General features: G+C 53.4%; 52 protein-coding genes and 2 pseudogenes (1 of these 54 running past the window's edge). 34 read left to right on the top strand and 20 right to left on the bottom strand.

Going from position 1 to position 57,671, the window contains the following annotated elements; all coding sequences use genetic code 11:
- Positions 1–1,266, top strand: the 3' portion of a protein-coding gene (gene dxs, locus HP566_RS08425) for a 1-deoxy-D-xylulose-5-phosphate synthase (protein ID WP_249976812.1). The gene continues 654 nt to the left of window position 1, outside the view; 1,266 of the gene's 1,920 nt are visible here — the last part of the coding sequence; the start codon falls outside the window, past its left edge; its stop codon occupies positions 1,264–1,266.
- Positions 1,267–1,295: 29 nt separating this feature from the next.
- A complete protein-coding gene (gene djlA / locus HP566_RS08420) occupies positions 1,296–2,060 on the top strand; it encodes a co-chaperone DjlA (protein WP_249976811.1) in 765 nt (254 codons plus the stop codon).
- 13 nt (positions 2,061–2,073) lie between these two features.
- Here the strand turns inward: djlA and HP566_RS08415 are convergent, their stop codons facing one another.
- From HP566_RS08415 to urtA, 10 genes are all read right to left on the bottom strand, one after another.
- Positions 2,074–2,382, bottom strand: a complete 309-nt coding sequence (locus HP566_RS08415) for a hypothetical protein (RefSeq protein WP_249976810.1) — start codon at positions 2,380–2,382, stop codon at positions 2,074–2,076.
- Positions 2,375–4,690 (bottom strand): FdhF/YdeP family oxidoreductase, encoded by a 2,316-nt coding sequence (locus HP566_RS08410; RefSeq protein WP_249976809.1) that lies wholly within the window; start codon positions 4,688–4,690, stop codon positions 2,375–2,377. Before HP566_RS08410 ends, HP566_RS08415 begins: the two co-directional genes overlap by 8 nt.
- Positions 4,691–4,816: 126 nt before the next feature.
- The gene (locus HP566_RS08405; protein WP_249976808.1) at positions 4,817–5,149 is read right to left on the bottom strand and encodes a zinc ribbon domain-containing protein; all 333 of its coding nucleotides are present in this window, start codon (positions 5,147–5,149) and stop codon (positions 4,817–4,819) included.
- Positions 5,150–5,284: 135 nt separating this feature from the next.
- Positions 5,285–6,514, bottom strand: coding sequence for a formamidase (gene fmdA / locus HP566_RS08400; RefSeq protein WP_249976807.1), 1,230 nt, complete (start codon positions 6,512–6,514; stop codon positions 5,285–5,287).
- A 293-nt stretch (positions 6,515–6,807) separates the two neighbouring features.
- The gene (locus HP566_RS08395; RefSeq protein ID WP_249976806.1) at positions 6,808–7,851 is read right to left on the bottom strand and encodes an aliphatic amidase; all 1,044 of its coding nucleotides are present in this window, start codon (positions 7,849–7,851) and stop codon (positions 6,808–6,810) included.
- A 63-nt stretch (positions 7,852–7,914) separates the two neighbouring features.
- Positions 7,915–8,601 (bottom strand): urea ABC transporter ATP-binding subunit UrtE, encoded by a 687-nt coding sequence (gene urtE, locus HP566_RS08390; RefSeq protein ID WP_249976805.1) that lies wholly within the window; start codon positions 8,599–8,601, stop codon positions 7,915–7,917.
- A gap of 17 nt (positions 8,602–8,618) precedes the next feature.
- A complete protein-coding gene (gene urtD / locus HP566_RS08385; RefSeq protein WP_249976804.1) occupies positions 8,619–9,365 on the bottom strand; it encodes an urea ABC transporter ATP-binding protein UrtD in 747 nt (248 codons plus the stop codon).
- Positions 9,362–10,498 carry an urea ABC transporter permease subunit UrtC gene (gene urtC, locus HP566_RS08380; protein WP_249976803.1) on the bottom strand — a complete coding sequence of 379 codons (1,137 nt, stop codon included), beginning with the start codon at positions 10,496–10,498 and terminating at the stop codon, positions 9,362–9,364. The genes urtD and urtC overlap by 4 nt, the downstream gene beginning before the upstream one ends.
- Positions 10,499–10,510: 12 nt before the next feature.
- Positions 10,511–11,431, bottom strand: a complete 921-nt coding sequence (gene urtB, locus HP566_RS08375) for an urea ABC transporter permease subunit UrtB (RefSeq protein ID WP_249976802.1) — start codon at positions 11,429–11,431, stop codon at positions 10,511–10,513.
- A gap of 77 nt (positions 11,432–11,508) precedes the next feature.
- On the bottom strand, positions 11,509–12,774 hold the full coding sequence (gene urtA / locus HP566_RS08370; RefSeq protein ID WP_249976801.1) for an urea ABC transporter substrate-binding protein: 1,266 nt from the start codon (positions 12,772–12,774) through the stop codon (positions 11,509–11,511).
- A gap of 207 nt (positions 12,775–12,981) precedes the next feature.
- Between urtA and HP566_RS08365 the strand changes: the two genes are divergently transcribed.
- Together HP566_RS08365 and HP566_RS08360 are read left to right on the top strand one after the other, a co-directional pair.
- Positions 12,982–16,335, top strand: a complete 3,354-nt coding sequence (locus tag HP566_RS08365) for a hybrid sensor histidine kinase/response regulator (RefSeq protein ID WP_249976800.1) — start codon at positions 12,982–12,984, stop codon at positions 16,333–16,335.
- Positions 16,332–17,240, top strand: coding sequence for a DNA-binding response regulator (locus HP566_RS08360; protein ID WP_249976799.1), 909 nt, complete (start codon positions 16,332–16,334; stop codon positions 17,238–17,240). The genes HP566_RS08365 and HP566_RS08360 overlap by 4 nt, the downstream gene beginning before the upstream one ends.
- A gap of 11 nt (positions 17,241–17,251) precedes the next feature.
- Here HP566_RS08360 and ribA read toward each other — a convergent pair whose 3' ends face one another.
- Positions 17,252–17,887, bottom strand: a complete 636-nt coding sequence (gene ribA / locus HP566_RS08355) for a GTP cyclohydrolase II (protein WP_249976798.1) — start codon at positions 17,885–17,887, stop codon at positions 17,252–17,254.
- 348 nt (positions 17,888–18,235) lie between these two features.
- Here ribA and HP566_RS08350 point away from each other — a divergent pair, with 348 nt between their 5' ends.
- The 14 genes from HP566_RS08350 (at position 18,236) to HP566_RS08285 (ending at position 32,509) form a co-directional block, all read left to right on the top strand.
- Positions 18,236–21,142: a monovalent cation/H+ antiporter subunit A gene (locus HP566_RS08350; RefSeq protein WP_249976797.1), complete on the top strand. Its 2,907-nt coding sequence runs from the start codon at positions 18,236–18,238 to the stop codon at positions 21,140–21,142.
- A complete protein-coding gene (locus tag HP566_RS08345) occupies positions 21,142–21,486 on the top strand; it encodes a Na+/H+ antiporter subunit C (protein ID WP_249976796.1) in 345 nt (114 codons plus the stop codon). Before HP566_RS08350 ends, HP566_RS08345 begins: the two co-directional genes overlap by 1 nt.
- Positions 21,483–23,102, top strand: coding sequence for a monovalent cation/H+ antiporter subunit D (locus HP566_RS08340; protein WP_249976795.1), 1,620 nt, complete (start codon positions 21,483–21,485; stop codon positions 23,100–23,102). The genes HP566_RS08345 and HP566_RS08340 overlap by 4 nt, the downstream gene beginning before the upstream one ends.
- The gene (locus HP566_RS08335) at positions 23,099–23,596 is read left to right on the top strand and encodes a Na+/H+ antiporter subunit E (RefSeq protein WP_249976794.1); all 498 of its coding nucleotides are present in this window, start codon (positions 23,099–23,101) and stop codon (positions 23,594–23,596) included. Before HP566_RS08340 ends, HP566_RS08335 begins: the two co-directional genes overlap by 4 nt.
- Before the next feature lie 12 nt (positions 23,597–23,608).
- A complete protein-coding gene (locus HP566_RS08330) occupies positions 23,609–23,887 on the top strand; it encodes a K+/H+ antiporter subunit F (RefSeq protein WP_249976793.1) in 279 nt (92 codons plus the stop codon).
- Complete coding sequence (gene mnhG, locus HP566_RS08325) at positions 23,884–24,279, top strand: monovalent cation/H(+) antiporter subunit G (protein ID WP_249976792.1); 396 nt, start codon at positions 23,884–23,886, stop codon at positions 24,277–24,279. Before HP566_RS08330 ends, mnhG begins: the two co-directional genes overlap by 4 nt.
- A gap of 228 nt (positions 24,280–24,507) precedes the next feature.
- The gene (gene hemE / locus HP566_RS08320) at positions 24,508–25,623 is read left to right on the top strand and encodes a uroporphyrinogen decarboxylase (protein WP_249976791.1); all 1,116 of its coding nucleotides are present in this window, start codon (positions 24,508–24,510) and stop codon (positions 25,621–25,623) included.
- Positions 25,620–26,480 (top strand): polyamine aminopropyltransferase, encoded by an 861-nt coding sequence (speE, locus tag HP566_RS08315; RefSeq protein WP_249976790.1) that lies wholly within the window; start codon positions 25,620–25,622, stop codon positions 26,478–26,480. Before hemE ends, speE begins: the two co-directional genes overlap by 4 nt.
- 76 nt (positions 26,481–26,556) lie before the next feature.
- Positions 26,557–27,567 (top strand): amino acid ABC transporter substrate-binding protein, encoded by a 1,011-nt coding sequence (locus tag HP566_RS08310; protein ID WP_249976789.1) that lies wholly within the window; start codon positions 26,557–26,559, stop codon positions 27,565–27,567.
- Positions 27,568–27,808: 241 nt separating this feature from the next.
- Positions 27,809–28,834, top strand: a complete 1,026-nt coding sequence (locus tag HP566_RS08305) for an amino acid ABC transporter substrate-binding protein (protein ID WP_249976788.1) — start codon at positions 27,809–27,811, stop codon at positions 28,832–28,834.
- 85 nt (positions 28,835–28,919) lie between these two features.
- Positions 28,920–30,110 carry an amino acid ABC transporter permease gene (locus HP566_RS08300; protein WP_249976787.1) on the top strand — a complete coding sequence of 397 codons (1,191 nt, stop codon included), beginning with the start codon at positions 28,920–28,922 and terminating at the stop codon, positions 30,108–30,110.
- 21 nt (positions 30,111–30,131) lie between these two features.
- Positions 30,132–31,232 carry an amino acid ABC transporter permease gene (locus tag HP566_RS08295; protein WP_249976786.1) on the top strand — a complete coding sequence of 367 codons (1,101 nt, stop codon included), beginning with the start codon at positions 30,132–30,134 and terminating at the stop codon, positions 31,230–31,232.
- A 70-nt stretch (positions 31,233–31,302) separates the two neighbouring features.
- Entirely contained in the window at positions 31,303–32,031 is a 729-nt protein-coding gene (locus HP566_RS08290) for an amino acid ABC transporter ATP-binding protein (protein ID WP_249976820.1), read from the top strand.
- Positions 32,032–32,110: 79 nt separating this feature from the next.
- Positions 32,111–32,509: a RidA family protein gene (locus HP566_RS08285; RefSeq protein WP_249976785.1), complete on the top strand. Its 399-nt coding sequence runs from the start codon at positions 32,111–32,113 to the stop codon at positions 32,507–32,509.
- Here HP566_RS08285 and HP566_RS08280 read toward each other — a convergent pair.
- Positions 32,506–33,099, bottom strand: a complete 594-nt coding sequence (locus HP566_RS08280) for a histidine phosphatase family protein (RefSeq protein ID WP_249976784.1) — start codon at positions 33,097–33,099, stop codon at positions 32,506–32,508. The two genes, HP566_RS08285 and HP566_RS08280, sit on opposite strands and share 4 nt — an antisense overlap.
- A gap of 157 nt (positions 33,100–33,256) precedes the next feature.
- On the opposite strand from HP566_RS08280, the gene phnD reads away from it, so the two are divergent.
- The 6 genes from phnD to HP566_RS08250 all read left to right on the top strand — a co-directional run bounded on the left by phnD (position 33,257) and on the right by HP566_RS08250 (position 39,180).
- On the top strand, positions 33,257–34,246 hold the full coding sequence (gene phnD, locus HP566_RS08275; protein ID WP_249976783.1) for a phosphate/phosphite/phosphonate ABC transporter substrate-binding protein: 990 nt from the start codon (positions 33,257–33,259) through the stop codon (positions 34,244–34,246).
- 57 nt (positions 34,247–34,303) lie between these two features.
- The gene (gene phnC / locus HP566_RS08270) at positions 34,304–35,110 is read left to right on the top strand and encodes a phosphonate ABC transporter ATP-binding protein (RefSeq protein ID WP_249976782.1); all 807 of its coding nucleotides are present in this window, start codon (positions 34,304–34,306) and stop codon (positions 35,108–35,110) included.
- A complete protein-coding gene (phnE, locus tag HP566_RS08265) occupies positions 35,097–35,909 on the top strand; it encodes a phosphonate ABC transporter, permease protein PhnE (RefSeq protein ID WP_249976781.1) in 813 nt (270 codons plus the stop codon). The genes phnC and phnE (HP566_RS08265) overlap by 14 nt, the downstream gene beginning before the upstream one ends.
- The gene (phnE, locus tag HP566_RS08260; RefSeq protein WP_249976780.1) at positions 35,903–36,712 is read left to right on the top strand and encodes a phosphonate ABC transporter, permease protein PhnE; all 810 of its coding nucleotides are present in this window, start codon (positions 35,903–35,905) and stop codon (positions 36,710–36,712) included. The genes phnE (HP566_RS08265) and phnE (HP566_RS08260) overlap by 7 nt, the downstream gene beginning before the upstream one ends.
- Before the next feature lie 93 nt (positions 36,713–36,805).
- Positions 36,806–37,237, top strand: a complete 432-nt coding sequence (locus HP566_RS08255; RefSeq protein WP_249976819.1) for a host attachment protein — start codon at positions 36,806–36,808, stop codon at positions 37,235–37,237.
- 83 nt (positions 37,238–37,320) lie between these two features.
- Positions 37,321–39,180, top strand: a complete 1,860-nt coding sequence (locus HP566_RS08250) for a methyl-accepting chemotaxis protein (protein ID WP_249976779.1) — start codon at positions 37,321–37,323, stop codon at positions 39,178–39,180.
- On the opposite strand, the gene HP566_RS08245 is transcribed toward HP566_RS08250, so the two are convergent.
- Complete coding sequence (locus HP566_RS08245) at positions 39,177–40,103, bottom strand: LysR family transcriptional regulator (RefSeq protein WP_249976778.1); 927 nt, start codon at positions 40,101–40,103, stop codon at positions 39,177–39,179. The two genes, HP566_RS08250 and HP566_RS08245, sit on opposite strands and share 4 nt — an antisense overlap.
- Before the next feature lie 164 nt (positions 40,104–40,267).
- On the opposite strand from HP566_RS08245, the gene HP566_RS08240 reads away from it, so the two are divergent.
- Positions 40,268–41,044 carry a ferredoxin--NADP reductase gene (locus HP566_RS08240; RefSeq protein ID WP_249976777.1) on the top strand — a complete coding sequence of 259 codons (777 nt, stop codon included), beginning with the start codon at positions 40,268–40,270 and terminating at the stop codon, positions 41,042–41,044.
- A 545-nt stretch (positions 41,045–41,589) separates the two neighbouring features.
- The gene (locus HP566_RS08235) at positions 41,590–42,636 is read left to right on the top strand and encodes a porin (protein WP_249976776.1); all 1,047 of its coding nucleotides are present in this window, start codon (positions 41,590–41,592) and stop codon (positions 42,634–42,636) included.
- Between the two features lie 388 nt (positions 42,637–43,024).
- Here HP566_RS08235 and glnK read toward each other — a convergent pair whose 3' ends face one another.
- The 3 genes from glnK to HP566_RS08220 form a co-directional block, all read right to left on the bottom strand.
- Positions 43,025–43,363, bottom strand: coding sequence for a P-II family nitrogen regulator (glnK, locus tag HP566_RS08230; protein WP_007112362.1), 339 nt, complete (start codon positions 43,361–43,363; stop codon positions 43,025–43,027).
- A 560-nt stretch (positions 43,364–43,923) separates the two neighbouring features.
- Positions 43,924–45,171 (bottom strand): ammonium transporter, encoded by a 1,248-nt coding sequence (locus tag HP566_RS08225; RefSeq protein WP_249976775.1) that lies wholly within the window; start codon positions 45,169–45,171, stop codon positions 43,924–43,926.
- A 70-nt stretch (positions 45,172–45,241) separates the two neighbouring features.
- Positions 45,242–45,580: a P-II family nitrogen regulator gene (locus tag HP566_RS08220; RefSeq protein ID WP_007112359.1), complete on the bottom strand. Its 339-nt coding sequence runs from the start codon at positions 45,578–45,580 to the stop codon at positions 45,242–45,244.
- 334 nt (positions 45,581–45,914) lie between these two features.
- On the opposite strand from HP566_RS08220, the gene HP566_RS08215 reads away from it, so the two are divergent.
- The 4 genes and pseudogenes from HP566_RS08215 (at position 45,915) to HP566_RS08200 (ending at position 50,649) form a co-directional block, all read left to right on the top strand.
- The gene (locus tag HP566_RS08215; protein WP_249976774.1) at positions 45,915–46,256 is read left to right on the top strand and encodes an accessory factor UbiK family protein; all 342 of its coding nucleotides are present in this window, start codon (positions 45,915–45,917) and stop codon (positions 46,254–46,256) included.
- Between the two features lie 471 nt (positions 46,257–46,727).
- A pseudogene (locus HP566_RS08210) lies at positions 46,728–47,576 on the top strand (YifB family Mg chelatase-like AAA ATPase); the annotation flags it as partial.
- A 1,729-nt stretch (positions 47,577–49,305) separates the two neighbouring features.
- A complete protein-coding gene (locus HP566_RS08205; RefSeq protein ID WP_249976773.1) occupies positions 49,306–49,584 on the top strand; it encodes a hypothetical protein in 279 nt (92 codons plus the stop codon).
- A gap of 3 nt (positions 49,585–49,587) precedes the next feature.
- Positions 49,588–50,649: a hypothetical protein gene (locus HP566_RS08200; protein WP_249976772.1), complete on the top strand. Its 1,062-nt coding sequence runs from the start codon at positions 49,588–49,590 to the stop codon at positions 50,647–50,649.
- A gap of 170 nt (positions 50,650–50,819) precedes the next feature.
- On the opposite strand, the pseudogene HP566_RS08195 reads toward HP566_RS08200, so the two are convergent.
- Positions 50,820–51,362, bottom strand: a pseudogene (locus HP566_RS08195) (IS3 family transposase); the annotation flags it as partial.
- 279 nt (positions 51,363–51,641) lie between these two features.
- On the opposite strand from HP566_RS08195, the gene HP566_RS08190 reads away from it, so the two are divergent.
- Positions 51,642–53,411, top strand: coding sequence for a hypothetical protein (locus tag HP566_RS08190; RefSeq protein WP_249976771.1), 1,770 nt, complete (start codon positions 51,642–51,644; stop codon positions 53,409–53,411).
- A gap of 1,232 nt (positions 53,412–54,643) precedes the next feature.
- Here the strand turns inward: HP566_RS08190 and HP566_RS08185 are convergent.
- On the bottom strand, positions 54,644–54,964 hold the full coding sequence (locus HP566_RS08185; RefSeq protein WP_249976770.1) for a hypothetical protein: 321 nt from the start codon (positions 54,962–54,964) through the stop codon (positions 54,644–54,646).
- A gap of 431 nt (positions 54,965–55,395) precedes the next feature.
- Between HP566_RS08185 and HP566_RS08180 the strand changes: the two genes are divergently transcribed.
- Both HP566_RS08180 and HP566_RS08175 read left to right on the top strand, forming a co-directional pair.
- A complete protein-coding gene (locus HP566_RS08180; protein WP_249976769.1) occupies positions 55,396–55,617 on the top strand; it encodes a BPSL0761 family protein in 222 nt (73 codons plus the stop codon).
- Positions 55,618–55,692: 75 nt separating this feature from the next.
- Positions 55,693–55,905, top strand: coding sequence for an antitoxin Xre/MbcA/ParS toxin-binding domain-containing protein (locus HP566_RS08175; RefSeq protein ID WP_249976768.1), 213 nt, complete (start codon positions 55,693–55,695; stop codon positions 55,903–55,905).
- 273 nt (positions 55,906–56,178) lie between these two features.
- On the opposite strand, the gene HP566_RS08170 is transcribed toward HP566_RS08175, so the two are convergent.
- Positions 56,179–56,406, bottom strand: a complete 228-nt coding sequence (locus tag HP566_RS08170; protein WP_249976767.1) for a hypothetical protein — start codon at positions 56,404–56,406, stop codon at positions 56,179–56,181.
- 507 nt (positions 56,407–56,913) lie between these two features.
- Between HP566_RS08170 and HP566_RS08165 the strand changes: the two genes are divergently transcribed.
- On the top strand, positions 56,914–57,339 hold the full coding sequence (locus HP566_RS08165; protein ID WP_249976766.1) for a hypothetical protein: 426 nt from the start codon (positions 56,914–56,916) through the stop codon (positions 57,337–57,339).
- A gap of 179 nt (positions 57,340–57,518) precedes the next feature.
- Here HP566_RS08165 and HP566_RS08160 read toward each other — a convergent pair.
- Positions 57,519–57,671 (bottom strand): IS3 family transposase (locus tag HP566_RS08160; RefSeq protein WP_249976818.1); only part of this gene is annotated, 153 nt, incomplete at its 5' end.

The raw sequence follows: 57,671 nt of genomic DNA, 5'->3' as shown, positions 1-57,671 counted from the left end.
AAAAAGGTGCTCTCCCATCTGCCCGGCGCCCTTGAGCTTGCCCGACGTACCGAAGAGCACATGAAAGGTATGGTGAGCCCCGCCACGCTGTTTGAAGAGATGGGGTTTAACTACGTTGGCCCTATTGATGGGCACAACCTGGAAGCGCTTACCGAAACCCTGCGCAATCTGCGCGAGCAGGATGGCCCCCAGTTCCTACACATCAAAACCGTCAAGGGCAAAGGCTTTTTACCCGCAGAAGCGGACCAGATTGGTTACCACGCCATCACCAAGCTGGAAAAAGCCAGCGTGGCAGCCAGTGCCTCAATGGTAAAAACGCCCATCGCAACGCCATCCGTGCCCAAGAAAAAGTACTGCAATATCTTTGGCGACTGGCTATGCGACATGGCGGCTGAGGACGCGCGCTTGATGGCGATTACCCCAGCCATGCGTGAAGGCTCGGATTTAATTCGCTTTTCGCAGCACTACCCGCAACGCTATTTCGATGTAGCCATCGCCGAACAGCATGCCGTGACCCTGGCTGCCGGCATGGCCTGCGAAGGCATGAAACCCGTGGTGGCCATTTACTCCACCTTCCTGCAACGCGGTTACGACCAGCTTATCCATGATGTCGCCGTGCAGGATCTGGATGTCACCTTTGCCATTGATCGGGCGGGTCTGGTGGGTGAAGATGGCCCTACCCACCACGGCAGCATGGATCTCTCATTCCTGCGCTGTGTCCCCGGCATGGTGATTTTAGCCCCTGCCGATGAAGCGGAGTGCCGGGCAATGCTCAGTGCTGCTTACCACCACCCCGGCCCGGCAGCCGTGCGTTATCCACGGGGCACCGGCCCCGGTGTGGCGATTCCCGAACACCTGGAGCCACTGCCCATCGGTCAGGCGGAAATCCGCCGCGAAACGACCAGTGATCAGGTACGTATTGCACTATTGGCCTTTGGCAGTGTGAACCGCGCCGCCGCCGAGGTAGCCGCAAAGCTTAATGCCACCCATATCAATATGCGTTCTGTTAAACCGCTGGACCGCGATGCCGTCCTGCATGCCGCCGATGAGCATGAACTGCTGGTCACCCTGGAAGAGAATGTGATTGCAGGGGGTGCGGGCAGCGCCGTGAATGAGTTGCTGCATGCGGAAGGTGTTCAGGTCGAGGTTCTCAACCTAGGGCTACCCGACACCTTCGTAGAACACGGTACGCCCGCTGAACTGCTGCGCGACTGCGGCCTGGACGCTGCAGGCATTGAGCGCGCCATTCGTGCGCGGCTGCCGTAATTTTTAACTTTTAAATACTTGGGACTGCCATGCTTTTTTTGATTATTTTGTTCGCCCTGATTGGCCTAGCGGTTGGTGGCCCCGTGGGCCTGCTGGTGGGCGGTGGGATGGGCTGGTGGCTGGGGCGGCGGATTAGTCGTCGCCTGAGCGCCGCCCGTCTGCAGATTCAAGAGGGTTTTCTGGAATCGATCTTTTCGGTGATGGGCTGCCTGTGCCAGGCCGATGGCAAAGTGACCGAGGGCGAACTGAGTGTTGCTGAAAAGCTGTTTGACCAGATGCATCTACAAGGCGAGCAACGCGCCAAGGCACGTGCCGCCTTTGAACGGGGCCGCGCCAGCGACTTTGACCTGGATGCCGAGCTTGCCAAGGTTAACCGACTGACTCAGCGTCAGCCCATTCTACGTCAGGTGTTTTTACAGGTTCAGCTCACTGCTATCTCTGCCGACGGGGTATTACACCCTGCCGAGCATGAGATGATTCTGCGCGTGGCACGGGGTGTTGGCTGTAGCGAAGCCGAAGTGCAGCAAATCGAAGCCATGCTGCATGGGGCCGCCGCCAACTCCCAGGGCGCCAGCGAAGAGGCACTGAAAGATGCCTACCGGGTACTGGGGGTAGCGGAAGATGCCAGCGATGCCGAGATCAAAAGGGCCTATCGCCGCCTGATGAGCCAAAACCATCCAGACAAGCTGGCCGGAAAAGGCTTACCTGACAGCATGCGTGACGTTGCTCAGGCGCGTACCAGTGAGATCGGCAATGCCTATGAGCGGATTCGTAAGGCCCGGGGGCAGTCGTAACCAGACGCCAAGGCTACTGCGGCGGCAATGGCTCCCCATCCTTTCGTGCGAAGAGGCGTAACGCTGGGCTGGCACCATCGACAGGCATGGTGGTGACCCAGCCTCCAGTGTCGAGTTCAGCGGCAGCCCGCCGAACCAGCGCATGCTCAACGCCCAGCCGCCTCGCCAGCAGTGCGGTACTAATGCCTCCCTCGCTGGGTTCTGCCTCTCTTACCATTACTAAGACCAGCGCCGTAAGCATATCAAGCTCAGGGTGGGCGGTCATCACTGCCTCCAGCCCGTGCTGTAGCTCACTGCCCAGCTCCCCCGTCCATTCAGGCAATGCGCTTACTCGCTTCCAGACGGATAGCAATCGACTTGGAGGCGGGGGTATGACTCAACTCCCCCTTGTGATTTAGCGGAACTAACGGGTTGGTCTCGGGGTAGTAGGCAGCCGCACAGCCCTTAGGGGTATCGTAGGCTACGATCTTGAAGCCATCGACACGGCGCACCACTGCATCATCCGATTCGCCAATCAAATCGACCCACTGCCCCGCCTCAAACCCTAACCGGGCGATATCATCGCGATTCATAAAAATGACCTGACGACCATTTTCAATCCCCCGATAACGGTCGTTGTAACCGTAAACGGTGGTGTTGTACTGATCATGGGAGCGCATGGTCTGCAAGGTTAACCAGCCATCGCGCTCAGCAAGTTGTTGGTGCATCACCTTGGCTGGCAGCGGGTCCGTTGAAAATTCCGCCTTGCCGCTGGCGGTGGGAAAGCGTTTCTCGAAGGCCGGGTTACCCAGCCAGAACCCCCGCGGCACCCGTACACGCTCATTGAAGTCGGTAAAGCCGGGGATCACTGCGGCAATATGTTCACGAATCACGTCGTAATCTTCACGCATCGCAGACCAGTCGACACACTCATTACCGAACAGGCGCTCGGCGATACCGGTCAGAATGGCGATTTCTGAGCGCAATGTTTTATCCACCGGGCGGTTAATCCCGGCAGAGCCATGCACCATGCTCATGGAATCCTCTACCGTCATCAGCTGAGATTTGCCTGCTGTATTACGGTCGATCTCGCTGCGCCCAAGGCAGGGCAGAATAAGGGCGCGTTGGCCGGTGATCAGATGGCTACGATTCAGCTTGGTGCTGATAAAGGCGGTCAGACGGCACTGGGACATGGCAGCTTCGGTCACGACACTATCGGAAATAGCCCGGGTGAAATTACCCGCCAGCCCGATAAACACCTTGCCCGGCTGGCTTCGCATTGCCTCAACGGCCGCCACGGAATCGACACCGTGCTCCCGTGGCATCGGCCTGCCGTAGTGTGCCTCCAGGGCATCCAGCAGCGCATCTGATGGCTTCTCGAAAATGCCCATGGTGCGGTCCCCCTGGACATTGGAGTGGCCACGCACCGGCGATGTGCCTGCACCGGGTTTACCCAGATTACCGCACAGCATCAGTAGATTGACGATCTCTCGCACAGTGGCAACCGAGTGCACATGCTGAGTGATACCCATTGCCCAACAGATGATGGTGGCTTTCGAGCGGGCATATAGCGCGGCGGCCTGCTCCATTTCAGCACGCGTCAGGCCAGACTGGGCTTCCAGAGTTGACCACTGCGTTTCTTCCACCAGGGAGCGGTAGGCATCAAGATGGACAGTGTGCGCAGCCATAAAGTCATGGTCCAGCACTGCCTCCCCTGCCGCATCAAGGGCAAACAACGTCTTGGCCATGCCACGCACCACCGCCATATCACCACCCAGTTGAGGGCAGAAATAGTAGCTGCTAATGGGGTGGCTGCCGTTATGCAACATCTCCAGGGCTTTTTGTGGGTCGGCAAACTTTTCCAGCCCGCGCTCACGCAGCGGATTAAACGCCACTATCGTCGCCCCACGCTCTGCTGCTTCACGCAACACCCCTAACATGCGCGGATGGTTGGTGCCTGGATTCTGGCCGAACACGAAAATTGCCTCGGCCTGCTCGAAATCCTCCAGCCGTGCACTGCCTTTGCCGGTACCCAGCGCGGCATTGAGCGCCACACCACTGGCCTCATGGCACATATTGGAGCAGTCCGGCAGGTTATTGGTGCCATACAGACGTGCCATCAACTGGAAGACATAAGCGGATTCATTACTTGCCTTACCAGAGGTGTAGAAGATGGCGTCATGCGGGGTAGGCAGCGCCTTTAACTCAGCGGCCACCACGTTCAGAGCATCTTCCCAGGAGATCGGCTCGTAGTGGTCGGTCTCTGCGTTGTAATACATTGGCTCAACCAACCGCCCCTGATCTTCCAGGCGATAATCATCCCAGCCTTTAAGCTCACTGACGCTGTGCCGAGCGAAGAAATCCCGCGTTACTCGCTTTGAAGTCGCTTCCCAGGTGACCGCCTTGACACCATTCTCACAGAACTCGAACGATGAGCCATGCTCAGGGTCTCCCCAGGCGCATCCTGGGCAGTCAAAACCATCCGGCTGGTTCAACTTAAGTAATGAACGGGCATTGGTGGCTGGAGCACGGCTGTGCAATAAGTGCTTGCCAACCGCTTTAAGTGCGCCCCATCCCCCGGCAGGATGGTGGTATTCAAAGACCCGGGGGTCGTGCTTGCCAGCAGTTGGCCTTGGTTCAGACTGAGACATGATGCATCCCCTGCGTAACAGAGATAATACTGGCCGTCTCAGGGGAGAGAGCCAGTGTTGATATGTAACGTGCAGCAACGCGATTGGCGATAAAACGTCAACATACCCTAGTGTATCATTCGTCTCTCAATGGCTGATCATCCATGGCCGTGCGGAAGGAAACATCTTGTTGCCATCGGCAGTATAAAATACTTGCGGCTTATCGCGGTTATGATGGCAGCAGCCACGCTCCCGCTCACTGTGGTGGTTGCCGTGGCGTGGCTCATGGGCCGCTTTCTCATTACGTGCGAAAGCGCTGCGCCGAGCAGGGTCCATCGTCAGTAACTGCGGCGGTACCAGTAGCACTCTTGGTGACAGCGTTCCACAATGTGGGCAGGCATGGGCATTGCCCGACGCCTGTAAGGGCACCAGCTGGTGAAACAGGCCATGTGTGGAGCATTTGTAATCGTACAGAGGCATAGTGTTTCTCCTTGAGAGCGGTGTCGGGACAAGTCCCCGATCAGACATGACCGACCTATCCCAACACCCTGTGGACTCAACGGCTCTGAGCCTATTGGCTCTTTAACCTTGGTGATAACTGGTGCGTAATGCGGGTTATTTATCCTTGGAAAGCGGCAAGTCGGTACCGGGTGCCACTTGGGTGGTCGGCCCCTCCATATTCGGCTTAACATCGAAGTCGAAGATATCCGTCGGCAACCAGAGAGTGGCACAGGCGTTGGGAATATCGACGACTCCACTGATATGTCCCTGTACGGGCGCGCACCCTAACAATGAATATGCCTGGGCGCCGGTGTAGCCAAACTTCTTAAGGTACTCAATGGCATTGAGCACCGCCTGGCGATAGGCAACATGCACGTCGAGGTAATGCTGCTTGCCCTGCTCATCCACCGATACCCCTTCAAAAATGAGGTAATCATCATATTTTGGGGTCATGGGGCTAGGCTTGAAGATGGGGTTCTTGATAGCGTATTTTTCCATGCCCCCCTTAATGAGGTTGACCCGCATGTGGATCCAGCCTGCCATCTCGATGGCGCCACAGAAGGTTATTTCGCCATCCCCTTGGCTAAAGTGCAGATCCCCGACCGACAACCCTCCATCCTTGACATAGACTGGAAAATAGATAGTTGACCCCCGGGAAAGATCCTTGATATCACAGTTACCCCCATGCTCACGGGGCGGGACTGTCCGGGCACCTTCCGCCGCAGCTTCCTGTTTTGCGGTACCCGTCAATTTGCCCATATGGGCGGTATCCGCAAATGGCAACGCCGCCAGTTGAGGTACACGGTCCGGATCGGTGTCATAGAGCTCTTTTTCACGCCGGTTCCACTCCGCCAGCATCTCCTTGGATGGCAGGCAGCCGATCAACCCTGGGTGAATCAGCCCCGCGAACTCGACACCGGGGATATGACGCGACTTGGTAAACATACCGTTGAAGTCCCAGATCGATTTCTGCGCATCCGGGTAGTGTTCGGTAAGAAAACCGCCGCCATTTTGCTTGGAGAAGAAACCATTGAAGCCCCATTGGCTCTCTTCAAAGGTGCCGATATCAAGAATTTCAACCACCAGTAGATCGCCAGGTTCTGCGCCTTCCACTCCCACCGGGCCAGAGAGAAAGTGTACTTGGGTGAGGTCCACATCACGCACATCATCAGCGCTGTCATCGTTATTGATCTGCCCGCCTGTCCAGTCATGGCACTCAACGATGAAGTCGTCACCGGGTTTCACCATGGCGGCCATCGGAATATCGGGGTGCCAGCGGTTGTGTACCTGCTCATTCTCGTAAGGGGATTTGCTCAGATCAATCTTGATAATTGTGTCAGCCATAACACCTACCTCTTTTTACATAACATCAGCGAGTGAAATTACCTTGGGAGGTTGCTCTTCCCGCTCTCAACTATGTAAAACCGGCACGCCAGCGACCATAAGCTAATACCCCCTGATGGCTACGTTATATGACGTATACAACTCAAAGGGGCCTGACAGCAGCGTGAACGTAGCAACGCCATGACCTCATGAGGGTCAAACAAAAACCGGGAGGGCCGGCTGCCAATGCGGCCACGAGAGCCAGCGGCCTGATGGGCCGCTGGCTGGTCGTTGATGAAAAGCATGCCCGGTCTCTAACTTGCGCTACGCTCTTTGCCTTCCACCGGCAATTCACCGACGGGGCAACCGGCCACCCCAATGGTGCCACGGGTCATGGCTTCTACCTGATCGCGTGCCTTCTCGGCATCCATCACCCAGGTGCGGTAGAAGTCGAATGGGCAGTCGGCCACCCCTTTGTCGCCATCCCCGGAGTTGTACATGCCGGTATAACCACGGTGCAGCAGCTTAAACAGGTGGTTCTGGGATTGATCATTAGCGCGGGCATCGCGGATTTGACTGACCGAGAGCTGTGCATATTGCACGCCCATATCCTCTTCACCACATTCACCCAGCGTGCGGCCATCAAAACCGACAATGGCAGAATGGCCGAAATAGGAGTAGACGCCGTCAAACCCGGTAGCATTGGCAACCGCGACGTAGCAGTTGTTAGCCCACGCCATCGCTTTTGCCATCATGATCTGCTGCTCCTTGGCCGGGTACATGTAGCCCTGACAGCGCACGATCAGTTCGGCTCCCTTCATCGCACAATCACGCCAAATCTCCGGGTAGTTGCCATCATCACAAATAATCAGACTGATCTTGAGCCCTTTGGGTCCTTCAGTGACATAGGTGGTGTCACCTGGATACCAGCCCTCGATAGGGCACCAGGGAATGCACTTACGATACTTCTGTACTATCTCGCCATGATTATTAATCAGTACCAGCGTGTTGTAGGGCGCTTTGTGGGGATGCTCTTCATGGCACTCACCTGTCAGTGAAAAGACCCCCCAGGTATTGGCCTCACGACAAGCCTCGGAAAAGATAGCCGTTTCAGCACCGGGAATAGTGGCCGCCGTCGCCATCATTTCGTCGTTGTCATACATGATTCCCATGGTGCTGTACTCGGGAAACACTACGAGATCCATGCCTGGCAGGCCTACTTTCATGCCCCTGACCATGTCAGCAATCCTGTGGGCATTCTCAACTACTTCCGCTCGCGTATGCAGCCGCGGCATCGTGTAATTGACGACTGCAACACCAACCGTATCTGCACTGCTGGAAATATCACCGTGACGCATAAAAGCTTCCTCTTAAACGTTAATTGATGGCCCCGACTGCATGGCAAAGCGGTACGGGCACCTCTAAACCGCCAGAAAACTGGCTATCTTGGCTTGATCCGCCGTTTCACGCCGCTCCTCATGAACAATGGAGCCTTTCTCAATCACCGCCAGGCGGTCGGCCATTTCCATGGTAAAACTCAGCACCTGCTCCGATACCAGGATGGCGATTTTCTTCATCGCGCGGATCTCATTCAGGGTGGCGGCAATCTCCTTGATGATAGAGGGCTGAATACCTTCGGTCGGCTCATCGAGCAGAAGTACCTTGGGCTCAGAAACCAACGCACGAGCAATGGCAAGCTGCTGCTGCTGCCCCCCCGACAGGTTGCCTCCCTTGCGGTGACGCATGTCATGCAGCACCGGAAACAGGTCGAATATTTCACTTGGCACTTTCTTCGCCCTGGCGGTCTCCAGCCCCGCTTCAATATTTTCCTGCACACTCAAATTGGAGAAGATCATCCTGCCCTGGGGTACATAGGCCAGCCCAGCGGCCACCCGTTGGTGTGAGGACATGCCAGAAATATCCTGCCCATTGAGCATTAATTTTCCTTCACTAGGCAGAATACCGATCAGAGCCTTGAACAAGGTGGTCTTTCCCATGCCATTGCGTCCCATCACGGCCAGCGACTCCTCCTTGCCCATGGTAAAACTCATGTTGTGGATAACCTGGCTCTGGCCATAGCTCACTTGCAGATTGCTGACGTCGAGCATTTTGATCTCCTTAAGCCTCAATGGCCCAGATATACGTCGATGACGTGCTTGTTCTGCTTGACCGTTTCAATATCCCCTTCTGCCAGGATCTTGCCCTGATGCAAAACGGTAACCTTGCCACCCAGCGCCGCCACGAACTCCATGTCATGCTCTATAACGATCACCGAGCGCCCCTGGGAAATACGCTTGAGCAAGGTGGCGGTTTCCTGGCGCTCACTGGCACTCATCCCGGCCACCGGCTCGTCCAGCATCAGCAGTTCCGGCTCCTGGATCAGTAACATGCCAATCTCCAGCCACTGCTTCTGACCGTGACTGAGCAGGCCAGCTTCCATATCCAGGCGGTCTTCCAGCTGGATTTCCCTGGCAACGTTATGAATGCGCTGCACCACCTGCTCGTCTCGCTTGAAGGCCAATGCGCCAAACACACTGCGCCCTTCCGGGTAGGAGGCTTCCAGGTTGTCGAAGACACTCAGCCCTTCATAAATGGAGGGGTTCTGGAACTTGCGCCCCACCCCTTCCCAGACAATGCGATGCTCACGCAACTGAGTCAGCTCCTTGCCGCGAAACTTAATGGACCCTTCGGTGGCTTTGGTCTTGCCGCAAATCAGGTCGAGCAAGGTCGTCTTGCCAGCACCGTTAGGACCAATGACGACGCGCAGCTCACTTTCATCCATGTAGAAATTCAGCCCTTCAATGGCTTTGAAGCCATCAAAAGACACCGTGAGCCCCTCAATAGCGAGTAGAAAGTCGGTGTTTGAACTCATGGGCGGCTCTCCGTGGTAGAGGAACTGCTGGCGGATGACCTCCTGGCTAGCGGCAGGCGTGACCTGAGCAGCGGCCAGTAGCGGTCCACCACACTTGCCAGTCCATACGGCAGTATCAGCACGACTAAAATAAATACCGTGCCGATCATGACCTGCCAGAGTTGGGGGTAAGCTTCGGCGAACAGGGTCTTGGCATAGCTGACCAACAAGGCGCCATAGACCCCGCCCAGCAGCGACAGGCGCCCGCCAACGGCGGCGAAGATAACAAACTCGATGGAGGGCACAATGCCCACAAAGGAGGGCGACATGAAACCAACCTGCAGGGTGAACATCGCCCCGCCGATACCCGACATGAAAGCCGCCAGGCAAAAGATGAAGATCTTGAAGTTGGCAACATCGTAGCCGGAGAAACGTACCCGGTCTTCCCGATCACGCAGCGCTGTCAGGATACGTCCATATTTGCTGCTCAGCACCCAGCGGCCAATGAGCACACAGCCGATCAATAGCACCGCATTGAGGTAGTAAAGCAGGTACTGAGAGCTATCATCGCGGATATCCCAGCCCTTCAGCGTGCGCAAGTCGGTAATACCGTTGATTCCACCGGTATAGCCTTGCTGCCCTACAATTAAAATCGTCAGAACCACCGCCAGAGCCTGGGTGATGATAGCGAAGTACACACCGCTTACCCGACGCTTGAACATGGCATAGCCGATGACAAAGGCAAAGGCGGCCGGCAGTGTCAATACCGCCAGAATAGTGAACGTCAGACTTTCAAAGGGTACCCAGAACCAGGGCAGTTCGGTAATCCGGTTCCAGTCCATGAAATCCGGGATACCGGGGGTCGTCTGGATGCTGGTGCTCTCGGGGTCAGAGGCTTCAAGTTTCAGGAACATCGCCATGGCATAGCCACCCACTCCAAAAAAGATACCCTGGCCCAGGCTAAGAATGCCGCCGTACCCCCAGCACAACACAAGACCGAGCGCGACAAAGGCATAGGTTAAATAGCGCCCCGCAAGGTTCAGGCGATAGAGGTCCAGGGCCATGGGCATCACGACGATCAGGATGAGCGCCAGCAGGGCGATGCCCCCCAAACTTGCATGGCGTCCTGTAAACAGGCGATTGATCAATGTCATGGTGACACCTCCTTAACGACGCACCTTGCTAGCGACCAAACCTTCAGGACGCATCAACAAAATGGCTATAACGGTTAGCAGGGTGAGCACTTTCGCCATTGATCCCCCCATGAAGAACTCCATTACCGACTGCGCCTGAGCAATGGAGAACGCGGAGGCGATAGTACCCAGCAGACTGCCCGCACCCCCAAACACAACAACCAGGAAGGTATCGACGATATACAGCGAGCCGCTGGTCGGGCCGGTAGAGGAAATCGTGGTGAACGCTGCACCGGCGATACCGGCAATGCCACAACCCAAGGCAAACGTCATACGGTCAACACGCTTGGTATTGATACCAATCGCCCCACTCATTTCACGATTGGCGGTCGTACAGCGGACCCGTAACCCCCAGCGTGAACGAAACAGGAGCCACCACACGCCTAGAGTGACAAATAGCGTTAATACAAGAATGGCAATGCCATTGAGAGGAATGTCGATCATCATGGTGGGCTGGTAGGAACCGCGCAGCCAACCGGGCACCGTGACACTGACTTCGCGTGCCCCGAATATCGACCGGAAGCCTTGCTGCATGATGAGCGCCAGCCCCCAGGTCGCCAATAGCGTATCCAGGGGCCGGTGATATAGGTGGCGTATCAGCACCCACTCCACCAGATAGCCCATCGCGAACGCACTTGCGAAGGCAATCGGAAGGGCAAGAAACAGATAGTAGTCGGTCATCCCCGGAAATTGGCCCAGCGTGATGGAGCAGAGATAAGTGGCATAGGCACCCATCACCATGAACTCGCCGTGCGCCATATTGATCACACGCATCTGACCGTAAATAATTGCCAGCCCCAAGGCCATCAGTAGCAGAACGCTGAAGAAGCTGACCCCAGCAAAGCCCTGCATCGCCAGAATGGCCATCAGCTCCTGTGTTGTGAATCCATCCATGATGGAGTCCCCCCGTTGATATCAAACAAATAACAGCGGCTCTGCGGCAACTAAGTTGCCGCAGACAGAGTTATTGATTACTGGTATCCCTCGGGGAAAGGGTTAGGCTCGATCAGGTCCGACTCCCAGACAACATCCGCCTGCCCGGTTTCATTCCAGCGGCCTATGCGCGTCTTGCTCCAAAGGTGGCGATTCGGGTGCACTTTGACGTAGCCTTCAGGCGCTGTTGTCAGCTCAATATCCGCCATGGCGGCTGAAACAGCGTCAACATCAAATGTGCCAGCTTTTTCAACAGCGGCCTTCCACAACCATGGACCCAGGTAGGCGGCTTGCGTTACATCACCGATGACACTGTCTGCTCCCCAGCGCTCCTGGAAAGCCTCTACGAAGGCAGCATTGTTTTCATTATCCAGACTCTGGAAATACTTCATTGCCGAATAGAAACCAGCGACGTTCTCACCACCTATCCCGAGCACTTCATCTTCGGTCACCGAAATAGTGAGCAGCGTTTGATTGTCGCCATTGATACCGGCTGCGTTTAGCTGACGAAACCACGCCACGTTACTGCCACCCACAACAGCGGCAAAAATCACATCAGGCCTACGCAGCCGGATACGGTTGATGTTAGAGCCAAAGGAGGTGTGCCCAAGAGGGGCATAGTCTTCACCGACGACTTCTCCACCAAGCACCTCTTCAATATGGATACGGGCGATCTTCATTGAAGTGCGCGGCCAGATATAGTCAGAGCCGATTAAATAGAACGTTCTTGCTCCCTGCTCGTTCCAGGCCCAGTCAATACTTGCCAGTATCTGCTGTGTGGCTTCCTGGCCGGTATAAATAACATTGGGGGACTGCTCCAGGCCTTCATAAAAGGTAGGGTAATAAAGAAGTCCATTTTCCCGTTCCAGAACCGGTAACATGGCTTTACGTGATGCTGATGTCCAGGCGCCAAAAATGGCTGCCACATTATCCTGAGTCAGCAGCTTGCGGGTGCGGTCAGCAAATGTGGGCCAGTCGCTGGCGCCATCTTCAATGATGTATTCAATTTGCCGACCCAGTATGCCGCCCTGGGCGTTAATCTGTTCAATCGCCAACTGCTCTGCCTCCACAGAGCCTGTTTCACTGATCGCCATGGTGCCAGTCAACGAGTGCAGGATACCGACCTGAACCGTGTCATCCGTCACCGCCAAACCGGTGGTATTCACCTCACTGGTAGGTGGGTTACCCCAAGCGGTAGTGGATGAGATGGCCAGTGCCAAGGGCAACGCCGCCAGCCCGGCCAGCAGTCGGCGTCGCAGTGGCAAATGCCCTGTACGTGAGGTTCTAGTACGTTGCGTAAGCATGATGGTGATTCCCCGTGTTAGCGATTGTTCGGAACCTGCATCGATTCCACGCCAACAGTATTGGCGCGCATAATGCCATCGCACCATGCGAGGAATGCACCAGCTACCTACGTCATTTTCCCCATGGCAATGGTTAACAATACAACTTAGGGTCTTGGTAAAAGGGAAACAGAAGTCCTACCTGTCAATGCCCGCACAAGGCCAGACATGACAACGACCAAACAACGTATTTTTCCTGTCCGGCGCGATTACAATCAGTGGGTTGCCAACCAAACATTGGAAGATTTTGCATTACGCTACACAGGGAAGTCGGCTCGCCGCTGGAGTTACCGTCGTGTTGCCTTAACGGCGCTGGGAACCATATCCTTTCTGGCACTTGAGGTCATTGGTGCCAGCATTACCCTCAATTACGGCATTACCAATGCCATCGCGGCGATTCTGACCGTCAGTTTAGTGACCTTCTTGCTGGCCATACCGATCAGCTATTACGCAGCCCGCTACAGCGTGGATATTGACCTGTTGACACGCGGCGCTGGCTTTGGCTACCTTGGCTCAACGCTGACCTCGCTCATCTACGCCACCTTCACCTTCATATTTTTCGCGCTGGAAGCCGCCATCATGGCCATGGCGCTGGATATTCTATTTGGTATTCCACTCACGATAGGTTATCTGATCAGTTCCGTTGTCGTGATTCCCATCGTGACCCACGGATTTACTTATATCAGTCGTTTTCAAACCTGGACGCAGCCCTTCTGGGTTTTGCTACAACTGGCCCCCTTTCTCTTTATTCTGTTGCAGGACCCTCACTCCTTACCCCGCTGGCTGGAATTTGACAGCCCAACCCAGGGTGACGGTGGCTTTGATATCCTGCTGTTTGGCGCCGCAGCCACCGTCATGTTTGCCCTTATCGCTCAGATCGGCGAGCAGGTGGACTACCTGCGCTTCCTTCCGGAACCCCAGCCCAAACAGCGTTTTAAGTGGTGGTTGGCCATGTTGTCCGGGGGGCCGGGCTGGATAGTGGTAGGCGCCATCAAAACCCTGCTCGGCTCCTTCCTGGCCGTGCTGGCGCTTGAACATGGGCTATCAATGGAACTGGCCCAGGAACCCATGCATATGTACATGGTCGCCTTCAGCTATATGACTGGCCACCCGGCCACCGTGATGGCACTGGCAGGTATCTTTGTCATTCTCTCGCAACTCAAGATCAATGTGACCAATGCCTACGCGGGTTCGATTGCATGGTCCAACTTCTTTTCGAGACTGACACATAGCCATCCAGGGCGCGTCGTCTGGTTGGTATTCAATGTCATGATTGCCCTCGTGCTCATGGAAATTGGTATCTATCGCGCCTTTGAGGTCATCCTTTCCCACTACTCAATGGTCGCCATGGCCTGGATTGGCGCCTTGGTCGCAGACCTGGTGATTAACAAACCCTTGGGCCTCAGTCCTCGACATATCGAATTTAAACGTGCCTATTTGTATGACATTAACCCGGTAGGCTTTGGTGCGGTCATCCTCGCGACAGTGGTTGCTTTTGCCGCGAGTGCCGGTTTATGGGGCGCTACTGCGGCGGCTCTCGCCTCCTTCCTGGCGCTGGTGATCGCCCTTATTGCCTCTCCCAGCATTGCGCTACTGACAAAGGGGCGGTACTACATTGCGCGCACCCCGGAACCAAGCCATTCGATTCAGGGGCAGGCGTGTGTCATTTGCGAGCATCAATTCGATATAGAGGATATGGCTTTCTGCCCTGCTTATAATGGTGCTATCTGCTCGCTCTGCTGCTCACTGGATGCACGCTGTAATGATGCCTGCAAGTCCCACTCCTCCTTTCCACAGCAATTGGTTATATGGCTGGAAAACAGCCCTTTGAAACGCATCCTTCCCCCCCTTAATACACGCCTTGGCCACTTTATTTCCTTGCTGCTGCTGGTGAGCCTGATCATCGCAGGCTTTTTGGCACTGGTTTACTACCAGCTCCCCGATGTAAGTGATGCGACACGCACACTGATGGCCGCCACGCTGGCACAGATTTTCGCCATTCTGGTGATTATCAGTGGGGTGATTTCCTGGCTATTCGTGCTGGCACACGAAAGCAGAGTCGTGGCTCAGGAGGAGTCCCATCGTCAGACCCGCATGCTGCTCGCAGAGATTGAGGCACACGAAAAGACGGACCGTGAACTACAACAGGCCAAAGAGCTGGCCGAAGCTGCCAATCAGGCCAAGAGCCGTTATTTGACCGGCCTCAGTCATGAATTGCGCTCCCCCCTCAATGCCGCCTTCGGCTATGCACAAATGCTGGAGCAGGACCCGCTGATCCCCAAAGAGCGGCGCGCGGCCGTATCAACCATTCGACGCAGCACCGAACACCTGTCCGATCTCATTGAAGGCCTGTTGGAAATATCCAAAATCGAAGCGGGAAGGTTGGAGTTATATCGCAACCGGATACGTCTAAGAGTGCTGATTGAAGAACTGGTGTCCATGTTTCAGTTACAGGCAGAAGAGAAAGACATCCGTTTTATCTTTTATGACCAAGGCCATATACCCGAATGGGTGCATACCGATGAAAAACGCCTACGCCAAATATTGATCAACCTGCTCTCCAATGCCATTAAATTCACTAATCACGGGGAAGTCACACTCAAGGTACGCTACCGGAACCAAGTAGCAGAATTCACCATCAGCGATACCGGTGTGGGTATTGATGAGGCTGATCTAACACGTATTTTCCGGCCTTTCGAGCGGGTTCGAAAACCTGGCGTGCCTGCTGTTCATGGCACGGGGCTGGGGCTGACAATCACCAAGCTCCTCACGGATATCATGGGAGGCGACCTACAGGTGACAAGCCAACCCAGAGCCGGCAGCGAGTTCCGCCTCAGCCTGATGTTATCCAGTGCGCTGCCAGAAACACACACCCATGAGCAGCGTCCTCACCACTCTGTCATCGGCTATCATGGCCCGCGACTCAGCCTACTGGTCACTGATGACAATCCATCACACCGTGGACTCATCAGCGATATGCTGTCGCCGCTCGGATTTCAGATCATGGAAGCGCCTGATGGAGAAACGACCCTACATCTGGCTCAGCAAAACCCTCCAGCCCTAGTTTTACTTGACGTCGCCATGCCAACGATGGATGGCTGGGAAACAGCACATCAATTGCGCTTACAGCACTATACCGGCCCGATCGTCATGCTGTCGGCAAATGCTCGGGAAAGTAATCAGTTAAATCGAGCCGATGCGTTACATAATGACTATCTGGTCAAACCTTTCAAATATTCGGAACTGCTCGATATTCTGGCCACACAGCTTCAACTGACCTGGCGTACCACCAATGCTCCCCAACAGGGCCTACCCCTCGTACCGCCCACTATCATGTCCGACGAACTCCGTGATGAACTGCTGGCCCTGGCAGAAATAGGCCACTTGTCAGGGCTGAAGAGCCGTTTATTCCTGGCTGTCGAACAGGGCGCAATAACGCCCTCCTTCGCCTCGCAATTGAACAGCTTGTTAAAGCGGTTGGATTTCAAGCGAGTGGCTCAACTTTTAGAGGCAGAACAATGACCTTTCCACAACGTAAGGACCTTATCCTGGTCGTGGACGACTCACCTGACTCGCTCAGCATGGTGCACCATGCGCTGGATCAGGCGGGCATGAATGCTCTATTAGCACTTGAGGGAAAGCAGGCAATTGATATTGCAATAAAAATGATGCCAGACCTCATTCTTCTCGATGCCTTGATGCCGGGCCTGGATGGCTTTGAAACCTGCCGCCAGTTGAAACAGCAGCCAGCACTCTCGACCATTCCTGTGATCTTCATGACGGGCTTGAGTGATGCCGAGGATGTTGTCCACGGCCTGGAGGCAGGAGGAGTGGACTATGTCACCAAACCGATACGCACCGACGAACTCGTGGCCCGCATACGTGTACATTTGGCAAACGCCAGAATGACCCAAAGCGCCTACTCAGCCCTGGACAGACTAGGCCAGTCGGTATTTGCCACCAGCCTTGACGGCAACTGGCGCTGGTCGACCCCACAAGTCAACCAGTACCTGGGCGAAACCGACCCATCTCATGGGGCAGCACGTGCCGCAACGGCCCAGCAGATCCAGCGCTGGCTTTCCCGCTCGCCAGAACCAGGCAGTCAACTCTCTCTGCATCTCGACATTGGCGAGTTCCGGTTACGCTATCTGGGCACCACTGATCACCAGGAATATCTGTTTCGGCTCTTGCACAAGGATGGTGAAGGAGAAAGCCAGCTACTCCAGGCGCAACTGCGCCTGACGGCCAGAGAGTCCCAGGTGCTGTTGTGGATCGCTCAAGGCAAAACCAATCGGGAAATTGGTCAAATCCTGGATCTGAGTCCACGCACGGTCAACAAGCATCTGGAGCAGGTATTCCGAAAGCTGGGCGTTGAGAACCGCACCTCCGCCGCCGCCATGGCTTTCCACTGCCTGACCCAGATCTAACCCGGAACGTCCTACCCTTTGCGCTCAATATCCACGTCGCTTGCCTGAGTAAAATCATCCAGTGCCATCATGTGGCCCAGTTTGCCCGCCTTGGTTGAGAGGTAATGCTCGTTGTGAGGGTTAAGGCCTGTCGTGATAGGCAAGCGCTCCACCACGTTGACACCATCACGGGTCAGGGCATCAACTTTACGGGGGTTATTGGTCATCAGCTTTAATGCAGTGATGCCCAAGTGGTCGAGCATCGGCACGCACAGGTCGTAACGGCGCATATCAGCGCCAAAGCCTAGTTGTTCATTGGCTTCCACCGTATCAGCGCCTTGATCCTGTAAGTGGTAGGCACGGATTTTATTTAGCAGGCCAATGCCGCGCCCTTCCTGGCGCAGGTAGAGCAGTACGCCCCGCCCCTCTTCGGCAATACGTTTGAGCGCTTCCTGTAACTGATAACCGCAGTCACAGCGCATGGAGAACAGAGCATCACCGGTTAAACACTCCGAGTGCACACGCCCCAACACCGGCACATCGCCACTCACATCACCCAACGTAAGTGCGATATGATCCTTGCCTGTGGCTTCATCCTCGAAACCATGCATGGTAAATGTGGCCCAGGGGGTGGGCAGCCGGGAAGCAGCAATGAAGCGAATGGTCACAGGTTACCTCGCTGATCAACCAAACCAGTTAACCACACCAGTGTTGGCAAAGTGGGGGCACAGTTTACCAGGAAGCGACTCGCTCCTCACGACTGTTACCGGCTAAAATTGAAGCAAAAAATTACCGGCCAGGATCGATTTTGTTCCGGCATGCACACTCACTACCCGTAGATTAGGATTGTCTCAATACTTTCAATCACGTAAGTTTTACGACTTAAGGTGGAGACAAGGCCACACTAATGCAGCAGGAGCGTACCCAGGGAGAAGACTCGTTTAGCCAGGCAAATCGTTTGCGAGCAGCGGGATAACCGCTGAAATATCAGAATTCTTTATTATTGACGGACTCCTATGCTGCTACTCATATTGATCGCGACGCCCTTCATTGCCAGCATTATTGCCGCACTAATGCCCGCTAACGCCCGTAATCGGGAAGCCTGGCTGGCAGGCGGTGTCACCCTATCAGGGCTGTTGATTACCAGCTATCTATACACCCAAGTGGGTGCTGGCGAGATTGTCCGTAACGAATTTGCCTGGCTGCCGGATTACGGCTTGAGCATTATGCTGCGCATGGATGGTCTGGCCTGGTTATTTGCCATGCTGGTCCAGGGCATTGGCTTGCTGGTGGTGATTTATGCCCGCTATTACATGTCTCCGGCAGACCCGGTGCCACGCTTTTTCTCCTTCCTGCTCGCCTTTATGGCCTCAATGCTGGGCGTAGTGCTATCGGGCAACCTTATCCAGTTGGTCGTTTTCTGGGAGCTAACCAGCCTCACCTCATTCCTGTTGATTGGCTACTGGCATCACCGTGCCGATGCACGGCGGGGCGCACGCATGGCGTTCACCGTAACGGCCAGCGGTGGCCTCTGCCTGCTGGTAGGTGTATTGCTGCTCGGCCATATCGTTGGCAGCTACTCGCTGGATGTTGTACTGGCCTCTGGTGATCTTATTCGCGAGCACTCCCTCTACCGCCCGATGCTGTTGCTGGTCGCGTTAGGCGCATTAACCAAGAGTGCCCAGTTCCCCTTCCACTTCTGGCTACCCCACGCCATGGCGGCCCCCACACCGGTATCCGCCTTTCTGCACTCCGCCACCATGGTCAAGGCTGGCGTGTTCCTGCTGATGCGCCTCTGGCCATCGCTGTCGGGAACACCTGAGTGGACCTGGCTCATCACCGGTGCCGGCCTGTGTACGATGTTGATTGGTGCTTTCGTTGCCATCTTCCAGCATGATTTGAAAGGCTTACTGGCGTACTCCACCATCAGCCACCTGGGCCTGATTACGGTACTACTGGGCATTGGCTCTCCCCTGGCCCTGGTGGCAGCGATTTTCCACACACTTAATCACGCCACCTTTAAGGCCTCCTTGTTCATGGCCGCAGGCATTATCGACCATGAAACCGGCACCCGTGATATGCGGCACCTGCGTGGCCTTTACGCAGCACTACCCTATACCGCCACACTGGCGATCGTTGCCAGTGCCGCCATGGCAGGTGTCCCGCTGCTCAATGGCTTTATATCCAAGGAAATGTTCTTTGCCGAAGCACTGGCCGTTGGTTCAGCACATAACTGGGGAATGTCGATTGCCGCCGTGCTGATGGGCATTTTTGGGGTCGCCTACTCTTTACGCTTTATCTACGTCTTTTTCGGCAAACAGCCCGACGACCTGCCAAAGCAACCACACGAGCCACCCCGCTGGATGCGTTTCCCGGTGGAATTTCTGGTGCTTTGCTGTCTGGTCGTGGGCATTATTCCCGGCCTGAGTATCGGCCCCTTCCTGAATGTGGCCGTTACCTCGGTATTGGGTGATGCAACTCCCTATTACAGCCTTGCTGTTTGGCACGGCTTCAACCTGCCCCTGACGATGAGCATCGTGGCGCTGATAGGCGGTGTGGCGTTCTATATCTGGTTACGCCTCCGCTATGGACTCATCCAGTCAACCCATGTGCCACTGCTGGGCCGCTTCAATGGTAAGCAAGCATATGAAAACACCATGCTACGCCTCTCATCGAGCGCCTCGCTGCTGGAAAAACTCCTCGGCACCCGCCGCCTACAGCCTCAGTTGCTGCTGATGGTGGTTATGCTGCTGGCGGTGCCAATGCTGATTGTGCGGCCAGTATCGCTGCTCATCCTACCTGCCAATGGTGAGTTTTCCTGGCTGTTCGCGGGGCTATGGCTGATTGGCGCCATCTGTGCCGTTGCGGCTGCCTGGCAGGCCAAATACCATCGCCTGGCCGCGCTTAGTCTGGTAGGCGGCGTGGGTATTATTACCAGTATGGCGTTCCTGTGGCTGTCGGCCCCTGACCTGGCGCTCACCCAGTTGATGGTGGAAACCATCACCACTGTGCTGATTCTGCTAGGTCTGCGCTGGTTGCCACCCCGTATCGTTCCAAAGGAACTGAGCATCATCACGTCAAAACGCGCCATTCTGCGTCGCTCCAGGGATATGGTGATTGCGGCCTGCGCGGGTCTGGCGATGGCCCTGGTCAGCTACGCGGCGCTGCTGCGTGGCCCCTCTACAGGAGGGATCTCTGACTTCTTCCTTACCCGCGCGCTAAGCGAAGGCGGAGGAAGCAACGTGGTCAATGTGCTGTTGGTTGACTTCCGCAGCTTCGATACCCTTGGCGAAATTGCGGTACTGGCCATTGTGGCATTGACCGTTTATGCCCTGCTGCGGCGTTTCCGCCCGGCACCGGAAAGCCTGCCGATTCCCGCTCAACAGACCAACAGCGTCGACCCCGCTGCAGGACAGACGCCAACCCAGCAGGTGGAAACGGGCTACCTGAAAATCCCCAGTGTCTATTTGCGCCTGTTGCTGCCGATTATGGGTGTTATCGCCGCGTACTTCTTTATCCGTGGCCATAATCTGCCCGGCGGCGGCTTCGTCGCAGGCTTGATCTTTGCAGTTGCCATTATTGTTCAGTACATGCTGGCAGGAACCCAGTGGGTGGAAACGCATCTGCGCCTTCAGCCGCACCGCTGGATTGCCTTTGGTCTACTCATCGCCTGCGCAACCGGACTGGGTGCCTGGTTACTCGGTTATCCATTCCTGACCAGCCACACCGCCCACTACACACTGCCACTGCTGGGGGAAGTACACCTGCCAAGCGCGTTCATCTTCGATTTGGGTGTATTTGGTGTGGTCGTAGGCTCCTCGATACTGATTCTGGTCGCCCTGGCACATCAGTCCGTGCGCAGCCATCGCTTACCCGCCACTACAATGGCGCCCCCCTCTGCCCCTAAACAGGAGACCAACTAATGGAAGCTGTGATCGCCATTGCCATGGGCATTATGTTTGGTTCCGGGGTATGGCTACTACTCCGTCCACGGACGTTTCAGGTCATTATTGGCTTATTGCTGATTTCCTATGCGGTTAACCTTTTCATCTTCATCATGGGACGACTCACCATTAACCAGCCACCGTTAACGCTTGCCGAGGGTACCATTGACCCTGCTCTGTACGCCGACCCGATGCCCCAGGCATTGGTACTGACCGCCATTGTTATCGGCTTCGCCACCACGGCACTGTATCTTGTAGTGATGATTGGAGCACGGGGCCTGACGGGTACCGACCACGTTGATGGCAAGGAGACCAGCCGATGAGTCTCCCCTGGGTTCAGCACGTCATCCTGGCCCCCATTTTGCTGCCCCTGATCTTCGGGGCAGGGCTGATTTTGATTAATGAACGCCATCACCAGCGCAAGTTTTTTATTAACCTGGCCAGCACATTGGCCATGCTATTGACGGCGGTGGCATTACTCCTGCTGACAGACCATGAATACTGGCCGGACGGCATTGGTTTATACCTTTCTGCCAACTGGGCGGCTCCCTTTGGTATCGTGCTGCTGGCCGACCGGCTGACGGCTGTCATGCTACTGCTTACCTCGGTCCTGGCAACCGCTTCGCTGATTTTTGCGATGACCCGCTGGAGCCGAATTGGGGTGCACTTCCACTCGCTGTTCCAGTTCCTGTTAATGGGCGTCAACGGCGCGTTCCTTACCAATGACCTGTTCAACCTGTTCGTTTTCTTCGAGGTAATGCTGGCGGCCTCTTATGGCCTGGTTCTGCATGGTTACAACAGCGTGCGTATCCGTGCAGGCATGCAGTACATCGTCGTTAATCTATTGGCTTCCTTTTTCTTCCTGATCGGTGTGGCCCTGATCTACGCCACGACCAGCACGCTTAACATGACCGATCTGGCTGCACGCCTGGAAAGATTGAATCCGGAAGATATGGTGCTGCTGAAGATTGGCGTTGTTATTCTGGCCCTGGCGTTTCTCACCAAGAGCGCCATGTGGCCGCTTGGCTTCTGGCTGCCCACCACTTACTCGGCTGCCTCACCACCGGTGGCCGCGATGATGGTGTTGATGACCAAAATCGGCGTGTACGTACTGATTCGTCTGTGGTTACTGCTGTTCTCAGAGGGGCCTGCGGCAGGCTTCGGCTTTGACCTTCTGCTCTGGGGCGGCCTGGCAACCCTCGCCTTCGGCACGATTGGCATGCTGGCCAGTCAGGAGCCTGGACGCATGGCGGGTTATGCTGCCGTCATATCATCCGGCACGCTACTCGCCGCAGTGGGATATGGCCAACCCGCGCTGATTAATGTGGCACTGTTTTACTTAATCAGTTCGACGCTTGCCGTTGCGGCGTTTCTGATGCTGATTGAACTGATTGACCGTATCAGAACACCAGGAGCGGCCATGCTGGCCCTGACCATGGAAGCCTTCGCGGTTGAAGATAAACCAGGTGAACCCGTAGGGAAGGCCATTCCAGGTGCATTAGCCTTCCTGGGGCTGGCATTTGCCTGCTGTGCGCTGGTGATTACCGGGCTGCCGCCGCTATCAGGCTTCGTTGCCAAATTCAGCCTTTTCCATACCCTGCTTAACCCTGTGGATGCAGCCACCGGCATTGGCGTGGTTACCTGGATAATGATCCCGCTGATAATACTCTCCGGGCTGGCAGGTATTATTTCGCTAATGCGCTTTGGCGTACGCACCTTTTGGGCCACTCAGAACCCGGTAGCCCCTCACCTGCAGCGTTCAGAGGTGATGCCCATTACCGCCCTGCTCCTGGTCTGTGTTCTGCTAACCGTCCAGGCAGGCCCCACCATGGCGTACCTGGATCGCAGTGCCGAAACACTCAACCAGCCAGCTATTTATATAGACCGCCTGGCATCATCACCGGTTATTGGCGATACGGTTCTGGAGGATGATCAATGACACGTCGTTGGCTTCCCGCTCCGGCACTATCAGGTGCCTTATTGATCATATGGCTTTTGCTCAGCCAAAGCATTGCACCGGCACAGATTCTGCTTGGCAGCCTGCTGGCTATCGCCGCGCCGCTGCTGGCCAGGCCGCTACGCCCGCTCGCACCGGCACCGCTGCGTAAACCTGTGGTACTGGCACGTTTACTGTTTATGTCGATGGTGGAAATCGTACGCTCCTGTTTCAACGTCAGTCGAATCATTCTGTTCAAGGCTGAGGGGGTTGAATCGCAGTTCATCCGCATCCCACTGGATCTGAAAGACCCTTATGGTCTGGCACTGCTGTCCTGCCTGATCAACTCCACACCCGGCACCGTCTGGGTAGAGCAGTTGCCTGATACCAATGATCTGGCGCTACACGTTTTCGACCTTCACGATGAGCAGTGGTGGATCGACACCATTAAAACGCGTTACGAACAGCCACTGATTGAGATTTTTGAACATGAATAAGGAGAGTTCTGTATGACGGCACTGCTCTCTCTGGCGATCAATATCACCCTGCTAAGCATCATACTGGCCATGTTGCTATGCACGATCCGCCTTCTGCTTGGGCCAACCGCACAGGATCGTGTTCTGGCGCTCGATACCCTGTGGATGTGTGCCATGCTGCTTGCCCTTACCCTGGGCATCCGCTTCGGCAGCGTGGTTTATTTTGAGGCTGCGATGCTGATTGCGCTCACGGGCTTTGTCTCGACAATTGCCCTTACCAAATTCCTGATGCGCGGCGAGGTAATTGAATGACCCCTGAACTGGAAACACTACCCATCTGGGTTAGCCTGCCGGTTACCCTGTTATTGCTGCTTGGCAGTGCCATCATATTGATCGGTGCCCTGGGCCTGGTAAGGCTGCCGCACTTTTTTCAGCGTATCCATGGCCCTGCCATTACCATCACGCTTGGCACCGGCTCTATTCTCATCGCCTCCATGATCTACTTTTCGGCGCTGCAGTCGCGCTTGGTGATCCATGAGGTGCTGATTACCGCCTTTGTAATGCTAACCGCCCCGGTGGTGGCAATGCTGATCATGCGCACCGCCGTCTATCGTGACCTGCGCGCCAGGGATCGCGGCCAGGACGACAGCACGGAAGATGATGAAGCCACTAACGAAGTTTACCCGTTCTCGACGAAAAAATGATGCTCGCTAAACGCGAGACTCCCAGTGATGCCCATGCAGTGGTAGCGTCCAAGCGAGCCTGTATCAAGATCAAGGTTTACGCCAAAACTGCCTGGCCGCAGCATTTTGACACAGAGATACGCCGCTCAAGAGCTCCATTCTCAAGTACAATTTCCCGTACTGTTGCATGTGCTGTTTCAAGTACTATTTCAAGTACACTGCGGGCAAATTTCTCAAGAGCCAATGCTTATGACCACCACACCTTTGCAAAACGACCGTTTTCTTCGCGCACTGACTCGCCAGCCCGTTGACCGCACCCCAGTGTGGATGATGCGCCAGGCAGGCCGCTACCTGCCGGAATATCGCGCCAGCCGCGCCGATGCAGGCAGCTTTATGGACCTGTGCCGTAACCACGATCTGGCCTGTGAAGTAACGCTACAGCCTCTTGAGCGCTATCCGCTCGACGCCGCTATTCTGTTTTCGGATATCCTGACCATCCCCGATGCCATGGGCCTGGGGCTCTATTTTGAAACCGGCGAAGGTCCGAAATTCAAAAAAACCGTGCGCACCGCCCAGGAAGTGGCGGCGCTTAGCGTACCCAACGCTGAACGCGATCTCGACTATGTGATGCGCGCAGTATCGACGATCCGCCGTGAACTGAATGGCCGCCTGCCACTCATTGGCTTCTCCGGCAGCCCATGGACACTGGCCAGCTACATGGTGGAAGGCGGCTCAAGTAAGGATTTCCGTCATCTGAAAACCATGCTGTACGATACACCCGACACCATGCACCAATTGCTGGACACCCTGGCCCATGCCGTCACCGACTACCTGAATGCGCAAATCCGTGCAGGCGCCCAGGCGGTACAGATTTTTGACACCTGGGGCGGCGTGCTCTCTACCCCCGCCTACCTGGAGTTCTCGCTGCGCTACATGGAGCAGATTGTTTCCGGCCTGATCCGCGAACATGAAGGCCGCCGTGTACCGGTGATTCTGTTTACCAAAAATGGCGGCCAGTGGCTTGAGCACATCGCGTGTGCTGGCGCCGACGCACTGGGTATCGACTGGTCCACAGAGCTTTCCGATGCCCGTGACCGGGTAGGCCACAAGGTGGCGCTACAGGGTAACCTGGACCCCAACGTACTGTTCGCACGCCCGTCGGCTATTCGTGCAGAGGTAGCACGCGTACTGGAGAGCTATGGCCACGGCCCCGGCCATGTATTTAACCTGGGCCACGGCATTAGCCAGTTCACCAACCCCGATCATGTCACCGCCTTTATGGATGCCCTGCACGACTTAAGTCCGCAGTATCATCAGGATATACCGACCCAAACGAATCACCAGTGCTCAGGAGCATCGTCATGAGCGAATTACGCGACGACCAGTGGTTTACCGAAGTATTTGATAGCCACGGCAGCGCTTTCTCGCTGAAAGTCACCGATAAACTGTTGGATGTGCAAAGCCCCTACCAACACCTGGAAGTATACGCCACGGAAACTTACGGCAACCTGCTGGTGCTGGATGGCTGCGTGATGCTGACCGATCGCGACAACTTTCTCTACCATGAGATGATTGCCCATCCGGCGCTATTTACCCATCAGGAGCCCAAACGGGTGGTGATTATCGGCGGAGGCGACTGCGGCACTCTGAAGGAAGTGCTGCGCCATCCAAGCGTGGAAAACGTCACCCAGATCGATATCGACAAAGAAGTCACCAAGGCTTCCGAGCGCTTTTTCCCAGCGTTGGTGGAGTCAAACAATGACCCCCGTGCCGAGCTGCTGTTTGCCGATGGCGTGAAGTGGGTGGACGAGGCGGCTGACGAGAGCATTGATATTCTTATCATCGATTCTACCGATCCGGTTGGCCCTGCCGAAGGACTGTTTAAAACCGACTTTTTGAAGCGCTGCCACCGTATCCTCAAGAACGGCGGAGTGATGGTGCAGCAGAGCGAGTCACCGCTCTATCACAGTGGCTCCATTATTCGTGAACTGCGTAATGATATGCGTGCAGCGGGCTTTGATAGTGTAGCGACCCTGCCATTCCCACAACCAGTCTATCCCTCTGGTTGGTGGAGCGTGACATTGGCTGGCAAAGGCACCAACGTTGAAAGCTTCCGCGAACAGGCTGCCGCCAGCCACGAAATGCCGCTACAGTACTATACAGTAGATGCCCATCGTGGCGCCCTGGCGCTACCACCCTTTATGCGCAAGGCCTTCGCGTAACATAACGCGACATTGCCATCCGCTAAGGCCGGGCACTGCTCGGCCTTTTTTGTGTCATCACGTTAAGGAATAACAAATGAAAACCGTTCGTTGGTTGGGATTGGGAATCAGTATCTTGGCCCCCTCCGTGGCCATGGCCAGCACACTGGAAACCGTGCAGAACCGTGACAGTGTTCGCTGCGGCGTTAATGCAGCGCAGCCTGGCTTTTCTGCGCTGGACGACGATGATCAGTACCGAGGGCTGGATACCGACATATGCCGGGCAATTGCCGCAGCAGCACTTGGGGATGCGAGCAAAGTGGATTTCGTACCGTTGGATTCAGTGGAGCGCTTTACGGCTCTGCAATCCGGCGAAGTGGATGTGCTGTCACGCACCACCACCTGGACATCAAACCGCGACACCTCCCTGGGCATTAATTTTACCGGCGTGAGCTACTACGACGGTCAGGCCTTCATGGTAGCCAGCGACCTGGGTGTACAAAGTACCAAAGAGCTGGATGGCGCCGCGGTTTGCACTCAATCCGGCACCACCAGCGAACTCAATCTCTCCGACTACTTCCGCATCCACAATATGGCCTACGATGCGGTGGTATTTGATTCCCCCGAGCAGTCGATTGCTGGCTTTGAAGCTGGCCGCTGCGACGTTTTAAGCTCTGACGCCTCCCAGCTTTACGCGCAACGTATGCAACTTGCCGACCCTGACAGGGCTGTGGTGCTGCCGGAAATCATCTCCAAAGAGCCACTCGGCCCCGCTGTTCGACAGGGCGATGACCAATGGTTCAACATTGTCAAGTGGACGCTGTTTGCAATGCTTAACGCGGAAGAGCTGGGCATTAGCCAGGAGAACGTCGACGAACAGCTTGACTCCGACAACCCTGACATCATGCGCCTGCTCGGCCAGGATGGTGATTTTGGCGAAGCCATGGGCATTGAGGCTGACTGGGCTTATCAAATTGTCAAACAAGTGGGTAATTACGCCGAGATCTATGACCGCAACGTAGGCAGCGATTCAGATTTCAACATTGCCCGTGGGTTAAACGGCCTGTGGAACAACGGAGGAATTCAGTACGCTCCGCCTATTCGATAAACCCACTACGGGTTCAAACATAACGTTTAAACACCACGTCATTAGCAGCTGCGCACCAAAAAAGAGCGCTGCGTAGCTGCTAATGCACTTTATTGCACCACAACTTTGGTAGGAATTCGCTACTTTTTGCGTTGAAAAGCGCTGAATTTACCAACATATCCTTTCTGGCATCTTCCTTGCTAGTTTTTAGTGTCATGCATCTGCATGCATAACGACATTAAATCGAGGAAGGGGAACTACCATGCTTAACAAAAAACACCTGGTACTGCTGGCCTCCGCTGGCGCTATCACCTTGGCCGGTGTAGCTACCGCTCAAGCAGATACCTTGGAAGATACGCGCTCACGGGGCGCTGTGCAGTGCGGTGTCAGTGATGGTTTACCAGGCTTTTCCGCTCCAGACGATAGCGGTGAATGGCAGGGCCTCGACGTGGACGTGTGCCGCGCAGTTGCGGCAGCGGTTCTTGGTGATGCGGATGCGGTTAACTACATCTCTTTGAACGCCGTTGAGCGTTTCACCGCTCTGCAATCGGGCGAAGTAGACGTTCTATCCCGCAATACCACCTGGACAACTGTCCGCGATACTACACTGGGCCTGAACTTTACCGGCGTTACCTTCTACGACGGTCAGGGATTCCTGGTATCAAGTGACCTGGGCGTTTCCAGCGCAGATGAGCTGGATGGCGCTGCTATCTGTATTCAGTCTGGTACTACGACGGAGCTGAACCTTGCCGATTACTTCCGCGCCAACGGCATGGAGTTCGACCCCATCGTATTCGATACCTCCGACCAGACCGTGGGTGGTTTCCAGGCGGGTCGCTGCGATGTATTGACGTCAGACACCTCTCAGTTGGCTGCACTGCGCATCCAGTTGGATGATCCGGACAGTGCCATTATTCTTCCCGATGTTATCTCCAAAGAGCCACTTGGCCCCGTTGTTCGTCAAGGCGACGACCTTTGGTTCAACATCGTCAAGTGGTCGCTGTTCGCCATGCTGAACGCTGAAGAGTACGGCATCACCAGCGAAAACGTTGACGATATGCTGAGTTCGGAAAATCCCGACGTTGCCCGCCTGCTGGGGCAGGATGGTAACTACGGCGAAGCCATGCAGCTGGAAGCCGACTGGGCTTACAACATTATCAGCCAGGTGGGCAACTACGGTGAAAGCTTCGAGCGCAACGTAGGTATGGGCTCACCACTGGAAATTGAACGTGGGGTTAACGCCCTGTGGACCCAAGGTGGCGTTCAGTACGCACCGCCGATTCGCTAAGCGTCTCGCTTGACCCCGGCCCGCCTCACTTTTCAGGTGATGGCGGGCCATCTGATTGACCTTCCGTATCGCGGAGACGCTGTCCATGTCCGTAAGACCTAACGCTCGCCCTGTCGGCCAAAAGCCACCGTTCTGGCGAGATCGCGCTAAACGCGCACTGATTTTCCAATTTATTCTGATTGCTGCTGTCGCAGTCTTTCTTGTTTATATTGTTGGTAATACTCAAGACAACTTGGCTGCCCGAGGGATTACCACAGGCTTTGGTTTCCTGAGTAATACCGCCGGCTTTGGGATTGTGCAGAGTCTGATCGATTACTCATCCCAGAGCACGTATGGTCGCACCTTCCTTGTTGGTTTGCTGAATACTCTGCTGGTAGGCAGTTTAGGCGTAGTCGCCGCCACTATTATCGGTTTTATTGTTGGTATCGCCCGCCTGTCACCCAACTGGTTACTAGCGCGTCTTGCAACCGCCTATATCGAGACCTTCCGTAACATCCCTCTGCTGTTACAGATTTTCTTCTGGTACTATGCCGTACTTCGCACCCTTCCCAGCGCACGGGACAGCCTGACCTTCGGCGAGATTATCTTCCTCAACGTCAGGGGACTTTACCTGCCAGAGCCGCTGTTTGAGTCGGGCTTTGGCTTAATTCCCGTGACGTTCATTCTGGCGATTGTTGCCAGCATTGCATTGATTATCTGGAACAAACGCCGTCAGGAAGCAACCGGGCAGCGCTTGCCCGCCTACTGGATTTCATTTGCACTGATTTTTGGACTTCCACTACTGGTGATGTTCGCCACCGGTGTGCCCATCACCTGGGATGTACCCGAACTGCGCGGTTTTAACTTCCGTGGTGGCTTTACGGTTATTCCGGAGTTCCTGGCACTCTGGCTTGCGCTCTCGATCTACACCGCCGCGTTTATTGCGGAAATTGTACGTTCTGGTATTCAGGCGATTTCCCACGGCCAAACGGAGGCGGCCCAGGCACTCAGTCTGCCGCGCAGCCTTGTGCTGCGTCTAGTGGTTATCCCCCAGGCACTGCGGGTCATTATCCCCCCCCTGACCAGCCAGTACCTGAACTTGATCAAAAACTCATCGCTCGCCACCGCTATTGGTTACCCCGACCTTGTGTCGGTGTTTGCCGGTACCACGCTTAATCAGACGGGCCAAGCCATTGAGGTTATTGCAATGACCATGGCGGTTTATCTGACAATCAGCCTGTTGGTGTCCATGTTTATGAACTGGTTCAACGCCCGCGTGGCGCTGGTTGAACGCTAGGCTGATGGTGAGGAACGTAACATGATTCATAATCAAACAGTGATTGAGCAACGCCCGGCACCGTCAAGCGCTATTGGGCCGTTGGCATGGCTGCGAACCAATTTATTCAGCGACCCCATCAACACCATTTTTACCCTGATCGGGCTTTATGTGCTGTATCTGCTGGTGGTACCCACCGTGCAGTGGGCATTTATCAATGCCGATTGGGTGGGTACTACCCGCGAGGACTGTTCACGCGAAGGGGCATGCTGGGTCTTTGTCAATGCACGCTTCACCCAGTTCATTTACGGCTTATACCCCCGCGCTGAAATCTGGCGTGCCAATATCGTATTTGCAGGCTTCTTTACCCTTATCGCCTGGCTGGCTATTCCCCGCCTGCCCTTTAAGCGCTGGGTGGCGGTGTTTGCGCTGGTGGGCTTCCCGGTAGTGGCTTATGTGCTGCTGCATGGTGGCTACTTCGACCTGCCGCGGGTACCAACACACCGCTGGGGTGGACTGATGCTGACCCTGCTGTTAGCCACAGTGGGTATGGTGGGCGCCCTTCCTATCGGTATCGTGCTGGCACTGGGTCGGCGCTCCAATATGCCGATCGTGAAAAGCTTTTGTGTAGTCTTCATCGAATTCTGGCGTGGTGTACCGCTGATTACCGTGCTGTTTATGGCTTCGGTCATGCTGCCGCTGTTTATGCCTTCAGGGATCAGCGTGGATCGACTGGTACGCGCACTGATCGGCCTGACCCTGTTCCAAAGTGCCTATATGGCCGAGGTGATTCGAGGGGGCTTGCAAGCCATCCCGAAAGGACAGGAAGAGGCCGCAGCAGCGCTGGGTATGACGTACTGGAAGCGCATGGGGCTGATTGTATTACCCCAAGCGTTGAAGATGATGATTCCTGGCATCGTCAATACCTTTATCTCCCTGTTTAAAGACACCACGCTGGTTATGATTATCGGGCTATTTGATCTTTTGGGGATCGTACAAGCGGCCCTGGCTGATTCACGCTGGTTGGGCTTCTCACTGGAAGGCTATGTATTTGCCGCATTCATGTTCTGGATCTTCTGTTTCAGCATGTCTCGCTACAGCCAATACCTGGAACGCAAGCTGAATACCGGCCACAAACGCTAACGCCGCTTCTCTTAACGATTTTTAGCAGGATAACGACATGACCCAAACAGCCACCAAGACCAATGACCTGATGGTTGAAATGCACGGCGTGAATAAGTGGTACGGCGACTTTCACGTATTGCGCGATATCTACCTGGATGTAAAACGCGGTGAACGTATCGTCATCTGTGGGCCTTCCGGTTCTGGCAAATCCACCATGATCCGCTGTATCAATCACCTGGAAGAGCATCAGCAGGGTGAAATCGTGGTCGGTGGAGTACCACTGACTCAAGACGTCAAGCGTATCGAACAGATCCGCCGCAGCGTTGGCATGGTGTTTCAGCACTTTAATCTGTTCCCCCACCTGACGGTGTTGGAGAACTGCTGCATCGCCCCTATGTGGGTACAGAAGAAACCCCGCAAAGAGGCCGAGGAGCAGGCCATGCGCTACCTGGAACGGGTACGCATTGCCGAGCAGGCCCGCAAATACCCCGGCCAGCTTTCGGGTGGTCAGCAACAGCGGGTGGCTATTGCCCGCTCCCTGTGTATGCACCCCGATGTGATGCTGTTTGACGAACCAACCTCAGCCCTTGACCCTGAAATGATCAAGGAAGTATTGGACGTCATGGTTGAATTGGCCAAAGAGGGCATGACCATGCTGTGTGTGACCCACGAAATGGGCTTTGCCAAAACCGTGGCTGACCGTGTGATCTTCATGGACCAGGGGCAAATCATTGAAGAAAATGCTCCTGAGCCGTTCTTCAATAACCCGCAGTCGGAGCGCACCAAGCTGTTCTTAAGCCAGATTCTGGGGCATTAAGTACCCGTTCGTTCTTAGTAAGCAAATGGGTCTCTCCGGAGGCCCATTTTTCTGTTTTACCAACACGCTTGGATCAATCATGATCGAAAAACTGTTTATTGACCGGGCGCCGCAGCCCATTGCCCCTTTTTCACACGCCTGCCGGGTGGGGGATCTGGTGTTTATCACCGGACAAATGCCCACCGTACCGGAAACCAACGAGATGTTGCTGGGCACTTTTACCGAACAAACTCATCGGGTAATGCAAAACCTTGCCATTGTGCTGGAAGAGGTGGGCAGCAGCTTCGATTACGTGGTGCAGTCGCGGGTGTTTATCACCAATATGGGCCACTTTGAAGAGGTCAACGCCGTATATGCAAGCTACTTCAAGCAGCCATTGCCCACCCGTACCTGTATCGGGGTCACCGGCCTTGCTGGCGGCGCCGATGTGGAAGTGGATATGATCGCCTGGATTCCCGCGGCGGAAGGCGGCGCTTAGCCACCCAGCAGGGTAACACTGGCAGGCAGCAGCGCTGGCTGCTCCCGGTGCTGGCTCAACGGCTTGTTGGCCAGTGCCGTCAGTAAAATCTGTAGCGGGTCTCCGTGGCTTACTACCAGCACCGTTTCCCCCGCCAGTTGCTGCTCCAGCTCTGCGATAACATCTCTCATACGCGCTGCGACGGCATTGACAGCTTCCACCTGATACTGCTGATGGCCGGCATTCTGGGCATCCAGTGCCCATACATCAGGGTAATGGCTATCAGCCAACCCCTCCAGCTCCCCGAAGTAACGCTCCCGCAGGCGCTGCTCTTTGGCGATGGGTACATCAAAGGCACTTGCCACCCACTGCGCGGTTTGCGTGGTACGTAAAAAATCCGAATGCAGTGCCCGAGTGGGCACAGGCCACTGCCAGTCCCCCACGATCTCCACAAGCTGCTGCTCCCCCATCGTGGAAAGACCGAAAGCGTCTAACCCCCGCTCAGGAGAGCTAATGATCACCCCCCGTTCATTGGCCTGGCTATGACCATGGCGCATCAGCAAGTAAACGTTTCGCCATTGGTATGAAGCCGTATGGAAAGTATTTGACATAACTTTGTCATAAACCCTAGATTGAAGGTGTTAATTTTCGAAAAATAAACATTTATATCGTCAAATGTCCATTTTCGAAACATGCGTTGATTGAATATTAACTTAGCGCAACGCAATGGTTAAAAACCACAAAAATAACGCACCTACGAGGCTTCACATGGCAACGTCACGTTTTCGCAAGCACCCGCTTGCAGTACTCACGGCTGTATCGCTGCTGCCCTTAGCGCTACTCTCGAACCAGGCATTCGCTGAATGCGAGCGTGGTGATCTCGATACCCTCTACTGCGATGAGAATGGCGATTTGGTCGCCGACCGCCCGGGCGATGAGTCAGAGTGGGCCAATCCCGACACCCTCATTTTCGCCTATACCCCGGTGGAAGATCCTGCTATTTATTCCGATATCTGGCAGCCATTCATCGACCACTTGTCGGAAGTGACCGGGCGTGATGTTCGCTTCTTTGCGGTGCAGTCAAATGCCGCACAGGTGGAAGCAATGCGCAGCGGGCGACTACATATTGCCGGATTCTCCACTGGCCCCACGCCTTTTGCAGTCAACCTGGCGGGCGCCGTTCCCTTTGCACTCATGGGGTCTGATGACGGCCAGTTCGGCTACACTCTGCAAATGTTTACCCATGTCGATTCGGATATCGAAAGCCTGGAAGACCTGCAAGGCAAGCGCGTTGCACACACCTCGCCCACCTCGAACTCGGGCAACCTGGCCCCCCGTGCACTGCTGCCTGAGCTGGGCATTGTCCCCGACGAAGATTACCAAGTGGTGTACTCCGGCAGCCATGACCAATCCATGCTGGGTGTGGTGGCACGGGACTATGATGCAGCCCCGGTAGCCTCTGAAGTGGTAGAGCGTATGGCGGCTCGTGGCCTCTATGATGAAGAGGATGTACGACTGATCTACGAATCCGACCGCTTCCCCACCACCTCCTATAACTATGCACATAACCTCCATCCCGACTTGGTGGAGAAGATAGAAGAAGCCTTCTTCACGTTTGACTTTATCGGTACTGAACTGGGTGAAGAGTTTGACGGCGTCGAGAAGTTTATCCCCATCAATTACAAGGATAACTGGCAGGTTATTCGCACCATCCAAGCCGCCAACGGCGTGAGCTATACGCGGGCAAACCTAGAGTAACGCGTACCGCGCCGCGTTATGCGGCGCGGATCTTCGTCGATTGATGGAAGCGAAAACATGCTGGAAATAAATAACCTGGTCAAACGTTATGGCCACAATGAGGCAGTGCTGAAAGGGCTCGACCTCAAGGTCGAGGGCAACTGCGTTGTTTCTATCGTAGGAGCATCCGGCGCTGGCAAAAGTACCATGCTCCGCTGCATCAACCGGTTGGTAGAGCCTACCTCTGGTTCTATCAAACTCAATGGCACCGAACTGGTTAACCTGAAAGGCGCGGAATTGCGCCACGCCCGACGCAAAATTGGCATGGTGTTTCAAGGCTTTAACCTGCTTGACCGGCTCACCGTCATGGAGAATGTGTTGGCGGGACGGCTGGGTTACGTCAATCTTTACCAGGCTATTTCACGCCGCTACCCCCAGGCTGATATTGAGCGTGCATTTGTTTTAATGGAGCGCGTGGGTATTGCCCACTATGCCAACAAGCGCGCCGACGCACTCTCTGGCGGTGAGCGCCAGCGGGTGGGCGTGGTAAGGGCATTAATGCAGGAACCCGAGGTACTGCTCGCCGATGAGCCCACCGCCTCGCTGGACCCACGCACTTCCGAGCAGATTATGATGTTACTACAGAGCCTTGCCAGCGAGCTTGCGCTGCCGGTGCTGATTAATATTCATAACGTTGCCCAGGCAAAAACCTACACCGAACGGATTGTCGGCCTGCGCCACGGCAAAATGATTTTTGACGGCGTACCCAGTGATTTCAACAAAGATGCCCTGGATGCCATTTACGGTGGCATTGAAGCACCGGACGACTCCATTACTGAACCACCAAACACTTCCGCGGAGGTAGCTCGCCATGACTCCGCCTGACACTCAATCCAGCCTGCCACGCACGTGGAAGAAACCGCCGTTTATTGCCAATCCATTGCTGCGTTATGGCCTGTTGATCCTGGCTGTCGCCTATCTGGTGTGGGCCTTTGGTTCGCTCCCCTTCAACTGGGCGCGTATATCAGAGGGTTTGCCACGGGCGGCGCGTATCTTCAGTGGTGGCTTTCCACCCAGCTTCGAGCGTTTCGGGCTGCTGCTAACCGGGTTTAAAGAGAGCTTTCAGATCGCGATTCTGGCGACGCTGTTAGGCGTACTGCTCTCAATACCGTTTGCGGTCATGGCTGCCCGTAATATCGCCCCCCTGCCAATTTATCTGATCGGCCGGGCGGTGATTATCATCTCACGCAGCTTTCACCCGGTGATTGTGGCTATTTTGTTCGTCGCTGCCGTTGGCTTTGGTCCACTGGCCGGTATCTTGACGCTCACACTCTACTCCATTGGCTTTGTCGGCAAGCTGCTGGCTGAGGAAATCGAAGAGATCGACTGGGGACAGGTAGAAGCCATGCGTGCAGCAGGTGCGGGCTATTTAGCCACGCTGTTCTATGCTGTTTTCCCGCAAATTCTTCCCCGCCAGGTGGGCCTGTCCATGTACCAGCTCGATAGCAACCTGCGCGCCTCCGCCGTTGTCGGCATCGTGGGCGCTGGCGGTATTGGCGGCACGCTCATGAATGCCTTTGGGCGCTACGATTACGACTTCGCCTTTGCGATTCTGCTGATCATTATTGCGGTTATTTTGCTCAGTGAAGGTATCAGCGGCTGGGTAAGGAAAAAGATATGGTAGATCACGCACAGCAACTTGCCGACCGGGTTTGGCAACGCTATGACCGCAAGGCCAGACTACTCCGCTACGCGGTACTGCTCGCTACCCTGATGCTGGTGTTTTGGGCGGTTCGCGATATTGATATCTTCTGGCCCTGGGTATGGGATGCCCCCAATCAAATTTCGGGGCTGGGCGCACGCATGTGGCCTCCCAGCCCGGCCGGCCTTAACAACATCTTCAATGCCCTGCTGGAAACCGTGCATATCGCCACCCTGGCAACATTTCTAACCATCTTTCTGGCGCTGCCTGTGGCTTATATCGCCGCCCAGAACACGACCCCCAACCGTGCCTACCTGTGGCTGGGCCGCTTCATTTTAGTCGCTAGCCGTTCGGTGAATACGATTATCTGGGCGCTGCTGTTTGTGGCTATTTTTGGCCCTGGTGTTCTGGCGGGCATTCTGGCCATCGTCTTCCGCTCTATCGGATTTATCGGCAAGCTGATGGGGGAAGCCATTGAAGAGATTGACCGTAAACCAGTGGAGGCCATGGAAGCCACCGGGGCATCGAAGGCCAAAGTTATCGCCTATGCGATTGTTCCCCAGGTGATGCCAGCGTTTTTTGCCATTATTATTTTGCGCTGGGATATCAATATCCGCGAGTCCACGGTATTGGGGCTGGTAGGCGCCGGCGGCATCGGCGTGATTCTCCAGGGCGCTATCGACACCTTTGCCTGGCCAACAGTAGCAACGATTCTGATCGCCATTATCGTCCTGGTGTTGATCGGCGAAGCTATTACCAGCCTGCTGCGCAGCAAGGTGCTGTGACCAGCCAGCGGTTGATATAGGGTAAGCGTTTGACCTATCGGCAAACGCTTGCCATGGTTAGGTAACCACTTACGACAAGGAGGACGCATGACGATGACAACCTATATCGTGGTAGCCGATGCCGCCCGGGCACGTATTTTTACTCGTGATGCACTTAACCTCGCTGAGAAGGAAAGTCTGGTACATGCGGAAGGTCGGCTGCATGAAGGTGATTTGATTACGGATCGCCGTGGTGCAGATGTTCATGAGTCTATGTCTACTACGTCACGCTCCTCTGGTGAGGAAGGGGCCGCCTCCAAACATGAAAATGAGCTGTTTGCCAAAGAGGTGGCCCAGCGGCTTTACAATGCACGGGTTGAAAACAGCATGAAGAAGCTGATTATGGTGGCACCTCCCAAATTTTTGGGGCTGCTGCGGGAAAAACTCGACAATCCAACCCATAAACTGGTCATCCACACGCTGTCGAAGGATTTAAGCAAAGCCTCCTTGGCCGATATCCAACACGCGGTTAGTGATTTGCGCTAAGGCGCCGCCAGCGTCATATCTGCTAAAGAAGTGGTCGCTCTCGCCGATACTCATCCGGTATCCAAATGGAATAGAGAGCGACCATGTTTTCATCTCTGCGTGCACGTATCTTACTCGCCGCACTCACGGCGATTACCCTCGCCCTGATTATTAACGGCATCGCCAGTTACACCACCGTTAAGCATTACAATGCCCAACAGGTATCACGCAACTTAGATGCAGTAGTACGGGGAAACACTCAGGCGCTAAATGAGTGGGTCGCGTCTCGAGCGAGTATGCTGTCAGCGTTAACAGTGGCCGCTGAAGAAGAAAATCCATTGCCTTACCTAGAGCAGCTGGCTGAATCTGGCGGGTTTATGGTCACTTACATGGCTTATCCCGCGACCTCACAAGCGGTGTTTTCTGACGGCTGGCAACCACCCGGCGATTATGATCCACGCCAACGCCCCTGGTATAAGGATGCGGTTGAGGCAGGCACCACGATCATCACCACTCCGTATGTGGATATGATCAGTGATGAATTGGTCGTCTCGCTGGCACACCCATATTTTCATAATGGTGATTTAGTGGCTGTCGTAGGGGCGGATATTTCCATCCAGGAGGTCATTGACATTGTGGCTTCTATTTCACCGACCCCCGCAAGCTTTGGATTTTTAACAACACAGGATGGCACCCTGGTTGCTCATCCTGATGATAGCCTGCCCCTTGAACCCTCAACAGTATTAAACAGCGACCTCACCGCAGACTCCCTGACGCAAATCAGTAACGCCACCACGCCTCATGTGATGCCGCTACAGGGGACCAGCAAATTATTAATGGGCAGCCAAGTGGGAGGTAACAGCGGTTGGCAGTTAATCGTGGCACTTGATGAACAGGAGGCTACCGCTGGCCTGCGAGCAATCGCCACCACCGCCATTGTGACCCTGCTGATAGTGGCGGTCATTACCGCCGTCGTGTTTGGCTTACTGCTGTCACTGCTATTACGCCGCTTACTGGGCGTGCGCAATGCCATGGATAACATTGCATCAGGAGAGGGTGATCTAACCCAGCGCCTACCCGAAGAAGGCAATGATGAAGTTACCCAGATTGCACGCGCCTTCAACCGCTTTGTCAGCAAAATGGAAGAGGTGCTGCTGGAGGTGCGCAGTAGTAGCGAATCCGTTCACCACGCCGCCAATGAAATTGCCATGGGCGGCCAGGATCTTTCACGCCGTACCGATAACTCAGCGGCCAGCCTACAGCAAACATCCGCCTCGGTTGAGCAGATCACCAGCACGGTTCAGAACACAGCCGCCTCTGCTCAGCAAGCCAACCAGCTTTCCCATACCGCCACCGCAGTGGCCAATGAGGGAGGACAAGTCGTAGCCGATGTTGTCACGACGATGGAAGGTATCTCCCATGCTTCCCATAAAATCGGTGAAATTGTCACACTGATGAACAGCATTGCTTTCCAAACCAACCTGCTGGCGCTTAATGCCTCGGTAGAAGCCGCCCGGGCGGGCGAGCATGGTCGTGGCTTTGCGGTAGTCGCCGATGAAGTGCGCAAGCTGGCCGGACGCAGCAGCGAGGCGGCCAATGATATCCAAAAGCTGATCGAAGACTCACAGAGTAGGGTCAACAATGGCACTGCATTGGTGCAAAAAGCAGGAACTACCATGCAGGACATCGTGGAACACATTACGCGGGTAACCGATGTGCTGGAGGAGATCAATGCAGCCACCAGCGAACAGAGCGATGGAATTAATCAGGTCAATATTGCCATTACCGAGCTTGATCGCATGACTCAATCGAATGCCGCGCTGGTAGAGGAATCCACGACGGCTGCTGAGCAGTTGAAAGAGCAAGCCGCCCATTTGGCTGGCACGATCAGCAGCTTCAAGCTCTCCCAGGTGGCGGAGACGCCCACTCTGCTGGCCCCCCACAGCAGCAAAATTAACGGCTAGGGAACAGGCGGCAGTGGGATATCGTCGCTGCGCTTGGCACCGGCGGTCATTTCCCGGCAAAGACGCAGAAACTCCCGCACGCCGGTGGTTAAGTACTTGTGGCGATGCCAGATAAATGTGAACTGGCGTTTCAGATCCAACTCCGGCGTAGGTAGCGGCACCAGACTGCCACGCCGGAAGGCATCCCGCAGCGCAAGCCTGGACACACAGCCAATACCCAACCCCGACTCTACCGCCCGTTTAATACCCTCGGTATGTTCAAGCTCCAGCAGGGTATTAAACCGGCTGCGGCGATGCCGCGCTGCATGCTCTAACGTCATACGCGTGCCCGAGCCCTCCTCCCGCATAATCCAGTCTTCCCGCAGTAACTGCTCCAGTTCCAGATGCTCGCGGCCTGCCAACGGATGACGAGGCGAGCAAAAGACACACAGCTCATCCTCCACCCAGGGCTGACTAATCACCATATCGTCATCGCACTGGCCTTCAATCAAACCTAAATCCAGTGAGTGCTGGCGCACGCCTTCAATGATATGCCGCGTATTACGCACCGCTAAACGTACTCGGCTACCCGGATAACGCTGCATAAAATCACTGATTAACAGTGTGGCCAAATAATTGCCGATGGTGAGTGTTGCTCCTACATCCAAAGCCCCTACCCCTTGCTGGCCCCGCAGCAGCTCTTCCACTTCCTCGGCGCGATCCAGAAGCGCAACTGCTTTAGGTAGTAGCTGAAAGCCAAGGGCATTAAGCTTTAACCGTTTACCCATACGATCCAGCAGTTGGCAGTCGAATTGCCGTTCAAGCTCGGCCAGCGCCGTACTGGTCGCAGACTGAGACATCGAGAGCGCACGTGCAGCGAGGGAGACACTTTCGTGCTGGGCAACCGCCACAAAAACTTCCAGTTGGCGCAGGGTATAATGCATAGACCCACCTATATCTATTTTTTAGATAAGTGTTATCAATATAATTCTCTTAACAGATATACCACCCTTTATTTAGACTTAGCAGCATTGAAATACGCTATTTTTTATTCTTTTTTAGAATATGGCAGAGAAAGCTTAAGCCGTTCTGCCCCGGAGGAGCCAGCATGAGCAAGTTTGCCCTGGAAGAAGTTCTCAGCGTACACCACTGGAACGATACCCTGTTTAGCTTTCGTACCACCCGCGAGCGTAGCCTGCGCTTTAAAAATGGTCAGTTTGTCATGATCGGCCTGGAAGTGAATGGCAAACCGCTGATGCGCGCATACTCCATTGCCAGCCCCAACTACGAGGATCATCTGGAGTTCTTCAGCATCAAGGTACCGGATGGCCCGCTCACCTCGCGTCTTCAGCACCTCAAGGTGGGTGATCAGATTATGGTCAGTCGCAAGCCCACAGGCACCCTGGTATGCGACGACCTGCTACCAGGCCGTCATCTCTATATGCTTTCAACGGGTACCGGCTTAGCGCCGTTCATGAGCCTGATTCAGGACCCCGAAGTATATGAGCGCTTTGAAAAAGTGATTCTGGTACACGGGGTACGCGAAGTATCTGAACTGGCTTACGCCGATTTCATTACCAAAGAGCTACCCGCCCACGAATACCTGGGTGAAGAAATTGCCGAAAAACTGGTGTACTACCCAACCGTGACCCGTGAAGCATTCCATACCATGGGCCGACTGACCGACCACATCCGCAGCGGCAAGCTGTATGCAGACACTGGCCTTCCGCCAATTGACCCGCGCCAGGATCGCGCCATGATTTGCGGCAGCCCCGCCATGCTGGATGACACCAGCGCGCTGCTGGATGAGTTGGGTTTGAATATCTCACCACGGATGGGCGAGCCGGGCGACTACGTCATTGAGCGCGCCTTTGTAGAGAAGTAGCGGTTCCACATACTCCACCCTACCGCGCTGATGAGCGCGGTAGGGCAGACTCCTGCCATTTGCTCGGCCAGTACGTCACGCTGCTATTGGCTCTCTCGTTATCCTCTTCCGCTCCCTCTTTTCGTTTCTCCTCTTGCTTCCATCCACCTTACTGAACTTCCCTCTCAACCAAACAGGCAGACCATTCCCTTCAGGAAATACTCTGACGCCCTCCAAAGCGATCACTGCAAACACTCTTAACCCCAGAGCCTTAAATAGCTCGCTCCGTTACAAGAGCCACATCATCGCCGCTTAAACCTCCCAAAACACAACGGCACCTCATAAATAAACACATTAGTCAACTATTCAAAACAACCCAAAAATAAACATAAGAAGCTGATTTAAATAAATATTTAATAATAGGAAAAATCCTAGAGTATAAAAGATTTATCCTACATTTTTCCCGTTGACACCCCTTTATATTAGTCGATGCCGTTGCACATTACTGCGCAGACATATCCAGCAGCACCATGCATGGACCTGATATAAGCTAAAGGGTGTAAACAATGTGTTTGATTAAACGAATTACCGGGGCTGCCTTGATAATCGGTATCCTGGGTGGCAGCGCACATGCCGCCACCGTTTATGACCAGGATGGTACACGCCTGGATGTCTATGGTCGGATAGCCATGTCAATTGCGGGCGGCGGGCCTGTCGAAGATGACAAAAAAAACAGTGCTGAATTTCGTAACCTTGGCTCACGGCTGGGCATTCGTGCCGAACACAACATTACCTCCGACCTGAGCGCCTTTGCCGGGATTCAGTGGCGCTTCAACGCGGATGAACTTAGCCAACCGGGTTTTACCGAAGTTCGTCATAGCTATATCGGCTTGGCAAGCCCCCGGTGGGGGCAGGTGCAGGTCGGTAGCTTCGATAGCCCCTACAAAAAAAGGATTATGGTTCCCTTTGACGTCTATCGGGATAAAGGTTATGAGTTCAGCGGCAGTGGCACCCAGGCCCGGGGCGACTCTATTGCCTACTTGACCCCTGAGATAGAAGGATTCTCAGGCTTCCTGATGGCCAAGCACTTCAGCGAGCGGGGCAACCGCCTAGCCGACCAGAGTGAACGGGGTTCTGTCATTGCCACACAGGGCGGTGCGGTGTATGAGGCGGCCCCCTTACGGCTGGCGCTGGGCTATGTGGAAGATACGCTGCGCGGCGGAGGCAACGGCAAGAATATCTATGGTGCGACCGCCAGTGCCAACCTGACCGATATGTTGAGTGGCCGCCTGGGCTACGAGTACCGCGGTGATCATGGTGTCTACGGGGGCGGCTTCAAAAGAGCCGGCGTAGGCGCCAGCGCCGACCTGGGCGACTGGGAACTGCATCTGGACTACTACCACATCCGCCCCGAACACAGCGACAACAGTCGTAACGCCTGGGCTGCCGGCACGCACTACCAACTCTCGCCCCAGCTCGACTTTTTCGCTGAACTCAATAATGCCGATATGAAATCGATACGATCGCTCAGCGACGCAAATGACAACCAAGGCCATCGGGAAAACCTTAAGGAGGACCTCTACTACGCTATCGGCGCACGCTACAACTTTTAATCGATAGTGATTGCCTGGACAGAAGCAACAGAGAAATTAGGTACATGCAGCCCCTAGCCATATATCACTCAAGCACTCTTGTACCAAGGGCCACTCACCACCCGTTTTAATCCCCCCCATTGCCAGTGGTTCATCCACTGGCCTTTTTTGATGCATTTAGTCACACAGCCTACCTAAGACCGCTTGGATTGCCATTCACTTCCTTGAAATTAGCTACCCCTCAAGGCTGTTCATCTCTTCCACATCATCCCCTGCTGGCTAAAGAGCAGATAGCGGTGCTTAGCATAAGCAGGCGTCATGCAGCAGGGCGCAGGTTTTCCTGCATCCCGCCGAGGCGAACGCCTAAATTTTTCAGCACGACCCACCTATCGAATGAGCATCGCCAGAGTCAAACCGCGTCTTTACCCGTTTCGCCGGTACGAATACGAATAACCTGCTCAAGGGGCATTACAAAGATTTTACCGTCACCAATTTTGCCGGTATTCGCGACCTGGGTAATGGCGTCAATCACTTGCTCGGCCATATCATCATCCACTGCCACCTCCAGTTTCACCTTGGGCAGGAAATCCACCACGTACTCTGCTCCACGGTATAGTTCGGTGTGGCCTTTCTGACGACCAAACCCTTTCACTTCCGTTACGGTAATGCCTTGTACGCCAATATCTGAGAGCGATTCGCGTACGTCATCAAGCTTGAACGGCTTGATAATGGCTGTAATCAGTTTCATTGTCACATCCTCTGGCTATGGTCTTTCGTCCGCGATTATCCGGTTGAATGCCTAAAGGGCCGTTCAGCAAACGACCTGACGCTACCTCCAAGCATACACCCGGCATTGCCGAGAATAAAAATATGCTGCTACTGCAACCTAATACCCAAAGCATTTCCTCGCCAGCCAGAACCCTCTTACAGGTTTAATACCCAACCATTACTGGCGACACTTGAAACTGCTGACAAAGTAGATAAGCGGTCTCGAATAACCCTATGCGGGGGCGCTGTGAACCCATATGTGGTCTCTTTGACGCCGTTAATGGTGGGAGGAGACCATCTCATCATCCGTGGGCGCTACTTTAGCCATCTAACCGCCATAGATGGCTGAAAAGTCGGGAACTGTCTTCCGGCCCTGGCGAAAGCCCCCGCTACGAGTTACTCGAGACTACGTTAAGAAGCGGGGCAAAGGGTTTGTCATCAACCAGACTTTTATCACCGCAAAAGCAGATAGCCCCCATAAAGGGGGCTATCCTGAGGAGCCTGAACCCACTGGTGGGCAAGGCTCATGTCGGCACGAACTTACTTCTTAACGCTGAACTCAGGGTAGGCTTCCAGTCCACATTCAGCAATATCGACGCCTTCATACTCGTCTTCTTCGCTGACGCGTACACCCATCACCGCCTTGATGATCAACCACACCACCAGGCTTGCCAGGAAGACCCAGGCGAAGATACCGATGATACCGATGATCTGAGCACCGAAAGAGGCATCGGCATTATTTAGCGGTACTGCCAGCACACCCCAGATACCAACAACACCGTGTACCGAGATAGCACCGACCGGGTCATCAAGCTTCAGCTTATCCAGTGTGACGATAGCAGCGACAACGATGACACCACCAATGGCACCGATAATGGCGGCGCTTAGCGCTGCAGGAGATAACGGATCAGCAGTGATCGCAACCAGACCAGCCAGTGCACCGTTCAACGCCATGGTCAGATCAGCTTTACGGAACCACAGCTTGGCCAGAATCAGTGCTGCAAGCACGCCACCCGCTGCTGCAGCGTTCGTGTTAACAAATACTTGTGCAACGTTATTAGCCGAGCCGATATCCGACATTTTCAGTTCGGAACCACCGTTAAAGCCGAACCAACCCATCCATAGAATCAGCGTACCCAGCGCAGCCAGTGGCATGTTGGCACCCGGGATTGCGTGGATAGAGCCGTCTTTACCATATTTGCCTTTACGCGGCCCGAGTACCAGAACACCCGCCAGCGCCGCAGACGCGCCTGCCATGTGTACAATGCCAGAACCGGCGTAATCAGAGTAGCCAACGGCATCAATCCAACCGCCACCCCAGGTCCAGTAACCAGACACCGGATAGATAACGGCAGTCATCACTACGGCAAAGGCCAGGAAAGCCCATAGTTTCATGCGCTCAGCAACAGCACCCGAAACAATCGACATTGCAGTAGCCACAAACACTACCTGGAAGAAGAAGTCAGCGCGCATAGAGTAGTAAGGCGCATCCTCACCCCCTGCCGTTACTGCATCAATGCTGTTCTCAGCACCAATCAAAAAGCCAAGGTTCGGTAAAAAGCCACCTTCGCTGCTGGAGTACATAATGAAGTAACCCACCAGCAGGTACATGGTACAGGCAACCGCAAATAGCGAGATGTTCTTCGTTAGGATTTCAGCGGTGTTTTTGGCACGTACCATACCCGCTTCCAGCATTGAGAAGCCGGCCGCCATCCACATAACCAGCACACCGCAGATCAAGAAATAAAACGTATCGATCGCGTAGCTCAGATCAGCTAACTCATTCATGAGTAGTTCCCCGTTGTACTAAGAAGTTGCTCTGATAAGAGGTTTACTAAAGGTTCTTCGGTAAACTGGCTTAAACAGCGTCTGCGCCACGTTCACCAGTACGGATACGGATCACGTCTTCCAGTGGTGTTACAAAGACTTTGCCGTCACCGATCTTGCCGCTGTTAGCTGCACTACAGATCGCATCGAGTACGCTCTCTAACCGCGCATCATCAACCGCCACCTCAACTTTTACCTTGGGTAAAAAGTCGACCACATACTCTGCCCCCCGATACAGCTCGGTATGCCCCTTCTGGCGGCCAAAGCCTTTAACTTCGGTTACCGTAATGCCCTGTACGCCGTTATCGGCTAATGCTTCACGAACATCGTCGAGCTTGAATGGCTTGATGATAGCGGTGATGAGTTTCATCCCGGATCTCCCCTGCTGGATAAGTAGCGGCGCAGCCGCCCGAAATAAGTGCCTGCCTCACTAATGCGCATACCGTGCCATTCGTTATTTTTATTTTAAAAGTCAGCCACTTGATTTACAGATAGCGACGTTAACCATCATTAGAAATCGTAATAAAATCGTGGCAGCGAAGTATTTGCACCAAAAGAACTCATTAAAAAAACCGAATGCCTCATTTAGATGCAAACCCTCTTCTTCAGCCCAATTGCAAACGACACATGCGTATTGGCGAAGGGTTGCGTATCCTTACTGTCAGGCAGTTCACATTTATACGTGTTCGTTTAAGGAGAGAACCATGGCACCCCAAGACCGCATTAGCCGACTTGCCCAGCAAATCGGTGATCGTTTACAGAGTGCTTCTCAAGCTCCGGAAGATATTCAGAAAGGTGTGCAGCAAGTGGTGCGTGGTGCTTTTGATCGCCTGGAACTGGTATCGCGGGAAGATTTCGATATTTTGATGGATGTACTGCAGCGCACCCGGGCACGCGTTGAAGCCCTGGAGCGTCAGGTAGCCAGCCTGGAGGCAACAGTAGCGGCATCTGCAGACAAGGATGCGACGCCAATAGAGCCGGAGGAACCCCCAATAGCTGTGCAGCCTGAAACAACCAAAACCACCAAGCCGGACTCCGCTGAATAGCGTATGGCAATGTCATTAAGGCGGTTAAGCGTTTCAGGGCTTGCCGCCTGCCTGCTCACTCCTAACAAGTCATATTATTGACACTTCATCAGCCAATGTTGTCTTGTCTCACCACTCGGCATGTTCATTACGTTGCTATGATTAAGCACCAATACAGGGCATACCGACGCTTCTTACCCCCGTGCCGTGATAGGAATGAGCAAACGAGTGGCTATTAAGCGCGCTTAACGCGCCAACTTGATGCACCTACTTTCGTCTATATTAATCAATTCTTATATTTATACAGTATCCTCTCATCCGTATGTTAGCGCTAAAAAGCAAAAATAAACTTAATAAATACGATGACAATCGTTATTATTTTCATTAACGAAATGGCATTCATCAGTTCTCACAACCAACGATTGCACCAACCGTGCTGGTGTTAAACGGTTAAAATAAAGTAAGATTAGGAAAAGATAGCGAGGGAAAGCAATGACACTAGCCATTGTTGCTACGCGCGCGGGTGTGGGCCTGGACGCACCAGCGGTGCATGTAGAAGTGCACTTAGCCAACGGGTTGCCAGGACTCACCCTGGTCGGCCTGCCTGAAACTGCAGTGAAAGAGAGCCGCGAGCGGGTACGTAGTGCGCTGATCAACGCCGGATTCGACTTCCCCAATACCAAACGCATTACCCTGAACCTCGCCCCCGCTGATCTCCCTAAAGAGGGTGGCCGCTTTGATCTACCTATTGCGCTGGGTATTCTTGCCGCTTCCGGCCAGATTCCGCTTGATGCACTAGAAGGTATTGAGTGCGCCGGAGAGCTGGCGTTGGATGGCAAGCTGCGCGCCGTACCCGGCGTTTTGCCCTTTGCATTAGCCACACGACGGGCCAACAAAGCGCTGATTATTCCCCAAGCCTGCGCCGATGAAGCCGCACTGGCTGGCGACTTGCCGGTACTGCCTGCCAATACCCTATGGCAAGTCGTTGCCCACCTGCTAGGCCAGGAAAAAATAGCCCCCCACCAGCTGTCCGCATCGGTAAAATCCACCACTCCCGTGGCAGATTTAGCCGATGTGCGCGGCCAGCATCAAGCACGCCGGGCACTGGAAGTCGCTGCGGCCGGAGGGCATAACCTATTGTTTGCCGGGCCGCCCGGTACAGGCAAAACCATGCTGGCCAGTCGCCTCCCAGGCATTTTGCCACCGCTTTCTGAAGATGATGCCCTGGCCGTTGCCGCCGTACGCTCTGTATGCGGGCTGCCTCTGGAAGCTGATTGGGGGCAACGGCCCTTTCGTCAACCCCACCACAGTGCCAGCGCCGCCGCGCTGGTAGGCGGTGGCTGTCATTTCCATTAATTATTGCGACTTTTCATCAATAGCTGCGACAGGCTGCCCATCCGATTTTCCGTGAAAAGGTAGGGATCTGGCTGTAATCTTATGGGAAGGCCACCAATCAACTTTTACTCTCCGGCCTTGATAGCCTTGACCTGAAGCAGAACATAGAGAACTTGGAAGGTCGAATCACTAATCGCCTAGCGCTAAACAGAGTTTGAAGAAAAATGGGCCAACAGTTGAAGGTAGAATCCTGGGTGCAGTGGGAAGAACTTTGCTGCTATCTCTTGAGCTATAAAGTCTTTCGTATGCTCGGCTTGAGGAAGGTCTATTTCGAGACTTATGGTACCCGCGGAGAATCGCAGAATGGGATCGATATGATTCCCCGTAGATCTACATTACCAGTAGTTGGCCAAAGTAAGATGCGTGATGGTAAGTCATTCACATGGGATCAGCTGGAAGCTGAACTTCAGAAAACCAATAAATACCCCAATAGTATCGAGCATTACGTTCTGTTCACCACTGCGAACAGACATTCCACGATCCAAAACGCTCTGAATAGTGACCGCCGTTACTACCGTCGGCCAGATGGCAGTCAATTCGAGGTTCACGTTGAATATTGGGATGACTATGAAGATCTCCGTAAAGTAGTTCCCCCCGCTGCTCTGCATAAGATATTTCCCACCATTAGTCGACACTCTATGCCAGCCCCACCGATTAAGCCTTCTATAGGTCACAATGCTTACATCGAATCGCTGGAGGCTCTAAGGGCATTTGTGCCGAGCCAATTCCCAATGGATATACTGAGTTGGCTCGAAACCTGGGATTGGTCGACTGGCTGCGTTCCCAGCGCTCAGTATAATCCTCTATTCGACCTCTATCATGACGTTTCGCATGTACAGATGCTCGCAAAAAGTCGCTATTCTGATGGGCTAGCACTGGGCAGTCGAGCATTGATATACAGGAGTCTGGAAGCTGGCAGCAACTTTTATGAAGCTCTTTCCATTTTCTGTTTAGTGATAAGAGGCCATACAGGTTCTGGTCGGCTGAAGAATGGTTCTCCAGCATTGTGCCTGAGTGGAGGCATTGGGTCCTCTCCACCAGGGGAGACGAATCGATGGGCAAATGCAGCACGCCAACTGGCGGAGACTTACCGCCGCGACGTGCTCGGTCAGGTAGTTAATTAAAAAATTAATGAAATGTTGGGAATCAAAACGCAGAGAGTCCGCTTAGGTTCTGTCTGAAAAGCAGGCGAGCGATGATAAACAAGGCAAAATCGGTGAAGAAACGGAGTTCTCTTGTGAAAATGAGTATTCTGAGCCGATTTTTTAACGCGTGTCGCAACATGCCCTGGCTGACGACGTTACCTGTCTGCTCCTGAAACCTAGCATGAAGGACAGGCAATTAATGGGGATACTCTTCAACCAGCTGCTCTTATGATCAAATACCTTATAATTTTAAATTTTTTTAATTATATATTCGATATAAATTTAAATAATAATTCCTTCAATAACCATTATTCTAGCGCCTACGATGGTGCTATTTTTTGATCTAGAACGCTCATTTTTCTCCTGTGTGCTTCAAAAGGTTTTGCTAGTTTTAAGCATAAGCTAGCATCAGGTATAAAATTAAACTTTAATAACGTAATACTATAAGTTTATAGCGATATAATAAGCAGCCATCGCTTATGGAAATGATGCTTCTACGCTCATAGACAATTGCTTGAGGATTAGTACTTATGTCACTCAAAGGTCTCGATGATCTGAAACGCAAGCTCCAAGAATTGCAAAAGGTAGCTGACGAATTAGATGGTAATATTGCCAACTTGAGCTTCGAGCCCCACGACCCGCAAAGCATCGATCTTGCAATTCAAAGGATGGAAGCTGCGGTAGATGAAAAGGTAGGGGATTACCGAGATAATAATATGGTCGAGGACCTTGTTCTCGCTATAAAGGAGCGGTATCGACAGGCAATCATTGACCGGGCTGCCGAAGCTCGCTCCGGGAAGGAAGGCTAAGTCATGACGATTAGAAACGCCTTACGTGATATGAACAATGCAGTCCTAGACTTGCAAGCTGCTGACTACAACACATTTGAGCGCCCCCTTCAGCAATTGTCACACGTACTTAATAGTGGCGACCTGAAACAGATCACAGACGAGCTTAGATCAAAGGCTGACTTGGACAAATTTCTTGAAGGTGCTAATCCAGGTGTCAGTATGGTAGGCAGTGCCAGCCTAAACTGGCCAGTCGATAAGCTAGAGGGACTCAGCCTTGCATTGCAGGTAATTGAGCGCTCGGCACAGAACCCAGATTGGTTCCGCCAGTTCGCTTATAAGTATTATAACAGTGGGGCCAAGATAGCTGCACATATCAGGAAGGTTACTACATCAGTTATCATCCCATTCAGTCGAGACTTTTCCACATATGTCTACGAGTTCGAGTCTGAATTATCTAAAGATCAATCGGAGACGGGTATGGCATCTACATCAGATAAATATGAGCTACTCGAAGCTCTCTTCGAATTAGGGCAGCATTCAGGCAAGCGTCCATCTGTTATGGATGCACACATTAAGCGCTTTCCGGATTGGGATAGAGAACGTCTTTGGAGCACAGCGCAAGCTTTGCTGGACGATGGGTTAATTATGAACCCCACAGGTGCGATGGTACACGTGGATATCTCCTCAACGGGCCGGAAATGGGTAGAACAAAAACGCGCTACGCCAGCGCCATCCGCTACCACGATTCATATCGGCTCTGTGAACCAATCACCATTTCAGGTCAATTCAGCGGGAGCACACGGAGTACAGAATACTTCCTACTCTACAAACGATCTGCAAAGTGTCGTCGACCTCTATAGAAAGCACGTTGATGAGCTTGGGCTGGATGATGTACAGCGCCGACGGGCTGATGCACAAGTCGCCGCGATTGAGGCAGAGCTGATGGACGAGCCTAACTCTACAATCGCCGAGAATGCCGGAAAATCACTTAAGACGATCCTTGAAGGGGCCGTAGGAAGTGCAACCGGTAGCGCATTGGCATCATCTCCTTTGTGGACGCAGCTAATCTCGTTATTCGGATAAGTCTTCGGCACACTCCCTTGATCAGGCGTCCGTTCTCAAACTCCTTCAGAATCTTGACGATCTGAGACTTGCTGTACCGTGATTTCTTCGTGCCGTTCTCCGTTTGCCTCATTGTAGGCGGGAGAACTCTAATAACGCATGCACCAAATTTAAGGGATGGTTACACCAATACGGTCAAACACAAAATCCATTGACCAGACTTGATTGGCGGCGCCAGGGCGGCCTAGTGGCTTACGCTCAGACGTGGGAACCTTCTTACGCTTGCGCCGTTTTACCTGCAACCGAGCAGCGGAGTAGAGGCGCTCGACGCGCTTATGATTGACCTGTTCACCGGCTTGACGCAGTTTCAGGTAGATCATGCTAGCACCGTAGCGACGATGCCGATATGCTAAGGCAACAATGCGTTCACGTAATGCCTCATTGCGGTCAGGGGCCGATTGATAGCGTAATGCACTGGCACTCATACGGATGACACGGAGCGCTCGTCTCTCACTCAGACCCCGTGACACCATAAAGCGCACCACGTCTCGGCGTGCAGGGGCACTCACCACTTTTTTCTCAGCGCCTCGCGAGTTTTTCAAGCATCCATTTTCGGCTTCGAGTTCTTTGAGTCGTTTCGCATCGGGCACGCTCATGCCGCCATACGTGCTGCGCCTCAGGTAATAACTGGCTTCCGAGAAACCGTGCCGACGGCATAGCTCCTTGATGGGCAGTCCCGCTTCTGCTTAGCCCAGGAAGCCAATGATCGGTTCTTCTCTGAAACGCTTCTTCATGTCCAATTTCCTTGCCCATCGGATCGGGCTCTAAAGCGTAGCGCTGCTCAATCTTGGGGTGACGTCGCATTGAGGAAAACTGCCTTACTCTGGGGAAACTGAGTGTTTAATACCATTCACAGTTAAGCCTATGAACCGTTGCTAAACCATTAAGCCATTGCGAATTTTCAACAATTGCTGCGACAATGCCTATGTTGAGTTTACATAGAGCGTGAACTTGTGACCGTTTCTCTCAAACAATGCAGAACCTTTAGCTTACCGGATGGCACCCTTAAAAACGAAGCTGAGCGCTTAGTCGTTTGGTGGTATGGGCCTATCTTCAAAAATACTCGCTCAGAAAGCGTCCCTAAAATTTATGTATTTTTAAAACCTATTGATCAGGAGAACAATTTAGGAGATGTGATTAAGCGAACGACGGTCTTAACGCATGTTGGGCTATTAAGAATCGGTTCCGTCTGGGAAAAGGGGGTGAGCAACTCCCGCATCGCGTTTGATGAGAAAATATTCCCAGTTTCGTTCTCTCCAGACGGCTGGCGGATTGTCTCTTTAGACGACTTGCACAAAGCAGGGCGCAGCCTTTATACCCCCTTTAATGATGCAAGCTATTTACCACTGGACAGAAAGCACAAATCGTACCTGATTGAATTTGACCTCCCGGATGACAAACATCTACTCATTCCTTGTACAGAATTTTTTGCACGCGTTTACGGCCGATCCTCTGAAATCAAGCGTGTGCTCGCCACTTACCCTTGGGAGAAGGTCAAAGAACGGCTTTATCGACCGCTTAATGCGCCCGCATCCCCAGGCACCTGGCCTGTCAGATTTACGCATCGAGTTCATAGGGACGATGCGATTTTGCTCGCGCACATGCTGTACGACCCCTATGCCGAGCAGGCTGCCAAAAGAATTTATTCGCAGACAGAAGCCAGCTTCCCCCAAGATAAGATGCTTTTAAAAGTCACTCCATGGTTTCAAGGCAGCGGCGAGATCTCTGTATCTGGCGTTCCAATTGATGATGGCAACACATTTCTAGGGTTGCAGATATTAGGCTGTACGCAGCCTGACGGTGCCACGATCCATCGCGAAAGAGAGAAATCAACGACGATATCAGCAACCGATGGCCCCGACGCACTACCTCAATTTCCCTATAATCAGCTTCAAGAAATTCCGGATGTCATTGATCTTACGGATGATGACGAGCCCGACCATGGTTCATCTTGGCTTGATCTTCCTGAGGACGAATTCGTTGTTCTAGGTAAGCCCCGCGCCGTCCTTGATAAAAGACATAATCAAAAAAACGTGCCCAGTAAACGAGGCGTCCCCGTTGCTGGTGACGAAACGATGTTCTCCACTGGGGAGCCACATGGATCAGGAAAGTGGGTCGGACAAGTGTCTATTCATGCCCCTATTACACTGGAGTCGCAGGGCTTTCTACGTGATATGTGGAATGCGCTTCTCTATTTACAATCCGCCTATCCCGCGACGATTCATAGTATTAGCTGGTTTACCTTTGAAGATGGCTTTAGTACTTCCCCTGACCCCCGATTGATCAGCCTCGAACCTTTCGGAATAGACGACGATGTGGAAACGTCTGTCGCCAATTGGGTCTACATTGATACCCAGACCAAGGTTCCTCGCGGGGTGCTCATTATTAGAGTGCATGTATTAGACCAAACGCTCTACCTCATGGAGCTCCAACGCCGTCCTCCCAAACCTAGAGCTGACGGTAGTGAGGAGACTTCCAAACCGCCCTCCTATAAAGGTTTAATATTCACTCTGAACCATCAAGACAACTTTGAAAATTGGTTGCGCCAAGTGCTTTCTAATGTGCGACATGTCCAAGGTGTCGTCCAAAAATTGGCGGGGCACTGTCCAGGGGTTGCCGATACGTTCAAGCACTCTAAACCCAAAAATGAAAATGTTCTCTGCGAAGCTTCAGTGCTGAATGCCTTTAGCAAGGTCGGTATCATGCGAGGTGACTTAGCTTAGTAGCAAACAGTCACAAAAAAGAAACAGCGCGTTCGGTTAGTTCGGGAACCCGCGCTGGGTCGCCACCAGTCTGGGGATCGCAGCCGACGATCTCCTGCTCACAGCCCTGGCGGTATTAGGTGTGTCGACCATCTTGATGGCATTCGCCGTCGCTTTATACAACATGAAGTATATGGGGCGGCTTACCTGACTACCTTGGGGTAAAAGCTATTCTAGGGCCTACCCATTCTTTTGATCGGCCCGCAGAGGGGCGCAAGGCATCCAGGCAGAGGGTGCTCTGTGAGGCTCTGAACCCCAAGTCGGCCATGTTCTTTCCGGCCTTTCTGCCACAGTTTGTACAAACAGAGACGGGCAGTGTCTCATTGTAACTGGGTATGCTGGGCTTGTGTTTCGTGGTGATCAGAGTAGCGGTGACGTCCGTCTAAGCTTGTGCCGCCGGCAGGGTAGGTGCCTTTTTGAAAAACAGCCCCGTGATGGCAAAGTGGCAGAACAGGATCGTTGGCAGCCTCTTTTGTGCCCTTGGCATGCATCTAGCTGTGCAAGAGCGATAACGCTTAATTTTGCCAACCCTTTTTTCCAGATACCACACCCAACATAGCGGATAGAGGCTTGCGGGATCCACTGCTGTCAACCAAGCACAAGAAGAAATTGGGTAACGTTCTATTAACCAATTGTAACGATTTCAAGTTGGGAGCCTGGAAGGCCCCAGCAACCATTTAATCCGTATCCGAAATTTTACAAGACGCAGCCCTCACTACACTCTTACTGCGATAAATCCCGGTGGATCTCGCTCAATAGAACCGATAGGCGACTTGCTGAGCTTGGTAGACAGCTATAATGTAACGAGTGTGATAATAATTATGTGGTCACAAGACAGATAGATGAGAGGCCACAGGCTGTCTGGAGAAAATTAACAACCCGAAGTTATATTTACAATCAAATACCTAGAGGAATAATTAGTGAATGAAGCATTGAAATTTTTTATAGGCATATCTCCCATACTACTGATCATGATAGCCACGATCTGTGCGGGTGGATATGAGGTTTTCAAACTGTCAAAAATCCGTAGCAACTAACCACTGATGTGTAACCTTTTTCACCCATAACACCATCTCAATAGCAAAAAAAATCTTAATCATAACTAAAACTCATAATTCCGCTGCAGCTATGCAGCCTCTGCATACTCATATAATCCACCGACGATGGCATATTGAACATTTCTATAAGCTGTCTCACGTGCATTGGTCGTCTCCGAAATAGTCATTTCTTGTAACTAAGCCAAATTTTTCATCTGCGGTGTTTACACCTGTATTATCATCGTCACTGAATAAATTTTGTATGCGCCGTTCGTCTTTCATGTATGCCACTGTACGAAAAAAACAGCTTTCGCATAAATGTAGTTCGTATCGCTCGCCATCATGCGTGGCTCCATACCCCCAACGAGCCTGAAGAGTCGCAAACTCCAGCCCGCCAGCTACTTGAGTGGAGCATAGACAGACATCGCAAACTACGTCAGTAACTGTATCAATTTCGGCCTTTCCAATAATCTTCATATTACCTCCAACACCACTTAGCCAAGCATTCGACTGTATCAATGAATCTGGCTAGTTGATTAGTGTAGCTATATATTTACCAACCAGAAATTGGTTTCAAGCCATTTGATGGGGTATGTCGGGAGTACGGCATCTCCGATGAGGCTTACATACAACGGGAAAGCCAAGTATGGCGTCATGAAGCCTCCGACGTGAAGCGCCTCAAGAAACTGGAAGAAGAAAATCACCGCCTGTAGCTGGTACACATCGAGCAAAGCTGAGGCCACATGCTGCTGAATGATGTGACCAAAAAAGGGCTATTAAGCCGGCCGTTGGACGAGCAATTGTGAACTACCTCCATCAGCCTCATGACGTCAGTAAGATATTATTCATTAGGCCTTAGCGAAAGGCAGACATGATCCTAGCTCTACTAGAAACAAGGGGGAAGCCAAATGACGCTACCTTACGAACGGACACGTGCAATTATACAGACTGAAGCTTTTCTCACTGAACTGAGCAAGGATAAAACCCTTCCAAATGAGAAGCGGCAAGAGGCAAACCGCTTGCTGCGCCATTATCCAAGCCGTAAAGAAGTGCTTTTGGCTGCAGAAATTGAGGAAAGGCTTACGTCAGGGACTATTTTTAATCCTTTGCTGTCGAGCAGAGAGGAATAATTAAATGCAAACTCAATACCACCTAGGCTAATCTAACATATGGTTCCGCAGGAGCTTGCTAGGGATGATGAGAATATGCATAAAGCGAATGACCCACAGCAGCAAATTAATATCGCAATCTGGAGGTCTGCTCTTGAGCTGTTTGGTGGGGATCGTTCAGCAGCGGACCAGTGGTTACATAATGAAGCAATGGGCCTAGGTTGGAAGCGTCCCATTGACGTTATGCAGGATGACGCTCAGCAGGTTCTGGATCTGATTACTAGGATAGACAGAGGCGTTTACACATAACATCGCTTTTCTACAGTGTGTAGATCTTTGTGACGTAGCTGCTCTTAGTCATTCTGATTGAGGAGTGGTATTACTGTCAGGATCGCTATCGATCCCCGTATGAATGCCCTCGAAATATGTCTGTTCCATTTCCCATATAGCACTACTTTATGTTGCGCAGCGCTTTTTTCATCTTCACTAACTAACCATACACTAGATTAATAAACACCTTAAAATTCAATGGAGTATACTTTTTATCATCAATTATCTTTGAAAGTATAATTGCGCTTGGGGCTATTCGACCTCGTTTTCGAGTACGCATAAGCGTGCCTCCAGCATTTCACGAATTACCTTCCCTATTGCATATCGTTCTTCTTGCGTTAGGCATATGCGGCCGTTGGCAGTGGATACACTCAACTGCGAGGGGCGCCATTGCTGGTCGAGTGCGGCGCGGGTGCACTCAATAGCTTCATCTAACCTCTTTCCGCCCAAGGCAGCGAGGATGTTTTCGTGTCGCATCATGGCCATTCTCCTGTCGTTAATTATTTATTAAACGGGTTAAGAGCGTAGATGAATTACGTTTACCACAATATTCATGTAACTCTATCAAAATTGACCTTTGTCCATGGCTGTCCGCAAAATCAGCGATCTCAAACCAGTTTTCACCAGGGACAATGTAGTCGAATGGCAGTCGTCGAGCGGGATATATGATACCGCTATGAGCATGACCGCTACGCCGTCGGCTAGGAAAAAACATACTCTTCAGTTATACCTATTGCTAGCCTGTTCCCCTTTTTCTACCCACTGGACAGTAAATCAAAGAGAATTAACAAAATAGGAGGGAGCGGGTAACAATACTTTCTCATTAGTAGGTTGAATGCATTGGGTGTTAGAAGTTGTTTTCTACCGGCAGCTCTTGCATGTCTAGCCTAGTTATCACGACGATCACTTACACGATGGCTAGCTTATAAACCAAGTCATCAGGCAACTGATCTGGCATAAATACCCAAGATAAGGGTGCCTAAGACTATGACCAAACCAAATAATTTGCGCGAAGCAGAGATGGAAACAAGAGCACGTCGAGCCGTGATGGAAAGCGGCGATTGGTTAACTGTCGATGAAATATTACAGTTGCCAGGCGTCAGCTCACGTAGTGATAGCGCTCAACCTGCTCAGTGGAAACAACAAGGTGATATTTTTACGATCAATGACCATGGCACCGATTACTACCCAGCTTTTGGGCTTGAGAAAGATGCTGGCTACCGACCGTACAGCGTCATGTCGAAAATCATCGACATCTTCAAAGATAAAAAAGACGGATGGGGAATGGCCTATTGGTTCCAGTCGGTAAATAGCTATCTCGGCGGGCTAAAACCTCAGGATCTGATAGCCACAGACCCTGATCTTGTTATCGACGCCGCTCTTGATGAGGGTCAAGAAATCATGCATGGGTAGTGAGTAGAACGATAAGGAATATTGGCAACAACGATCGACACGCTTCAATCGATCAAACAGGGTAATGAGGTCTCTGTCCTTAACGGGACAGGATTTGTGAAGAAAAGCTTCCCGCAGCAAGTGAGTTCTGTCTTGTTGATAGGGCAGCCGCAATAACCCTATGAATCGCCCCGGATATTCTAGACACCCGTTAGGCTCTTAAAGTAACGCCTTTCATACTCAACCGGTGACAAGTTATCACTTGTGCCGTGTCGGCGCTTTGGGTTGTAGAACATTTCAATGTAATTGAACACGTCGTGTCTAGCCGCTTCCCGTGTCGAATAAATCTGTCG

The organism is Vreelandella olivaria (assembly GCF_023507745.1).
Classification (GTDB): Bacteria; Pseudomonadota; Gammaproteobacteria; order Pseudomonadales; family Halomonadaceae; genus Vreelandella; species Vreelandella olivaria_A.
The sequence above is the reverse complement of the archived record's forward strand: the minus strand, read 5'-3'. Positions and strand labels throughout refer to the sequence as shown.

Coding starts and splice junctions, on each gene's coding strand:
- djlA (WP_249976811.1), top strand. CDS start 1,296: ATGCTTTTTTTGATTATTTTGTTCGCCCTGATTGGCCTAGCGGTTGGT.
- HP566_RS08410 (WP_249976809.1), bottom strand. CDS start 4,690: ATGTCTCAGTCTGAACCAAGGCCAACTGCTGGCAAGCACGACCCCCGG.
- HP566_RS08405 (WP_249976808.1), bottom strand. CDS start 5,149: ATGCCTCTGTACGATTACAAATGCTCCACACATGGCCTGTTTCACCAG.
- fmdA (WP_249976807.1), bottom strand. CDS start 6,514: ATGGCTGACACAATTATCAAGATTGATCTGAGCAAATCCCCTTACGAG.
- HP566_RS08395 (WP_249976806.1), bottom strand. CDS start 7,851: ATGCGTCACGGTGATATTTCCAGCAGTGCAGATACGGTTGGTGTTGCA.
- urtE (WP_249976805.1), bottom strand. CDS start 8,601: ATGCTCGACGTCAGCAATCTGCAAGTGAGCTATGGCCAGAGCCAGGTT.
- urtD (WP_249976804.1), bottom strand. CDS start 9,365: ATGAGTTCAAACACCGACTTTCTACTCGCTATTGAGGGGCTCACGGTG.
- urtC (WP_249976803.1), bottom strand. CDS start 10,498: ATGACATTGATCAATCGCCTGTTTACAGGACGCCATGCAAGTTTGGGG.
- urtB (WP_249976802.1), bottom strand. CDS start 11,431: ATGGATGGATTCACAACACAGGAGCTGATGGCCATTCTGGCGATGCAG.
- urtA (WP_249976801.1), bottom strand. CDS start 12,774: ATGCTTACGCAACGTACTAGAACCTCACGTACAGGGCATTTGCCACTG.
- HP566_RS08365 (WP_249976800.1), top strand. CDS start 12,982: ATGACAACGACCAAACAACGTATTTTTCCTGTCCGGCGCGATTACAAT.
- HP566_RS08360 (WP_249976799.1), top strand. CDS start 16,332: ATGACCTTTCCACAACGTAAGGACCTTATCCTGGTCGTGGACGACTCA.
- HP566_RS08350 (WP_249976797.1), top strand. CDS start 18,236: ATGCTGCTACTCATATTGATCGCGACGCCCTTCATTGCCAGCATTATT.
- HP566_RS08345 (WP_249976796.1), top strand. CDS start 21,142: ATGGAAGCTGTGATCGCCATTGCCATGGGCATTATGTTTGGTTCCGGG.
- HP566_RS08340 (WP_249976795.1), top strand. CDS start 21,483: ATGAGTCTCCCCTGGGTTCAGCACGTCATCCTGGCCCCCATTTTGCTG.
- HP566_RS08335 (WP_249976794.1), top strand. CDS start 23,099: ATGACACGTCGTTGGCTTCCCGCTCCGGCACTATCAGGTGCCTTATTG.
- HP566_RS08330 (WP_249976793.1), top strand. CDS start 23,609: ATGACGGCACTGCTCTCTCTGGCGATCAATATCACCCTGCTAAGCATC.
- mnhG (WP_249976792.1), top strand. CDS start 23,884: ATGACCCCTGAACTGGAAACACTACCCATCTGGGTTAGCCTGCCGGTT.
- hemE (WP_249976791.1), top strand. CDS start 24,508: ATGACCACCACACCTTTGCAAAACGACCGTTTTCTTCGCGCACTGACT.
- speE (WP_249976790.1), top strand. CDS start 25,620: ATGAGCGAATTACGCGACGACCAGTGGTTTACCGAAGTATTTGATAGC.
- HP566_RS08310 (WP_249976789.1), top strand. CDS start 26,557: ATGAAAACCGTTCGTTGGTTGGGATTGGGAATCAGTATCTTGGCCCCC.
- HP566_RS08305 (WP_249976788.1), top strand. CDS start 27,809: ATGCTTAACAAAAAACACCTGGTACTGCTGGCCTCCGCTGGCGCTATC.
- HP566_RS08300 (WP_249976787.1), top strand. CDS start 28,920: ATGTCCGTAAGACCTAACGCTCGCCCTGTCGGCCAAAAGCCACCGTTC.
- HP566_RS08295 (WP_249976786.1), top strand. CDS start 30,132: ATGATTCATAATCAAACAGTGATTGAGCAACGCCCGGCACCGTCAAGC.
- HP566_RS08290 (WP_249976820.1), top strand. CDS start 31,303: ATGGTTGAAATGCACGGCGTGAATAAGTGGTACGGCGACTTTCACGTA.
- HP566_RS08285 (WP_249976785.1), top strand. CDS start 32,111: ATGATCGAAAAACTGTTTATTGACCGGGCGCCGCAGCCCATTGCCCCT.
- HP566_RS08280 (WP_249976784.1), bottom strand. CDS start 33,099: ATGTCAAATACTTTCCATACGGCTTCATACCAATGGCGAAACGTTTAC.
- phnD (WP_249976783.1), top strand. CDS start 33,257: ATGGCAACGTCACGTTTTCGCAAGCACCCGCTTGCAGTACTCACGGCT.
- phnC (WP_249976782.1), top strand. CDS start 34,304: ATGCTGGAAATAAATAACCTGGTCAAACGTTATGGCCACAATGAGGCA.
- phnE (WP_249976781.1), top strand. CDS start 35,097: ATGACTCCGCCTGACACTCAATCCAGCCTGCCACGCACGTGGAAGAAA.
- phnE (WP_249976780.1), top strand. CDS start 35,903: ATGGTAGATCACGCACAGCAACTTGCCGACCGGGTTTGGCAACGCTAT.
- HP566_RS08255 (WP_249976819.1), top strand. CDS start 36,806: ATGACAACCTATATCGTGGTAGCCGATGCCGCCCGGGCACGTATTTTT.
- HP566_RS08250 (WP_249976779.1), top strand. CDS start 37,321: ATGTTTTCATCTCTGCGTGCACGTATCTTACTCGCCGCACTCACGGCG.
- HP566_RS08245 (WP_249976778.1), bottom strand. CDS start 40,103: ATGCATTATACCCTGCGCCAACTGGAAGTTTTTGTGGCGGTTGCCCAG.
- HP566_RS08240 (WP_249976777.1), top strand. CDS start 40,268: ATGAGCAAGTTTGCCCTGGAAGAAGTTCTCAGCGTACACCACTGGAAC.
- HP566_RS08235 (WP_249976776.1), top strand. CDS start 41,590: ATGTGTTTGATTAAACGAATTACCGGGGCTGCCTTGATAATCGGTATC.
- glnK (WP_007112362.1), bottom strand. CDS start 43,363: ATGAAACTGATTACAGCCATTATCAAGCCGTTCAAGCTTGATGACGTA.
- HP566_RS08225 (WP_249976775.1), bottom strand. CDS start 45,171: ATGAATGAGTTAGCTGATCTGAGCTACGCGATCGATACGTTTTATTTC.
- HP566_RS08220 (WP_007112359.1), bottom strand. CDS start 45,580: ATGAAACTCATCACCGCTATCATCAAGCCATTCAAGCTCGACGATGTT.
- HP566_RS08215 (WP_249976774.1), top strand. CDS start 45,915: ATGGCACCCCAAGACCGCATTAGCCGACTTGCCCAGCAAATCGGTGAT.
- HP566_RS08205 (WP_249976773.1), top strand. CDS start 49,306: ATGTCACTCAAAGGTCTCGATGATCTGAAACGCAAGCTCCAAGAATTG.
- HP566_RS08200 (WP_249976772.1), top strand. CDS start 49,588: ATGACGATTAGAAACGCCTTACGTGATATGAACAATGCAGTCCTAGAC.
- HP566_RS08185 (WP_249976770.1), bottom strand. CDS start 54,964: ATGAAGATTATTGGAAAGGCCGAAATTGATACAGTTACTGACGTAGTT.
- HP566_RS08180 (WP_249976769.1), top strand. CDS start 55,396: ATGACGCTACCTTACGAACGGACACGTGCAATTATACAGACTGAAGCT.
- HP566_RS08175 (WP_249976768.1), top strand. CDS start 55,693: ATGCATAAAGCGAATGACCCACAGCAGCAAATTAATATCGCAATCTGG.
- HP566_RS08170 (WP_249976767.1), bottom strand. CDS start 56,406: ATGATGCGACACGAAAACATCCTCGCTGCCTTGGGCGGAAAGAGGTTA.
- HP566_RS08165 (WP_249976766.1), top strand. CDS start 56,914: ATGACCAAACCAAATAATTTGCGCGAAGCAGAGATGGAAACAAGAGCA.